Origin of the sequence: Pseudomonas sp. NPDC089534 (genome assembly GCF_044749305.1) — a bacterium.
GTDB lineage: Bacteria > Pseudomonadota > Gammaproteobacteria > Pseudomonadales > Pseudomonadaceae > Aquipseudomonas > Aquipseudomonas ekonensis.
On the sequence record NZ_JBIVHR010000008.1, the window covers coordinates 57,672 to 98,496 of the forward strand.

A 40,825-nucleotide genomic window follows, 5' to 3' on the forward strand; every position below is an offset into this window, starting at 1 on the left:
GCGTTCATGGGGGTGCTGTTCGTGGTGGCGATCGTCTCCGGCACGGTGCTGTACCTGCCGTTCATGCGCCGGCTGGACTTCGCCACCGTGCGCCGGGACAAGTCCGCCCGCCTGCGCTGGCTCGACCTGCACAACCTGATCGGCGTCGTCACCCTGACCTGGGCGCTGGTGGTGGGGGTCACCGGGGTCATCAGCGCCTGCGCCGACCTGCTCATCTCCGCCTGGCGCAACGACGCGCTCGCCGCCCTGGTCGAGCCCTACCGCGACGCGCCGCCGCTGACCCACCGGGCACCGGCGACCCGCCTGCTCGACATCGCCGCAGACGTCGCGCCGGACATGCAGCCGGACTTCATCGCTTTCCCCGGCACGCGGTTCTCCAGCGAGCACCACTACGCGGTGTTCATGAAGGGCGGCACCCACCTGACCTCGCACCTGCTGACGCCGGTGCTGATCGACGCCAGCACCCTTGAGGTCACGGCCGTGGCCGAGCGGCCGTGGTACATGGACGCCATGGGCATGTCGCAGCCGCTGCACTTCGGCGACTACGGCGGCATGCCGATGAAAATCCTCTGGGCCACCCTCGACGTGCTGACCATCATCGTGCTCGGCAGCGGCGTGTACCTGTGGGTGGTGCGGCGCAAGGCGGCCAAGGCCGTGCCGCAAGCGGCGGAGGCGTCAGCATGAAGCCGCGCCGGTCGAATTTCTGGAAAGTCTTCAGCACGCCGCTGGTCATCGCGCTGCTCAGCGCCGCCGGGCTGTTCGCGGCGCTGCTGGGGGACGGGATCTGGGATGCCTTGAGCTGGATCGGCCTGGGCGTACCGGTGTGGCTGGGGATGAGGGGATTGCTGGCGCGCCGGTGAGCGTGCAGGCCTGCCGGGCGTCATCGCGGGCAAGTCGAAAGGGCCCAACCAGACACCATCAAGCCCTCGCCAGCCGCGCCGGAACTCACTAGGCTAGACCTCTGCATTTTCGCCGATTGCCGAGGTTTGCCCATGTCCGCCCCCAGCATGACCCTGTTCCACAACACCCTGTCCCCCTTCGTGCGCAAAGTCATGGTGCTGCTGCACGAGACCGGCCAGCAGAACCGCGTGGCCTTGCACGATTGCGTCCTCAGCCCCGTCAGCCCGGACGCGGCGCTGAACCTCGACAACCCGCTGGGCAAGATCCCCGCCCTGCGCCTGGCCGACGGCAACGTCATCCATGACAGCCGGGTGATCCTCGACTACCTCGACCACCAGCACGTCGGCAACCCGCTGATCCCCCGCGACGGCTCGGCCCGCTGGCGGCGCCTGACCCTGGCCTCGATGGCCGACGGGATCATGGACGCCGCCGTCACGGTGCGTTACGAGCAGGCCCTGCGCGCCCCGGAAAAGCACTGGGAAGAATGGCTCGACGCCCAGCGCGACAAGATCCGCCGCACCCTGGCGCTGCTGGAGCGCGACGCCATCGCCGAACTCACCAGCCACTTCGACATCGCCGCGATCAGCCTGGCCTGCGCCCTAGGCTACCTCGACCTGCGCTTCCCGGACATGGACTGGCGCACGGCCAACCCGCAACTGGCCAACTGGTACTTCGAGGTGAGCCAGCGGCCTTCGATGATCGCGACGATGCCCAAGGCCTAGGCCGGCCGTTCGGGCCTCACCGCGAGCGGCCTTTCTCCCACACGTGTCTGCGGATCCGTGCGGGAGCGAGCCTGCTCGCGATGGCGCCACCTCGGTTCCTCCGGCAACCACCCAAGAATCAGCGTCATCAACACCTGCGCCTCGCGCCGGTCCTCGCGCAACCCCAACGACCGGCTCATTGCACCGCCCCCAGGTCAAACGCCAGCGGCTTGGCCGGTTTCTGCCCGATCCCGTACCAGTCCAGCTTGCGGGTCAGCACCATGAACACGCCCAGCAGCCCGAACAGCAGCAGCGAGCCCATCAGCAGCGCGTAGTCCTCGGCGCTCAGCAGGCCGTAGAGCAGGCCGTACAGCGCCGCCAGCCCCGCCGAAAAACTCAGCCCGTGGCGCACGCTGCGCAGCACGTGGCACACGTAGAAACCGATCAGCAGCACACAGGCGCCGGCCGACAGCAGATACGCCAGGGCGAAGCCGATGTGCTCCGACAGCGACAGCAGCAACAGATAGAAGAACGCCAACGCCACGCCCACCAGCGCATATTGCACCGGGTGCACCGCCAAGCCTTTGAGCACCTCGAACAGGAAGAAGCCGGCGAACGTCAGGACGATGAACAGCAGCGCATATTTGATCGCCCGGTCGCTCTTGAGGTACTGGTCCACCGGATCGATGAAGCTCACGCCGAAGCGGCGCCCGTTGAACCCTTCGCAATCCCCCGCCACGCAGTGCTGCATGGCCTCTTGCAGGTTGGTGGAGAAGAACGAGGTCTGCCAGTCGGCGGTGAAGCCCTGATCGGTGATCTCCCGCTTGGCCGGCAGGAAATTGCCGACGAAGCTGGGATGCGGCCAGTTCGCGGCCAGGCTCACCCGACTGGTCTTGCCCACCGGCAGCACCTGCAGCGATCCGGTGCCTTGCAGGCGCAGGTCGAAGCCGAACGTCAGCTGCGTGGCCTTGCCGGCGTCCAGCGGCGGCAGCGTCACCCGCACGCCTTCACCGAGCCAGCCCACTTCGGTGCCGGGCACGAAGTCCAGGCGCTGGCCGTCGAGCTCCAGCTTCAGCGCGTTCTCGATGCCGCGGATGTCGCTGATGGCCACGGCCAGGAACGGCGCCTCGAACCGGTAGTCGGCGAAGTCTTCCTTGATGCCCAGTTGCGCCGGCAAAGAGAAATGCCCGCTGAGGCGGTTGTCGGCATGGAACAGCCGGGCCTCGTAGATGCCGCGGGCACGCAGTTCGGTCTGCACCTGGCCGTCGAGCTCGAAGCGCTCCGGCAGGAAGTACAGCCGCCCGCGGGCTTCGCTGAGCTCTTCATAGCGCTGGTTGGTCTTCTCGTTGGTCTTCCAGATGCGGACGGTCTTGCGGTACGGCACCACCATCACCGGCCCGCTCACCTGCTGGCTATAGCTGGAGCTGCGGGCGATGTCTTCCAGCACCCCGTCACGCAACTGCTGGCGTTCGTCGATCACGCCTTCGATCATCAGCAACGGCACCAGCAACAGCAGGATCAGCAGGGCGATCGCCCCGAGTTTCAATGCAAGGTTCTTGTTCATGGGACTCTCCCTGTTTCGGTGGGCAGAGTCTGGTTGGGCGGTGTGGGGGGAATGTGGGGGATGTGTGGAGTTTGTGTGGAGATTTGGCCTGCCTGATCGCGAGCAGGCTCGCGCCTGCACAAAGACAGCAAAGATCAAGGCAGGCGCAGGATCACTTCCACGCCGTTCTCGGCATTGCCGACCGCCATCGAGCCGCCGTGCAGTTTGACCACCTCTTCGACGAAGTTCAGCCCCAACCCCGTGCTTTTGCGCCCGCTGTCCGGGCGAGGCAACGAATAGAACCGCTCGCTCAGGCGCGGCAAGGCGTAATCGGGAATCGGCTCGGCCTCATTGAACAGGCGAACCACCACCTGCCCGCCGTCACGTTCGGCGCTGAAGCGCAGCAAACCGCCGGCCGGCGTGAAGTCCAACGCATTCTCCAGCAGGTTGGCCAGCGCCTGGCGCAACAGGAACGGCTCGCCGGTCAACGCCAGATCCGCCGGGACGGAGCGCTCGATGCGCAGCCGCTTGCCCTCGACCCGGGCGAGCTGCGCCTGCAACAGCCCGTCCACCAGTTCCGCCAACGGCACCGTCACCTGTTCCTCCAGGGTCTGGCGCTGTTCCACCTGGGCCAGGTTCAGCAGCCGTTCGATCAACTGCTGCATCCGCGCGCTTTCGCTGTCGATGTTGCCGACGAAGCGTTGCCGGTGCTCCGGCGGCATGTCCCCCTGCAACAGCTCCGCCGCCCCGCGGATCGCCGCCAACGGGCTCTTCAGTTCGTGGGTCAGGGTGTGCACATAGCGTTCGACGTAGGCCTTGCCTTCGAGCTGGGTGCGCATCTGCTCCACGGCCGTGGCCAGCTGCGCAAGCTCGCCGCCGCGGTAGTGCGGCACCTCCACCCGGCGGCCCTCGCTCACGGCCTGGGCGTAGCCGGTCAGGCGGTGCAGCGCCCGGCTCAGCCACCACGACAGCAACGCGCCGAACAGCAGGCCGAGGCCGATCAGCGCGGCGCCATAGCCCAGCAACCGGCGTTCGGTGCGGTCGACGTAGGGTTGCAGGGAGCTGTTGGGCTTGGCCACCGTCACCACGCCGATGATCCGCCCGCCGTCGCGGATCGGCGCGCCGACGTGCATCACCGACGAGGCCGGGTCGTCCGGGTCGCTGCGGCTGGAGCGGGCGCCGTACTCGCCGCGCAGGGTCAGGTAGACGTCGTTCCAGCGCGAATAGTCCTGGCCCACTGCGGCGCCGCTGGAGTCCAGCACCACGATGCCGTTGGCGTCGGTGACGTAGATGCGGTGGTTGACCTGGTTCTTCGGCAGGCCCCAGATCGTCGCCTTCGGCTGGCGCTCGCCGTAGGCGCGCAGCAGCTGCGGCCAGCGGTTCTGGTTGAGGGTGCCGGCCTTGAAGTCGTCGCGCAGGATCTCCGCCATCAGGTTGGCGGTGTCCACCAGGGTCTCTTCGGTGGACTGGCGCACGCCGGGGCGGATCTCTTCCATGACGGTGTTGAGCACGAAATAGCCGGTCAGGCCGATGAACAGCACGTACACCAGGAAGATCCGCAGCCCCAGCGGCATCAGCTGTGCCCCGGACTGTAGCTGTAGCCGAGGCCGCGGTGGGTCTGGATCGGCTCGGCGTCGGCGCGCACCAGGCGCAGCTTGGCGCGCACGCTCTTGATGTGGCTGTCGATGCTGCGCTCGTAGCCGGCATCGGCGGCCACGCCCAGGGCGTCGAGCAGTTGCTCGCGGCTGAACACCCGCTCCGGCTGTTCGAGCAGGCATTGCAGCAGGCGGAACTCATGGCGGGTCAAGCTCAGGGGCTGGCCGCGGTAGCAGATCTGCACGCGCTCGGCATCGATGCGAAACACCGCCGAGGCGGCCTCAACGCACGGGCGCGGCGCCATGCGCTTGAGGATCGCGCGGACCCGGGCCGCGACCTCACGGGGGCTGAACGGCTTGACCACATAGTCGTCGGCGCCGATCTCCAGCCCCACCACCCGGTCGATCTCGGCGTCCCGGGCGCTGAGGAACAGCACCGGCACTTCCGAGAACCGGCGCAGTTGCCGGCAAGTCTCGAAACCGCTGATGTCCGGCAGGCCGATGTCGAGAATGATCAGGTCGGCCGGGGTCTGGCGCTGGTGGGCGAGCGCGGCGGCGCCGAGGCTCAGCCACGTGGTGGTGAACCCCTCGCCCTGCAGGGCAAAAATCAGCGTGTCGGCAATCGCCGCTTCGTCTTCGACAATCAGAATGTGAGGCATGGCGTCCGAGCCCGTGGGTTGGTGCGCGAACGGTGCCCCAAGCCTCGCCTTACGTCAATGAGACCACTTCGGCATCAGCAATCGGGCTTGTCGGCGGTGAAGCGCCGCGCCGGGTTCACCGCCGCGCCGAACTCGCTCAGCGCCTTGGATCCGATCAACAACGGGTAGACGAAGTTGCTGCGGTCGGTCAGGTTGACCTCCACGGTGCGCTTGACGTTGCCCAGGCACAGTTCCAGGTCGACCACCGGACGCTTGGCGAGCTCGACGCTCTCGCCCTCTTCGCCTTCCTCCTCGGAGCGGTTCTTGATCTTGCTGATCCGCGCCACCTTGTGCTCGTAGACCTTGTTGTCGGCGCCTTTGGTGGCGAGGCGAAAGCGCACCCACTCGTCGCCGTCGCGGGTGAAGGTCTCGATGTCCTTGGCCGACAGCGACGCGGTCAGCGCGCCGGTGTCCATCTTGGCCTTGAGCACTTGGCCGCCGATCTCCGGCAGCGCGATGTATTCGTAGCGACCGTACAGGGTCGGTTCGGCGGCCATGACCGGCAGGGCCACCAGGGAAAGCAGTGCAAGGAGGGATTTCACGTTGAGGGCTTCCTTGGGAAATGGGGGGCGTCAGACGCCGAACTCTAGACCGCTGAAAATCACAATAGTTGATCGCGCGCCGGCCTCTGCGGCGAAGGCGCCTGCTGGCGCCGGAACCGCGGCGGCTGCGCAGCCGAAGGGAGCAGGCGCCCTCGCCACAATGGAGCAACCCTACCCGCGCGCAGGTGAAACATTTGTCACCGACGATTTGGCCTGTCGCCCGAAGCCACTTATCATGGCGCGCCCATCCGCTTTCATAGAGTCGCTTATGCGCCGCCTGCTCACCGGCTGTCTCGTCACCCTGCTGCTGTTGCTCAACACCCTGGCGCTGTTCGGCCCGCTGATGGTGTTCGCCTTGCTCAAGCTGATCCTGCCGGGACGCCTGCGCGACATCGCCTCGGGGGCGGTGATGTGGATCGCCGAGACCTGGGCCGAGATCGACAAGCTGATCTTCCGCCTGTGCATCCCCACGCAGTGGGACATCCGCGGCGGCGACGACCTGCGCGGCGACACCTCGTACCTGGTGGTCAGCAACCACCAGTCCTGGGTCGACATCCCGGCGCTGATCCAGACCCTCAACCGGCGCACGCCGTTCTTCAAGTTCTTCCTCAAGAAAGAACTGATCTGGGTGCCGTTCCTGGGCCTGGCCTGGTGGGCGCTGGACTACCCGTTCATGAAGCGCTACACCAAGGCGTTCCTGGCCAAGCACCCGGAACTGGCCGGCAAGGACCTGGAGATCACCAAGGCCGCGTGCGAGCTGTTCAAGCGCCAACCGGTGACCGTGGTCAACTACCTGGAAGGCACACGCTTCACCGCCGCCAAAAGCGCCCAGCAGCAATCGCCGTTCAGCCACCTGCTCAAGCCCAAGGCCGGCGGCGTGGCGTTCGTGCTGGCGGCGATGGGCGAACAGCTGGACGCGATCCTCGACGTGACTGTGGTGTACCCGCAAGAGAAGATTCCGGGGTTCTGGGACCTGATCAGCGGCAACGTGCCCCGCGTGATCATCGACATCCAGACCCGCGAGCTGGATCCGGCCCTGTGGCAGGGCGACTACGAAAACGACCCGGCCTTTCGCGAAAAGGTCCAGGGCTGGGTCAACCAGCTCTGGACCTTGAAGGACCGGCGCATCGCCGAGCTCAAGAACGAACGCCGCTGACTCAACTGCCGGCGCCGGCCCCCCAGATGCTGCCCAGGCTCTGCAGCAACGGTCCGCCGACGCCCTGCTGACCGAGGAACTGCAGCAGCACCGGGGCAAACTGGCCGACCATGCCGCTGTCCATGCCCAAGGCGCCGAAGGCGTTGTTCAGGTCGTTGGTGTCCTTGACGTTGCCCAGGGCGTTGTCCAGCCCGGCGGACTTGCCCGAAGACCCCAACAGACCGCTCAGCATGGCCAGGTTGCCGGCCCCACCCGAGAGTTGGTCGATGCCCGGCACGCTCTTGGCCAGTTCCGAGTAGTCGGTGTTGCTGAGCTGGTTCTTCGCCAGCCCCAGCATGGCGCTGGTGCCGCCCACGGCCTGTTGCGGGGTGACGTTCAACGCGCCCAGGGCGTTGAGCAGGCCGGCGGTCTGCGAGGTCGGCGCAGCGTCCGCGGCCTTGTCGCCGCCCTGCATGCCCGCCACCGCGCCCGCCACGTCGTTCAGGCTGAAACCGGCGAACACGGGGCCGGCCAGCGCCATCAGCGAGGCCAGGGCAATACCGCGCGAAATCTTCATTCAGACATCCTCTTGTGGCATGAAAGCCGCCCGACAGGCAGCGAAACTGCCGGTTTGACCGGGCAGCCGCCGGCATGTTCCGGGGCGGTGCGGCCATATTCCGCTTGCCGGTGTCCATGAATCGTGAAAAGAACACACGGCGCCGCTGGCCATCGGCGATAACAACGTCGGCGAATATCAGCAAACGCACTAAAGGACTGTCAGGTATGACAGTAGGCAGGATCCGTCAGACGCCGGAGCATGGGCACTCCCAACCCGTAAAAGGAGTTACCCGATGAAACTCGGCATTTTGGCTGGTGCCCTGGCACTGTGCGGTCTGGCGGGCAATGCGCTGGCGGCCACCGCCACCTGCCCTCCCATCCAGGCGATCAAACAGGCGCCGATGGACGGCGGCGGTTTTGCCTACCAATCCCCCGGCCCGACCGGATCGGGGCAGCAGTGGAACGGCGATAACGAAGAGGCCAAGGAGAATTTCCTGGCAGACTCGCGCTTCACGGACGCCAGCTACAAGGCCAGCACCAACGCGGTGATCTGCAGCTACGAAGGCGCCGGGGACGCAGGTCTCCGGGTCGTGCTGAAAAAGGTCAACGGCTTCGCCGCGGCCGCCGGCACTGCCTGGAACGGCGAGGCCTGCGCAGGCCAGGACACCGCCAAGTGCGCCTTCAACTACAGCTCGGTGACCGCCCCCTAGGCGCGGGCACCGGCAACGAAAAAAAGGGGCGACAAGGATGTCGCCCCTTTCTGTTTCACGCCCGGCCTCAGGCCGCGCTGAACAGCTTGTGCGGATCGATCACAAACTTCTTCGGCACGCCGGCATCGAACTCGCCGTAGCCTTCCGGCGCCTGGTCGAGGCTGATGACCTGCACGCCCACCACCTCGGCGATGTTGATGCGGTCCCACATGATCGCCTGCATCAGCTGGCGGTTGTACTTCATCACCGGGGTCTGGCCGGTGTGGAAGCTGTGGGACTTGGCCCAGCCCAGGCCGAAGCGGATGCTCAGGCTGCCCATCTTCGCCGCCGCGTCCACCGCGCCCGGATCCTCGGTCACGTACAGGCCCGGAATGCCGATCTTGCCGGCCACGCGCACCACGCCCATCAGCGAGTTGAGCACCGTGGCCGGGGCTTCCTGTTTCACCCCGTCATGGCCATGACCACGGGCTTCGAAGCCCACGCAGTCAACGGCGCAATCGACTTCCGGCTCGCCCAGCAGCGCAGCGATCTGCTCGTGCAGCGGCGCATCCTTGGACAGGTCGACGATCTCGAAGCCCTGGGCCTTGGCGTGGGCCAGGCGGATCGGGTTGACGTCGCCGACGATCACCACCGCCGCGCCCAACAGGCGCGCCGAGGCGGCCGAAGCCAGGCCGACGGGGCCGGCGCCGGCGATGTAGACGGTGCTGCCAGGGCCTACGCCGGCGGTCACGGCGCCGTGGTAGCCGGTCGGCAGGATGTCGGACAGGCAGGTCAGGTCGCGGATCTTCTCCATGGCCTTGTCGCGGTCCGGCAGCTTCAGCAGGTTGAAGTCGGCGTACGGCACCAGCACGTACTCGGCTTGGCCGCCGGTCCAGTCGCCCATGTCGACGTAGCCGTAGGCACCGCCGGCGCGGGCCGGGTTGACGGTCAGGCAGACGCCGGTGTGCTGTTCCTTGCAGGAACGGCAGCGCCCGCAGGCCACGTTGAACGGTACGGACACCAGATCGCCGATCTTCAGGCTCTCGACGTCGCTGCCCTTCTCGATCACCTCGCCGGTGATCTCATGGCCCAGCACCAGCCCGACCTGGGCGGTGGTGCGACCGCGCACCATGTGCTGGTCGGAGCCGCAGATGTTGGTGGAAACCACACGCAGGATGACACCGTGCTCGATCTTCCTGCCGCGCGGATCCTGCATTTTCGGATAGTCGATCTTCTGCACTTCGACCTTGCCAGCGCCGAGATACACCACACCACGATTGCCAGACATGCTTTCACCTCGCTGTTGTTTTTATGGAACCGCGCCGCCCAGGCAGGCCGCGCGTTGAGTGCTCGGGTACAGATGCTGTTTCTTGTGTTGCCCGTCAGGGCCCTATCGCCAGCAGGCTGGCTCCCACAGTGGAATGCCTACCTGCGGGAGCCAGCCTGCTGGCGATAGCGATCTAAAGAACGACCGTGCGGTTGGCGTTGAGGAACACCCTCCGCTCGATGTGATAGCCCACGGCCCGCGCCAGGGTCAGGCCTTCGATGTCGCGCCCCTTGGCGATCAGGTCTTCGGGGTAATGGCTGTGGTCCACGGCCTCGACGCCTTGGGCGATGATCGGCCCCTCGTCCAGGTCGTTGTTGATGTAGTGCGCCGTGGCGCCGACCAGCTTCACGCCCTTGTTGTAGGCCTGGTGGTACGGCTTGGCGCCCTTGAAGCCCGGCAGCAGCGAGTGGTGGATGTTGATCGCCTTGCCGTCGAGCTTGCGGCACAGCTCCGGCGACAGCACCTGCATGTAGCGGGCGAGGATCACCAGCTCGGCGCCGGCTTCCTCGATCACCTGCCACACCTGGCGTTCCTGGGCCGGCTTGTCGTTGGGGTCGAGGGGGAAATGGTAATAGGGAATCTGGTGCCAGTCGGCCAGCGGCTTGAGGTCCGGGTGGTTGGACACCACCGCCGCCACGTCCATCGACAACTGGCCGATGCGCTGACGGTAGAGCAGGTCGTTGAGGCAGTGGTCGGCCTTGGAGACCATGATCACCACCTTTGGCCGGTAGTTCGGCGCCGTCAGCTCGAAGACCATGCCGAAAGCCTGGCCGCGCTCGGCGAGGCCGGCGCGGAACGACTGCTCGTCGAAGCCGTCGGGCTGGCGGAACTCCACGCGGATGAAGAACCGGCCCGAGAGCCGGTCATCGAACGAATGGTGCTCGGTGACGTAGCAGCCCTGCTCGTAGAGAAAACGCGTGACCGCGTCCACGGTGCCGAGGACGCTGGGGCAGTCGGCGGTCAGAATCCATGTATCCGGGGCGCGGCTCATAACGGGTGACTCCTGTTGCGACAACGGTGAACAGAGTGAACGCTGTGGCGAGGGAGCTTGCTCCCGCTCGGCTGCGAAGCAGTCGCAAAACGTATCCCCGCGTTAATCCTGAAAAGCTTCAGTGGCTGGATAAAGGGTCGCTTCGCAACCCAGCGGGAGCAAGCTCCCTCGCCACAGAAGCCGTTACGGCAGGTCAGGCCTGGACGCTCAGGCCGTATTCGGCGGCGGCATCCTGCAGCCACAGCCACCAGTAGTCCGAGAAGCTGCGGCGGATCAAAAGCTCCCAGGTGTCTTCGGCGGTGTGGCGGATCATCAGCTGCGACTTGGCGAACACCGTGCCGACCGCCTTGCCCACCGGGAAGTTGTTCGGGTGCACGTCATAGCTGGTGGACTTCATCAGCACCTGACGCACGTTCGGCCCGCTCAGTTCGAGCAGTTGCTGGCCGCCGCTGACGTTGACGATGGCGATGTGCAGGTCGCCCAGCGCCTCGCGCAGCTTCTGCTCGGCGGCGAACTCTTCGCCGCCCGGCACGATCAGCAGCCACTCGTCCGGGCCCATCCACTGCAGGCTGGTCTCGCCCTTGACGATGACGCTCAGGGCGCCGGGCAGTTCGATGCCCAAAGCCTTGTGCACGCCGGCGGCGAAGGCCGCGTCATGGCCGTCGCCGCGCAGGGTCAGGTGGCCGAGGAGTTTCTTTTCGCGCACGGTCACGCCGGCGTTCTTGCGGCCCTTGCCCACCAGCCCGGCGAGGTCGGCATGATGCAGCGACGACTCGGCCTTGGCCCCGGTGGTCGGGCGTTGTTGGTACACGTTGGCTGCGGTCATAAAGCACCTTTCCTGAATTCTGTTGGTTCCTGTGGAGGCTGCACTGCCGTCATCGCCAGCAGGCTGGCTCCCACATTCAACCGTGTGTCCCTGTGGGAGCCAGCCTGCTGGCGATTGGCGGCCCACACAGGGTTCGAGGCCGTCAAATGTTCTGGCGATCGCCTTTCGGATCGAAGAACACCGAAGAAACGATTTCCGCCTCGATCACGCGGCCGTCGGCCAGCGGCGCGAACACCCGCTCGCCCAGGCGCTTGAGGCCGCCCTTGACCACGCCCATGGCAAACGAATAGCCCAGGGAGTTGTGCGCGTAGCTGGAGGTCACGTGGCCGACCATGGTCATCGGGATCGCCTGCTTGGTGTTGAACACCAGTTGCGCGCCTTCCGGCAGCCATTGGGTCGGGTCGATCGGCTTGAGGCCCACCAGTTGCTTGCGCTGGTCGCGCACGCAGTCCTCACGGTTCATGCCGCGCTGGCCGATCCACGAGAACGGTTTGGTGCGGCCGACGCACCAGCCCATGTTCAGGTCGTCCGGGGTCATCGAGCCGTCGGTGTCCTGGCCGACGATGATGAAGCCCTTCTCGGCGCGCAGCACGTGCATGGTCTCGGTGCCGTACGGGGTCAGGTTGTACTTCTTGCCGGCCTCGACGATCTTTTCCAGCACGCCCATGGCGTAGTCGGCCTGCACGTTGACTTCGTACGACAGTTCGCCGGTGAACGAGATCCGGAACACCCGGGCCGGCACGCCGCCGACCAGGCCTTCCTTCCAGGTCATGAACGGGAAGCCGTCGCGGTCCAGGTCGATGTCGGTGACTTCGCTCAGCAGCTTGCGGCTGTTGGGGCCCGACAGGGTCATGGTCGCCCAGTGGTCGGTGACGGAGGTGAAGTACACCTTCATGTCCGGCCATTCGGTCTGGTGGTACAGCTCCAGCCACTGCAGCACGCGGGCCGCGCCGCCGGTGGTGGTGGTCATGACGAAATGGTTGTCGGCCAGGCACGCCGTCACGCCGTCGTCGAAGACCATGCCGTCTTCCTTGCACATCAGGCCGTAGCGGGCCTTGCCCACGTCGAGCTTGGTCCAGGCGTTGGTGTACACGCGGTTGAGGAACTCGCGGGCGTCCGGGCCCTGGATGTCGATCTTGCCCAGGGTCGAGGCGTCCAGCAGGCCGACGCTGTCGCGCACGGCCTTGCACTCGCGCTTGACCGCCGCGTGCAGGTCTTCGCCGTTCTTCGGGAAGTACCAAGGGCGTTTCCACTGGCCGACGTCCTCGAACTCGGCGCCGTTCTTCAGGTGCCAGGCGTGCAGCGCGGTGAAGCGCACCGGCTCGAAGAGGTGCCCGCAGTGCCGGCCGGCCACGGCGCCGAAGGTGATCGGCGTGTAGTTCGGACGGAACATCGTGGTGCCCATCTGCGGGATGGTGATGTTCATCGAGCGGGCGGCGATGGCCAGGCCGTTGATGTTGCCCAGCTTGCCCTGGTCGGTGCCGAAGCCCAGCGCGGTGTAGCGCTTGACGTGCTCGACCGACTCGAAGCCCTCGCGGGTCGCCAGTTCGATGGCGGCGGCGGTGACGTCGTTCTGCAGGTCGACGAACTGCTTCGGCGCACGGGCGGTGCCTTTCTCGTGGGGAACCTGGAACAGCGCCAGGGTCGCTTCCTCGAGACGGCTGAGGGCCTTGGGCAAGGTGCCCTCGACCACACTGAAACCGGCCTCGCTGGCGGCGCGGGCACCGCCCTCGAAACCGTCGGCCAGCGAATCGCCGAGGCCGTAAACACCGTTGATGCCGCCGACGCATACGCGTTTCTGCGGCGCTTCGCCCGGCACGAAGCCGAGGATGTCGTCACGCCAGACCGGCTTGCCGCCCAGGTGCGATGCCAGGTGAACCACCGGGCTGTAGCCGCCGGAGCTGGCGATCACGTCGCAGTCCAGCCATTCGCCGGGACTGGTCACGGCATGGGCTTTCACATCGATGGCGGCCACGCGGGCGGCGGTCACGCGCTTGCTGCCGCGGGCCTCGATCACGGCGCTGCCGGTGAGGATGCGGATGCCTTTGGCGCGGGCCTCTTCCACCAGCGCACCGCGGGGGTTGCTGCGGGCGTCGGCGATGGCCACCACTTGCAGGCTGGCGTCGAGCCAGTCCAGCGCCACGCGGTAGGCGTGGTCGTTGTTGGTGCTCAGGACGAGTTTTTTGCCCGGCGCCACGCCGTAGCGGCGCACGTAGGTCGAGACCGCGCCGGCCAGCATGTTGCCCGGCACGTCGTTGTTGCCGTAGACCAGCGGACGCTCGTGGGCGCCGGTGGCCAGCACCACGCGCTTGGCGCGCACCCGGTGGATGCGCTGGCGCACCTGGCCGATCGGCGCGCGGTCGCCGAGGTGGTCGGTGAGGCGCTCGTGGATGGTCAGGAAGTTGTGGTCGTGGTAGCCGTTGACCGTGGCGCGCGGCAACAGCAGCACGTCCGGGGTGTTCTTCAGCTCGGCGATGACGCTCGCCACCCACTCCATCGCCGGCTTGCCGTCGAGGCTTTCGCGGGAGTCGAGCAGGCTGCCGCCGAACTCTTCCTGCTCGTCGGCCAGGATCACCCGTGCGCCGCTGCGCGCAGCGGCCAGCGCGGCGGCCAGGCCTGCGGGGCCGGCGCCGACGATCAGCACGTCGCAGTGCTGGTTCATGTAGTCGTAGCTGTCCGGATCGTTCTCGGTCGGCGAGCGGCCGAGGCCGGCGGCCTTGCGGATGTACTTCTCGTAGGTCATCCAGAACGACTGCGGATACATGAACGTCTTGTAGTAGAAGCCCGGCGGCATCAGCTTGCCGCCGACCTTGCCGAGGATCCCCATCATGTCGTTGTTCACGCTCGGCCAGCCGTTGGTGCTGGTGGCGACCAGGCCCTGGTACAGCGCCTGTTGGGTGGCGCGCACGTTGGGGATCTGGGTGGCTTCGGTGGCGCCGATCTGCAGCACCGCGTTCGGCTCTTCGGCACCGGCGGCGAAGATGCCGCGCGGGCGGGAATACTTGAAGCTGCGGCCGATGATGTCGACGCCGTTGGCGATCAGCGCCGCCGCCAGGGAGTCGCCCTCGAAGCCCTTGTAGCCCTGGCCGTTGAAGGTGAAGCTCAGCACTTTGTTGCGGTCGATCCGTCCACCGTTGGACAGGCGATTGATCTGGCTCATACCTTCTCTCCCAGAGCCTGCGCGGCCGCTTTCGGACTGTCGGCCTTGTCGGTGAATTGCGGCTTGGCGCCGATCTTGTAGGTTTCGAGGATCTCGTAGGTCACGGTGTCGCGGGTGACGTTGAAGTACTGGCGGCAACCGGCGACGTGGTCCCACAGCTCATGGTGCAGGCCGCGCGGGTTGTCGCGGAAGAACATGTAGTCGCCCCACTGCTCGTCGGTGCAGGCGTTCGGATCCAGCGGACGCGGGATGTGCGCCTGGCCGGAAGCGTGGAATTCCTCTTCGGAGCGCAGTTCGCCGCAGTGAGGACAGAAGATGTGCAACATGGTGAAGTCTCCTGTTAGTGGGCGACGGCGGCGGCGCCGTGTTCGTCGATGAGGGCGCCGCTGTGGAAGCGGTCGATGGAAAACGGTGCGGCCAGCGGGTGCATCTCGCCCTTGGCCAGGCTGGCGGCGAACACGTTGCCCGAGCCTGGGGTGGCCTTGAAGCCGCCGGTGCCCCAGCCGCAGTTGAAGAACATGTTCGGCACCGGGGTCTTGGAGATGATCGGGCAGGCGTCCGGGGTGGTGTCGACGATGCCGCCCCACTGGCGGTTCATGCGCACGCGGGACAGCACCGGGAACATCTCGACGATGGCCTGGATGGTGTGCTCGATCACCGGGTACGAACCGCGCTGGCCGTAGCCGTTGTAGCCGTCGATGCCGGCGCCGATCACAAGGTCGCCCTTGTCGGACTGGCTGATGTAGCCGTGCACGGCGTTGGACATGATCACGCTGTCGATGATCGGCTTGATCGGCTCGGACACCAGCGCCTGCAGCGGGTGGGATTCGAGCGGCAGGCGGAAGCCGGCGAGCTTGGCCATGTGGCCGGAGTTGCCGGCGGTGACCACGCCGACGCGCTTGGCGCCGATGAAGCCTTTGTTGGTCTCCACACCGATGCACACGCCGTTTTCCTTGCGGAAACCGATCACTTCGGTCTGCTGGATCAGGTCAACGCCCAAGGCGTCGGCCGCACGGGCGAAGCCCCAGGCCACGGCATCGTGGCGGGCCACGCCGCCGCGGCGCTGGACGGTGGCGCCCATCACCGGGTAGCGGGTGTTCTTGGAGCAGTCCAGGTACGGGATCTCGTCCGCCACCTGTTTGGCGTCGAGCAGCTCGCCGTCGATGCCGTTGAGGCGGTTGGCGCTGACCCGGCGCTCGGAGTCGCGGATGTCCTGCAGGGTATGGCACAGGTTGTAGACGCCGCGCTGGGAGAACATCACGTTGTAGTTCAGGTCCTGGGACAGGCCTTCCCACAGTTTCATCGCGTGCTCGTACAGGTGCGCCGACTCGTCCCACAGGTAGTTGGAACGCACGATGGTGGTGTTGCGGGCGGTGTTGCCGCCGCCCAGCCAGCCCTTCTCGACCACGGCCACGTTGGTGATGCCGTGCTCCTTGGCCAGGTAGTAGGCGGTCGCCAGGCCGTGCCCGCCGCCGCCGACGATGACCACGTCGTAGACCTTTTTCGGGGTCGGCGTGCGCCACATGCGCTGCCAGTTCTCATGGTGGCTGAGGGAGTGCTTGAAGAGGCCGAAGCCCGAATAGCGTTGCATAGTCATTACTCCAGAACCGCTCAGCGATAAACCGGGAAGTCAGCGCACAGGGCCGAAACCTGCTGGGCGACATTGGCCTCGACATCGGCGTCGCCGAGGTTGTCGAGGATGTCGCAGATCCAGCCGGCCAGCGTCGCGCACTGGGTCACCTTGAAGCCGCGGGTGGTCACCGCCGGGGTGCCGATGCGCAGGCCCGAAGTGACGAACGGCGACTGCGGGTCGTTCGGCACGGCGTTCTTGTTCACGGTGATGTGGGCGCGGCCCAGCGCCGCATCCGCGTCCTTGCCGGTGAGGCCCTGACGGATCAGGCTGACCAGGAACAGATGGTTGTCGGTGCCGCCGGACACTACATCGTAGCCACGTTTGACGAATACGCCCGCCATCGCCTGGGCGTTCTCGATCACCTGCTGCTGGTAGGCCTTGAAGCCGGGCTCCAGCGCTTCCTTGAAGCACACGGCCTTGGCGGCGATGACGTGCATCAGCGGGCCGCCCTGGGCGCCGGGGAACACGGCGGCGTTGAGTTTCTTCTCGATCTCTTCGTTGGCCTTGGCCAGGATCAGGCCGCCGCGCGGGCCGCGCAGGGTCTTGTGGGTGGTGGTGGTGACCACGTCGGCGAACGGGATCGGGTTCGGGTACAGGCCCGCCGCCACCAGACCGGCCACGTGGGCCATGTCGACGAACAGCAGCGCACCGACCTTGTCGGCGATCTGGCGGAAACGCGGGAAGTCGAGGGTCTTGGAGTACGCCGAGAAGCCGGCGACGATCATCTTCGGCTTGTGCTCGACGGCCAGGCGCTCGACTTCGTCGTAGTCGATCAGGCCGGTGGCGGTGTCGATGCCGTACTGCACGGCGTTGTACAGCTTGCCCGAGGACGACACCTTGGCGCCGTGGGTCAGGTGGCCGCCGTGGGCCAGGCTCATGCCCAGGATGGTGTCGCCGGCCTGCAGCAGCGCCAGGTACACGGCGCTGTTGGCCGAGGAGCCGGAGTGCGGCTGGACGTTGGCGTAATCGGCGCCGAACAGTTGCTTGGCGCGCTCGATGGCCAGGGCCTCGACCTTGTCCACGTGCTCGCAGCCGCCGTAGTAGCGCTTGCCCGGATAGCCTTCGGCGTACTTGTTGGTCAGGCCGCTGCCCTGGGCCTCCATGACGCGCTTGCTGGTGTAGTTCTCGGACGCGATCAGCTCGATGTGATCTTCCTGACGTTGCTCCTCGGCATTCATCGCCGCCAGCAGTGCATCGTCGTAACCCTGGATCCGGTCTTGCTTGCTGAACATCGCGTCTCTCCCAGCGGCGTCTGTGCGCCATTCGTCTCGGTCAGGCACCGGCGTTTCGGCAGTGCCCTTTGGATGCGATGGTATGACCGGTTCGGACACGTCAAATGCCTACGGACGCCACGCAAAGGCGCGTTTACGACATGGCGGGAAACCGGCGGGCCAGACGCAAGGCCCAACGCCTGGCGATGGCGTTCCGTCTGTCAGCCGTGATGGGACTGGCACACCGTCATCGCGGGCAAGCCCGCTCCCACAGTGTCCGAGGCGTTCGCGGATTCTGCGTTCACCCGCAATACCTGTGGGAGCGGGCTTGCCCGCGAAAGCGGCATGTCGGTCAAAGATGAATGCACTGATGCGCCCCATCGCCAGCAGGCTGGCTCCCGCATGGATCGGTGGTGCAGGCCGGACGGCATCGCTGTACAGTTCCGCAAGCGACATCCCGTGCGCGCCCCGGACGATCTTCGGTACAGTGCGTACCCTCATTGACCAACGGGTCACCACAAGTGACCCGATCACGGAAGCCGGCCATGACCGACAAGAGCCAACAATTCGCCAGCGACAACTATTCCGGCATCTGCCCCGAGGCCTGGGCCGCCATGGAACAGGCCAACCAGGGCCACCAGCGCGCCTACGGCGACGATGAATGGACGGCCCGCGCCTCGGACCATTTCCGCAGGCTGTTCGAGACCGACTGCGAGGTGTTCTTCGCCTTCAACGGCACCGCCGCCAACTCCCTGGCCCTGGCCTCGATGTGCCAGAGCTACCACAGCGTGATCTGCTCGGAGACCGCCCACGTCGAGACCGACGAGTGCGGCGCGCCGGAGTTCTTCTCCAACGGCTCCAAGCTGCTGATCGCCGGCACCGAGAACGGCAAGCTGACCCCGGCCTCGATCCGCGAGATCGCCCTCAAGCGCCAGGATATCCACTACCCCAAGCCGCGCGTCGTGACCCTGACCCAGGCCACCGAGGTCGGCAGCGTCTACACCCCGGACGAAGTGCGCGCCATCAGCGCCACCTGCAAGGAACTGGGCCTGAACCTGCACATGGACGGCGCGCGGTTCTCCAACGCCTGCGCGTTCCTGGGCTGCTCGCCGGCGGACCTGACCTGGAAGGCCGGCGTCGACGTGCTGTGCTTCGGCGGCACGAAGAACGGCATGGCGGTCGGCGAGGCGATCCTGTTCTTCAACCATGAACTGGCCGAAGACTTCGACTACCGCTGCAAGCAGGCCGGACAACTGGCCTCGAAGATGCGGTTCCTGTCGGCGCCGTGGGTCGGCATCCTGGAGAACGACGCCTGGCTCAAGTACGCCCGCCACGCCAACCGCTGCGCGCAACTGCTGGCGGAACTGGTCAGCGACATCCCGGGCGTCGAGCTGATGTTCCCGGTGCAGGCCAACGGCGTGTTCCTGCAACTGTCGGAGCCGGCCCTCGCCGCGCTGACCGCCCGTGGCTGGCGCTTCTATACCTTCATCGGCAAGGGCGGCGCACGGTTCATGTGCTCGTGGGACACCGAGGAAGAGCGGGTGCGCGAGCTGGCCCGTGACATCCGCGAGGTGATGTCCGCCTGATTCTTCGCGCACATGAACGCCCGGATGAGGGGATTCCCCGTAATGAGGTAATCCCCTGTGGCGAGGGAGCTTGCTCCCGCTGGGGTGCGTAGCAGCCCAAAAACCTGAGCCCGCGGTTCGCCAGACAAACCGAACTACCTGCATCACGACTGCTTCGCAGCCGAACGGGACGGTGCGTCGATCCGACAAGCTCCCTCGCCACAAAGCTGCATCACAGTCGTCGCTTCTGCTTGGTCTACAGTGTGTGTCGAGCCTTTCCGCTCACATAACAACAAGCAGGAGCGAACGCATGTCCCTCAAAGGCAAGACCCTGTTCATCACCGGCGCCAGCCGCGGCATCGGGCGCGAGATCGCGCTGCGGGCCGCAAAGGACGGGGCCAACATCGTGATCGCGGCCAAGAGCGCCGAACCCCACCCGAAACTGCCCGGCACCATCCACAGCGTGGCGAAGGAAGTCGAGGCGGCCGGCGGCCAGGCGCTCGCCCTGCAAGTGGATGTGCGCGACGAAGACGCCGTGCGCCAGGCGCTGGCCCAGGCCAACGAACGTTTCGGCGCCATCGACGCCCTGGTGAACAACGCCGGGGCGATCAAGCTCACCGGCGTGGCCCACATCGAGCTCAAGCGCTTCGACCTGATGCACCAGATCAACACCCGCGCGGTGCTGCTGTGCAGCCAGGCCGCCCTGCCCTACCTGAAAAAATCCGCCGGGCACATCCTCAATCTGTCGCCGCCGCTGAACCTGGCGAGCAAGTGGTTCGCCCAGTACAGCCCCTACACCGTCACCAAGTACGGCATGAGCATGCTCACCCTGGGCATGAGCGAGGAATTCGCCGCCCACGGCATCAGCGTCAATTCCCTGTGGCCGCAGACCATGATCGCCACGGCGGCCATCGAGTTTCAGCTGGGCAACCGGGAGTCGTTCAAACATGCGCGCACCCCGGCGATCATGGCGGACGCGGCCCACGCGATCCTCAGCAGCGGCGGGCGGCAGATCACCGGGCGTCTGCTGGTCGACGAGGAGATCCTGCGCGAACACGGCGCGACCGAATTCGGCCACTACCGCTTCGAACCGGACAGCGACGCCAAACTGATGCCCGACCTGTTCATCGACTGAACAATTTCAGAATCGGACTACGCCTCGTCCGACATCAAGTAAACAGGGTTCCTCATAGACTGCCCGCTCCACATTCAAGGTGCGAAGGCTATGGCGAACCCTGCCTACATGACCATCACCGGCAAGACACAAGGCCTCATTTCAGCGGGGTGCTCGACTCCTGAGTCCGTGGGCAACAAATACCAATCCGCCCATACCGACGAAATCATGGTGTTTGCCTTGAGCCATGAAATGCGCCGCGACAACAACCTGGGCAAGGCCGTCCACCAACCGGTCATCATCACCAAAGCGGTGGACAAATCCTCCCCGCTGCTGGCCCAGGCCCATTCGAACAGCGAAGAGCTGGAGTGCACGATCAGCCTCTATCGCACCTCGCCCCAAGGCCAACAGGAAAAGTTCTATACGATCGCCCTCGACGGCGCGGTCCTCGCCGAGGTCTCGCAGGATGTGCCGCACGTCATCCTGCAGAACGACGCCCAGCCCCAGGAACAGCTGGCCATCCGTTACCGCGGCATCAGCTGGGTGCACCACATCGCCGGCACCACCGGCCACACCTCGTGGAGCGAAACGGATTGAGCCCACGGCCATCCGATCCCTGTGACGTGCAGGACGCCGCCGGCCGTTTGCTGGGCCAGGCCCTGACCAGCGGCGCCCGCCATCTGGCCTTCGGCATGGCGCGCGTGCGGTTCACCCAACAGGTCGCACGCTACGCCAAGCGCATCGCCGATGAAGTGGCCGCCGGCCACCTGAGCCCGGAGCAAGGGATCCTGGCCCTTGCGCAAGAGCAGCGGGACTTGCTGAACCAGTCCCGCGCCCTGTCGCGCAACCCCCGCCCGGCGAGGGCCAGACCGTTGTCCGCGCAGCCCGCAGCCCATTCCGACCCGCAACGGTTGCTGCGGGCCGTCCACCGGCAGAACCTGAACGTGTCACGCCTGGCGGCGATGTCCGGCCCGCCCCCGCACCCCGTCAACGACCTGCGGTTCTTCCCCAGCGAACGCTGGCCGCTGGAGGTGCCGGCGCCTGTAGAGCCGGGGTTCTACATCGTGCCCGAAAGCCTGCCCGCCGAGGCACTTCAGGCGCGCCTGTTCCCGTCGCCCAAGCCCAATGTCATCGCCACCTTCAAACGCCTGAATCCGCTGGAGGACGTGGTGAAGGCCGGGTCGCTGATTGTTTTGAGCGATCCGGACAATCAGCAGTGCACCTATGAGGAGTCGTTGCTGATGGAGACCGCACGTACCGTGAGCACGGCGCTAGCACCGTTGACGGTGGAAGAGGCGGATTTCATGGCCCAGCACTACGGCATTATTCAGGGCGCACTCTCGGATCGATCGAAAGTGATAGGCGTCGTCACGGCCATAGCGGCCAATCATCTGGACGGTATAAAAAGCATTCTGAACGACATCGAGATTTTGCATACCAATACCCTTGAGGCAAATGGGAGCCTGAATTCAAAAGAATTCAAAAAAAAGCGTGCGAAATTGCTCAAAAGTCTGGATGGCCAACTCACCCGACTCACCAGAGAAACCCTCAACCTCCCTGACTACCCAAACCTGAAAACCGCCCTAGGTATCGATAACCCACACCTGGTCCATCGCTGGAGAAAGGCCGGCGGCATAAGCCAGATTCCCGGTTACGCCACTCATTTCCAGGCCGTCACCAACGCGTCGCAATACGTCAAATATGGCGGTTGGATCGGCACGGCGGTGGGAGGTAGTGCGTCGGTGATGAAGGTTCAGGAAGTTTGCGCAAATGGAAGCACCGAAGCGTGTGAAAAGGTGAAGTTCACGGAGACCGGAAGCTTTTTGGGTGGAGTGGGTGGCGGAATTGTCGCCGGCGCGCTCGTGAGTTTGAGTGCCTCAACGATCTGCGTAGGAGTGGGTCTCCCGACTGGCGGGCTCGGCACTGTCCTTTGCGCTGCCCTATTGGCAGGAGTCGGAAATTATGCCGGCGGGACTTTGGGCGAAAAAGGCGGTGATCGGATCGCAGAGAAAGTATACGAGGCTGTTAAATGACCCTCCGCATTTCAGACTTAATATTTTTGTTTGCTGGCATTATAGACTTCATCGGCATATTCACTCTAATAGGGATAATGCTGTATATCGCCAAAACAAAAACCGAAACCATACTAAACCACCTAACTAACAGCTCGATCTCAAACAAAATAATAGTACTTTGGCACGGAGGAACCCGGGGCAGAATTCGCATGATGGGCGAAGTGTTCGCCATCATGAGAAACCCAGCGATTTATATCCACACCGGAACACTTTGCGCGAAGGACTTCGAAAACTTCCCCAAAAAACTCAAGAAAGACTTAATCACCTTATACAGACTCGTTTTATTTTTTTTCGCAATGATGATGTGCCTGGGACTATTCGCATCCACAGAGCAAATGCACGACATCGCAAAAGACCCAATAGTGATTATGGCCATGGTGAGTTTAATAGGCCTTCTATTAGTCAATGGGATTTTGATTTATGTCGCCAAGGAAAAGCTGGAATTAATCCTCAACAGCTTTGGAAGAAGCTCGATCACCCCGTCTTTGCTCATGTTATGGCAGTCGGGTTTAGGGGGGCGCATCTATATGTTAGGAGAGATCTTTGGCATCCTCAAAAACCCCTCACGGTATATCTCCCAAGGCAAAGTAAGCGCAAGAGACGTTACGAGTTTTCCCCCAAAGCTCAAACGCGTCCTGCTTAGACTGAACAAATACCAGCGAATATTTGGTTTTACGTTCGTGGGCTTTGCCTTGCTCGCCATGTCCGAACTGGTTTGAAGTCGCAGTATTCCAGCCGACCTCCTCGCTGAGGAGATCGGCCAAAGTGCAAACAATCCGACTTAAAACTCAATCCGCACATCCCCCTTCGGCACGCTGCAGCACGACAGAATGTACCCCTCGGCCTCGTCGTCCTCGGTGATCCCGCCGTTGTGGTCCATCTCCACCTCGCCGCCGAGCTTGAGCACCTTGCACGTGCCGCAGATGCCCATGCCGCAGGCCTTGGGGATCATCAGGCCGACCTTGGCCGCCGCCGCGTGCACGGTTTCGCCCGGGGCCACGCGGATGCTCTTGTCCGAGGAGGTGAACTCCACCAGGTGCAGGTCCGCCGCATCGACCGCCGGCGCTTCCGCCGCCTGTTCGGCCTGTTCCACGGCATCGGCCTGGGCTTCCGGCGGCGTCGCGCCGAAGGATTCCTCGTGGTAGCGCTTCATGTCGTAGCCGGCGTTCTCCAGCAGGCGCTTGACCGCGTTCATGTACGGCGTCGGGCCGCAGCAGAACACTTCGCGCTCAAGGAAGTCCGGCACCATCAGTTCGAGCATCTTGTGGTTCAGGTAGCCGCGGTAGCCGGCCCAAGGCTCGCCCAGCCCGTGCTTCTCGCAGATCAGGTGCAGGCTGAAGTTGTCGATCCGCGACGCCATGTGCTCCAGCTCGCGGTGGTAGATGATGTCCTTGGGCGAGCGGGCGCTGTGGATGAACGACATGTCGACGTTGCCGTTGGTGTCGTAGAACCAGCGCGCCATGGACATGCACGGGGTGATGCCGACGCCGCCGCTCAGGTACAGCACTTTCGGGCTCGGGAAGTCGATGGCGTTGAACAGCCCGACCGGCCCGTGCACCGCCAGCTCCTGGCCTTCGTGCAGGGTGTCGTGCAGCCAGTTGGAGACCTTGCCCCCCGGCACGCGCTTGATGGTCACCGAGAAGCTGTAGGGCACCGACGGCGAGCTGGAGATGGTGTAGGAACGCATGATCGGCTGGCCGTCGATCTCCAGCTCCAGGGTCACGAACTGGCCCGGCTTGAAGAAGAACATGATCGGCTGGTCGGCCATGAAGCAGAACGTGCGCACATCCCAGGTTTCCTGGATGACTTTGACGCAACGGACTATGTGCCGGCCATTGGCCCAGGTCTGGGTGGTGACCGGATTCAGGAAGTTGTTGGACATGCTGTTCTCCACGGCCGACGGTCGGCCTTCATGTGGCGATTCTGCGCATGGCGCCAACCGTGCGTTTACCTATCCGCGACATTCACATGCTTATCGCGACCAGCCCCCAACCACCGGGGCTTGCGCGTCGGAATCAGATTGCGCCATGTCGCCCATGGATAAGGTTGCGGGCTGCGCCGGCCCCACACTCGGCTCCACATAACGACGATTTGCAGCACCTTGCGCAGCACACCTGATCAGCCACTTTCACCGGCCCGCAGAATGGCCATGAGGACCGAATCGATGGACACCGCAAAACTGAGCCTGGGCGATCCGCTGGAACCCGCACGCAAGGCCACCGCGCAAATGCTTCAGGAACGCGAGCGCACCTTCTCGCTGCCGCAGCCGTTCTACAGCGACGAGCGCCTGTTCGACATCGACATGCAGGAGATCTTCCAGAAGGAATGGCTGATCGCCGGCATGACCTGCGAGATCCCGGCCAAGGGCAACTACCTGACCCTGCAGATCGGCAAGAACCCGATCATCGTGATCCGCGGCGCCGAGGGCGTGGTGCACGCGTTCCACAACGTCTGCCGCCACCGCGGCTCGCGCCTGTGCACCAGCGACAAGGGCAAGGTCGCCAAGCTGGTCTGCCACTACCACCAGTGGACCTACGAGCTGGACGGCCGCCTGCTGTTCGCCGGCACCGAGATGGGCGCCGACTTCGACATGAACCAGTACGGCCTCAAGCCGGTGAACGTGAAGACCGCCGGCGGCTACATCTTCATCAGCCTGGCGGAGAACCCGCCGGCCATCGACGACTTCCTGTCGACCCTGAACCACTACATGGAACCCTACGACATGGAGAACACCAAGGTGGCGGTGCAGACCACCTTGATGGAGAAGGCCAACTGGAAACTGGTGCTGGAGAACAACCGCGAGTGCTACCACTGCAACGGCTCGCACCCTGAGCTGCTGAAAACCCTGCTGGAATGGGACGACGTCACCGACCCCCGCGCCGACCAGGCGTTCAAGGACCACGTCGCCGCCTCCGCCGCCGCCTGGGAAGCCGAGAAGATCCCTTACGCCCACGCCAGCTTCGGCCTGCGCAACCGCATCGTGCGCATGCCGCTGCTCAAGGGCACCGTGTCGATGACCATGGACGGCAAGCAGGGCTGCGCCAAGCTGATGGGCCGGATCAAGAACCCGGACCTGGGCTCGATGCGCATCCTGCACCTGCCGCACTCGTGGAACCACTGCATGGGCGACCACATCATCGTGTTCACCGTGTGGCCGATCAGCGCCCAGGAAACCATGGTCACCACCAAGTGGATCGTGCACAAGGACGCCGTCGAAGGCGTGGACTACGACGTCGAGCGCATGCGCAAGGTGTGGGACGCCACCAACGACCAGGACCGGCGCCTGGCCGAAGAGAACCAGCGGGGCATCAACTCCACGGCCTATCAGCCGGGGCCGTACTCCAAGACCTACGAGTTCGGCGTGGTCAACTTCGTGGACTGGTACAGCGAACGCATGCTGAGCAACCTCGGCGCCGAGCCTGCGCCGTACCTCAAAGGCGTGCCGGTGCAAGGCTAAAGGCAAAAGCACCGCCGGCAGGACGGCCCCCGCAAGGATTCTCCGATGCACAGAGAATCCCCTGTGGGAGCCAGCCTGCTGGCGATGAGGCCCTCACCCTCACCGCATCACCTGGATGACCACCTCACCGAGCCATCCTCACCGATGAACTCCTCGAATATCTCCTCGCCCACCAACCGCACCTTCGCATAACCGTTCAGCACCCGCAGCGGGTACGACGGATCCTGGGCATTCTTGGTCTCGGAAAACAGCACACGCGACTGCCCGTCCAGCTGGCTGGTCACCCCGTACGGAATCGCTCCGTGCCCGGCGCAGCGCGCATGCAGCCCGCCCTGGGTCGCGTAGACGATGCCGTTGTGCAGGTGCCCCCAATACCAGTAGTCCGGTTCGCGGCCGAGCGCATCGCAGACCGGTTGGTACAGCGCGGTCTTGTGGTGCCCGGTGATGTCGAAGCCCTGGTGGTGACTGAGCACCATCAGCTTCTTGCGTTTGGGCAGGCCTTTCATCCATTCGATCTGCGGCTTGTTCAGGGTGCCGTCCATGTACAGGTTCATCACATCCGAGGCATACGCGGTGTCCAGCCCGACGATCAGCCAGTCATCGTTGTACATCGCGAAGTAGCTGGTGCCCTGTTGCCCGGGAAAGCGGTGCGCCAGTTCCTTGAAGTAACCGTGGGCGCCGCTGTACATCTCGTGGTTGGAGTTGAGCGTGAACGAGCCGTGGGTGCCCATCGGCCAGCCGGCCATGTCGGTGTCTTCCTGCGAGTGGGTGCCGGCGTAGTAGACATCCCCCAGGTGAATGGTGAAATCGGCATTGGCCAGTTGCATCTGGTTGGCGACCGACACCGCCGGCGCATGGCTGTTGAACGGCCCGGTGCCCCAGTCGCCGGCAATCGCCAGGGTCACGTCGCGCTCCATTTTCACCATGGCCGGGTCGGTGCCGAAGGTCGCGTGGTGGCGCAGGTTCTCGATCCACTTGAGCAGCGCCTCGCTCCACAGCAGATCCAGCAATTCCCATTTGCGGCACCCCAGCAGCGTGCCGTCCTTGAGCACGCGGGTCTGCAATTGATCGGTGGACTGCGGCAGCGGCGTGGCATTGCCGATGCGCAGGATCGACAGGCCGTGGGCCAGTTCCCACGGCACGGCCGGCTCGTCGTCCGGCAGCTCGCCGTGCTTGAGCACGTACTGCGCCTGGTCGTGGCCGCGCTTGAGCAGTGTGATGATCGCCTCGAACTCCTTGGGCTCCAGCTCGCTGACCAGTTTCATCCAGGCCATTTCCATGCGCGTGAGCAAGCCGTGCAGGCGCACCTTGACCTTGTCGTACTCGTGTTTCAGATGACCGACCGCTGACATGGCGAAATCCTCTATCCGTAAGGGTTCACAGGGTTTTCATGAATTCGATCAGGGCACGCTTGTCCACGTCCGACAGTTGCGTGCCGTACAGGTGGCCGCTGTTGTGGTTGCCCTCCAGGCGCGTGTCGTACTTGAAGTCCGCCGAGGCCTTCATCTGCGCACCGCTGGTGACGAAGCCGACGTTGACCGGGTCGTACACGTCGGAGCCGGTGTAGAACACCTGCGGCCGCTTCTCGGGCGGCTGCAGCAGATCCCACAGGGTCGGCACCGAACCGTTGTGCAGGTACGGCGCCCGCAGCCAGATGCCGTCGGTGGGCGTGTTGCTGTAGCTCTGGGTCTTGCGGTAGGCGCCGAAGTCGAACGGCGGTGTCTTGAAGGTGTGGAACGCGGCGACCAGCCCCGTGGTGAACGAGTCGAGGCGGTGCGGGTCGGTGCCCAACTGGTCGATGTTGGTGGTGACCTGGCCGGTGTCGGTGCGGCCGAAGTCATGGCAACCGGCGCAGTTGGCTTCCCAGATCGGCTTGCCCTGGGCGACCTTGGCCTGATCCAGCGCCCACGGCCAGGCCGGCGCCTTGTGCCCCAGCAGCCAGTTGGTCACGCGGTTGAAGCTGGGCGGCAGCACCGACTGCGGCGTCGCGCCCACGGCCATCGCCGCCGCGTAGTTGCGCTCGTGGATCTTGTTGTTGTTGCCGTCCCAGTGCAGGTACATCGACTCGCGCGGCTTCTGGTTCCACACCTGCGGCAGGTCGACGGTGCCGATGGTCGAGTCGTCCGGGAAGCCGAACACCACCATCTTCGTCGGGTTGAAGGTGTCGGTGCGCCCCGGCCCCTGTTGCGGACGCAGCTTCTGCCAGGCGTAGGCCTGCTTCTGCTTGAGCAGCGCGGTCTTGGCCATCGGGATGATCAGGAAGCGGTTGTAGAGGCGCTCGAAGAAGCCCAGCTGGAACTTGGCGTTGATCGCCGCCATCACCGCGTCGGTGGTGAATTTCGGGTCGCTGGCGCAATCGTAGGCGAACCACTGGAAGGCCTGCAGTTGCAGGGTGTTGGCCGGCGCGCTCGGCACGTTGGTCGCCACGTCGCTGGCGTTGGCCCGGTAGGAGCCGGTGTGGCACAGCGCGCAGTTGGGCTCGACGGTCGGGTAGCCGATCTGCCGCTTGGCCATGCCGATGGGCAGGTCCTTGCCGTTCTCGAACAGGAAGCCGAAGACTTCCCAGCCACCGGGTTTCGGCAGTTTCTCGGGGCACATCTGCGGCAGCACGGAAAACAGGTAGTACGGGATCCGCGCCTCGATGCCCAGGCCGATGGCGGCGTACTTGTAGTGGTCTTCGTCGGAGGCGTATTCCTGCTCCGGCACCACCCGCAGCATCTGGTACCAGGTCTGGTAGCCGATGAACGCCAGCAGCGCCACGACCACGAACGTGGCCACCTTGAAGCCGTGGTTCTGCCAGCGCCGGGCCCAGCCGGCCCGCCATTCCCGCCATCCGGCGCACAGCAGCGGCAACGGCCGGTTCTCCGGGGCGCTGCCCAGGTACAGCAGGATGCCCAGGATCAGGAAGAAACTCAGGTCGCCCATCAGCATCGGCACGAACACCGAGCCCTGGCTGCTGGTGTCGATCAGGTAGATCCAGAACGCCACGGCGATCAGCCGCGTCAGCACGCACAGCCAGGAGTGCACCACGTAGCGCGGCGCGTTGAAGCCCGACGGCATGTAGAACACGCTGATGCCCACCAGCAGCATCCCGGCGTTCTCCAGCCACGGGTCGGAGAGCTGGGGCGGCAGGCCGACCACGGATGTCAGCAGCCCCGGCGCGAACAGCGCCGGGATCGCGAACACCATGTTCATCAGAATGCCGAGCCAGATGAAGCGTTGAAACCAGCGGATGTAGCTGTCCATATCATCCATTTCCTTGTGCAGACCTAAAGAAGAATTCCCGGTGTTGATGAGCCTTTGTGACGAGGGAGCTTGCTCCCGCTCGGCTGCGCAGCAGTCGTAAAACCAGCAGATGCCGGTGTTTCAGGAACACCGCATGCTCAGGTTCCGGGGCCGCTTCGCAGCCCAGCGGGAGCAAGCTCCCTCGCCACAGGAACACGTCATCAACCGAGGGCGGTCTTCTCCAGGTGTTCAAGGATGATCGGGTACACGTCCACCACGGCGTTCTTGCCGAACATGCAGTCGATGTGGCCGTAGCCCGGCACCACATGCCGGCTGTAGCGCTCCGGCCCGTGCGCCTTGCACACCCGCTCGTAGGTCCTGAGCGTGCTTTCCGGCAGGTAGCACTGGTTGTCGGCGCCGCTGATGAAGCAGATCGGCATGCTCAGCCGCTCGAAGTGCGGCATGTACACGTCGTGCCCCTTGAAATCCACCAGGTGGCCCTTGCGCACGATCAGCGCCAGGTGCTCGAAGGTCTGCATGTTCGACTCGCCGAACAGCTCATGCAGGTTCTCGTGCAGGGTTTCGTTCAAGGTGTCGTGGCGGTACAGCGAGGCGTACATGAACGTGATGCGGTGGCACACCGGGTTGGTGCAATAGCCCTGGGCCTCGATCCTGGCGTAGCCGTTGAGGGCCTTGTCGTACAGCTTGTTGAACCAGTTTTCCTTGCTGTCGGCGTAGGCCGTGAGGGATTTGACGCCGATGGCGTCGAGCATGCCCGGCAGGTGCAGCCCGGCCTTGAGCCCCGTGGCGGTGGCGACCACCGTGTCGGCGGCGATCTGCGAGCAGACCACCGAACGGACGTCCTGAAGGCCGGCCAGCAGCGACATGAAGAACGTGGTCGCGCCGTAGCAGTGCACCACGCACTGCACGTCCTTGGCCCCGGTCTCGCGGCGGATCTGGCCGATGGCGGCCTTGAAGTCGTACTGGGCGATCTGGTCGCCGTTCCATTCCTTCTTGCTCGCCGGCAGCAGGATGCTCACCCGGAAGTCCAGCAGCCACACGTCGTAGTCGTGCTTGCAGAGGAACTCCAGCAGGTTGGTCTGGATGGTGTCGGTGGAGAAGATGTTCGACCCCACGCCCAGCCCGTGCACCAGCATCACAGGCCCCTTGCTGCCGGCCCGGTAGCGGGTCAGGCGCAGCTGGACGCCGTCCTCGGTGGGGAAGAAATGCACGTCCGGGGTCGGCGCGTCCAGCGGCCGCTTCAGCCGCGGCGGCGCGTCGGGGTTGAAGTAGATGTCCCCGGCGAACACCCCGCCGTAGCTCTCCCAGAGGATCCCGGCGAAGAACTTGCCGAACCGCGCCAGGCCCTCGATGCGCTCACGCTCGTTGCGCGCGTTGAGCACTTTCATGGTGGTCATCTGCTTGGCGAAGTCCGCCGGCTTGATGTGCATCACCCCGGAGCCGATCACCTCGCCCGACTTGTCCGGCCCGCGGTACAGGGTGACGTAGAGGGTGCTGGTGTCGTGCCAGATGTTCAGCACGCCGTTGTCTTCCGGCACGGTCTTGAACGCGCTGAAGAAGTAGTCGTTGCCGTCCTCGGCGGTGAGTTTCATGTCGTACTTCATGTGCCGGGTGTCGACCTGCTGCTCGAACTGCTCGAACAGGTTGAACACGCCGTTGCTGGCGGTCAGCGGCTCGGGCGACAGCGCCGGGGCGATCACCGTGCCGACGATCGTCGCGGCGTGCGTCGGCTCCTTGATCATCCGGTTGAGGTCGTTGGCAGTGATGGTCAGGGTGAAGTCGATCGGCGAGTTGTCCGCCTCGCCGCGCTTGGCCGCCGCCTCGTACACTTTCAGGTCCGTGCTCTGCGCCGCGGTGAACGCCCGGGAGAAGTAGCCTTTCATGGTCTCGGTGAACTGCACGCCGAGGGTCGGCGGCGCCACCTGCTTGCGCGGCGCCGACGGCAGGGTGTAGTCGATGTGCCAGCCGCGGTCGGCGGCCAGCAGGCCCATGTTGCGTTCGCTCACGGCGGAGATGGTCAGCAGCGGGTTGACCGCCAGCGAGGTCGGAATCACCGCGCCGTCGGTCACGTACAGGTTGGCGTAGACGTCGGTGCCGCTGGCGCCGCTGAACACCTGGCCCTTGTGGTTGACCACCCCTTGCGCCGCGTCCTGGCCCATCACGCAGCCGCCCAGCGGGTGCACCGACACGATGCTGTGCTTGAGCAGCTTGGTCCAGATCGGGTTCTCCACCCAGATCCCGCCCAGGGCCTTGGTGCTCTGGTGCAGGCGTTCGTTGCCGATCTTGAAGTTGTCCTGCTCGCCGACGCCGGGCCAATCGATGCGCAGCTGATCCTTGCTGTCGAGCACCATCCGCCCCTGCCCGCTGTCATGGCTCATGATCAGGTAGGTCTGCATGTTGTGCAGCGCGCCGTGGTACGGCCCGCGCAGGAAGCTTTCGGTTTCGCGCTCCTTGTACTTCACCTTGCCGCTGAAGCTGTCGTCGGTGGGCTTGCCGATCAGTTCGGCGAACCCGGCCATCGCCGGCACCATCGGCCGGCCCAGGGCGCCGGGGATCGAGCCCTCCTCGATGACCATATGGCTGCTGCGGTCGCCTTCGGTGCGCATGTCGATGATCGAAGTGATGCACGGCCCCACCGGCTTGAGCTCCTTGGCCGAGTGCGCGCCGAAGCCGATGCCGTTGATGGTCTGCTCGCAGTTGTGGCCGAAGCCGAGGATGTCGCCGTTGCCGCTCATGTTCTCGCCGAGCTGGCCGGACATCGCCAGGCCCTTGTCCCGCGAGCGCAGCAGGATCTCGGTGGAGCCCAGGGTGCCGGCGGACACCACGACGATGTCGGCCTTGACGAACAGGGTCGGCGCCGAGAATTTCTCGCGGCCGCTGTCCAGGTACTGGAAGTGCACGATCCAGCCGTCGCCGTCGCGCTCCAGGTGGCGCACCTGGGCCTGGCAGAAGATCTCCGCGCCGTGGTTCCAGGCGTCCGGCAGGTAGTTCATCAGCGTGGTGTTCTTGGCCTTGTTGTTGCAGCCCGACACGCAGTCGCCGCAGTGGTTGCACGGCAGTTGCTCGACGCCGACATGGTTGGTGTTGTTGGGCAGCTTGTCGAAGGTCACGTTGATCGGCGGCTTGTAGAAATGCGCGCCCTGCTTGAGGTAGTCGGCGGATTTCTTGTTGGCGTCGAGCTTGGGCAGGTTCGGCGCGGTGCTGGGGTAAGGGTTGGGCTTGAGCATCTCGCGGGCCCGGGCATAGCCGTCCTTGAGCAGGGTGTCGCGGTGCGCGCGCACCTCCGGCGGCCAGCGCGGATCCTCGAACACGTCGGCCTCCGGCTCCAGCGAGACGTTGGCGTTGATCAGCGACGTGCCGCCCAGGCCGCAGCCGACCACCACGTTCTGCTGGGCGTTGACGTGCAGGTCGAACAGGCCGGTGCGCGAGCCGATGTGGCCGTCGGGGTCGTGCACCTGCAGTTCCTCGGTGGCGGCGACCATGGTGTTGGGGTATTCGCCGGGGCGGATTTCCCGGCCGCGCTCCAGCAGGCAGACCTTCTTGCCGGCCCGGGACAGGCGCGAGGCGGCAATGCCGCCGCCGTACCCCGAACCGATGACGATCACGTCGTAATGTTCCTTGATCTCACTGATGGGCGTTGCGATCCGTGACATGGGTAGGTTCCTCTCTCAGGCTGACGGGGCAACTCTGCGGTTGCCTGCGATCATGGGGCGAACGGCACCTGGCCTCCGGGCGGTCCGGCGGCAGTACAGCGGTTTGGGCAGTGGGCATTGCAAAAGCGCTAAAGACGGGCGCGCTGGTTGGCGGCGCGGCGCAGCGTGCGTTTGCGCGGCCGGGGTGCCGGCAACGCGGTGCGGGACACACAGGGAACAGGGGGCGGGCTGGGTGAATGGCTATCCATCACGCGTTCTCCCTGAACCGGATGTGGATAAGTGACGGCTGTCCTTGTGCCATTGGAGTGAAGACAGGCGCCGGATCGAAGTCAAGGCAGGCCCTTAGAACTGTATGAAATGTGATCAATTGCCGTTCGGACTAAGCCCGGCGGGCCTTGCGGGGTTTGGCGAACAAGTTATCCACACGACCACCCACAGCAAATGGGGACAACTGGGGAAAACCGAGGAGGAAATCGGTCGTCCGGCAAAAAAAAACTGTGGATTTTTCAGGACGATGCGTGAACAGGAAAAATGCTCATTTTTTGATCAAACCTTTGAAAGCCACGCCGATCATGGCTTTCAGCGTATGGCAAACACCTTATCCACAGAAGCGCCAACAGAGTTCGGGGGTAACTTGACGGTCGCTGTGGAAAAACGCCCAAGGTGTTGAATAAACCGGCCGTTGAGGACGTTTTGTGCCGGCCAAGGCTGAATCGAACGTTTTTTGATCAATTCCTTGCAAGCCACGATCTGCGGGGCCTTCAGCCGAAAGCGAACATCTTATCCACAAAAGGGCCAACAGAGATTGGGGGAAACTTTCGTCGAGCGTGACGGAAAAAAGGCCGGAAAAACCGTGACTTAGGCTGATCATTTTTTGATCGTAGGGCTGGAGGGCTTGATTGGCGTGGGGTCTGGGGAGGGGCGAACATGTTATCCACAGAATCGCCAACAGGGATTGTGAGTAAAGCCTGCGGGAGCAAATGTCTCGCCCCTGTCTTGCGGCGCCTTTGCCGGCCTCATCGCCAGCAGGCTGGCTCCCACAGTTTCTGTTGCACCACAAACCCGTGTGGGAGCCAGCCTGCTGGCGATGGCGTCAGAGAGGCCACCGCAAGGCAAGGGAATTCAGCGAACCACCCCCTCCTCGATCAGCAGCTTGAGGATCGCCTCGGCCCCCGCCTGGGCGCTGACGCCCTTGAGCACCTGCCCGCCCCCGCCGCTGGCCTTGGCCGTGGCGGCCTTCATCCGGTCGGCGCCGCTCTTGGCCTTGATCACCTTCAGCCGCTTCGGGCGCGGCTTGGCCGGTTGCAGCGTCGCTGCCGCCAACAGTCCGTCGTCCACCACTTCGACGTCTTCGGGTTGCAGCACACCGCGCCGGGCCGGCCCGTAGGCGCTTTGCCGTGGCTTGGGCGCGGCGTTATCCACAGTGGCCAGAAACGGCAGGCGCACCTTCAGCCGCCGCCGCTGCCCGCGCGGCAGCGCCTGCAGCACCAGGGCCGAGCCGTCGTTGATCGATTCGACCTGCGCCAGCCCCACCACCAGCGGCCAACCCAGCCCTTCGGCCAACAGGAACGGCAGCATCCCCGAACCTTCGCCGGTTTCCGCCTGGCTGCCGGTGAGTACCACCTGGGCACCGGCCCCGCGCAGGTAGTCGGTCAGCGCCGGCAGCGCGTCCGCCCCCGCCGGCTGCTCCAGCACGTGCATCTGCTCAAGGCCCATGCCCAGGTAGGCGCGCAGCGCAGGCTCGGCGATGTCGCCGGCGTGCAGCACTTGCAGGCCGTCCCCGGCCAGTTGCAGGCCCAGCTCCACGGCGCGGGCATCCTGCTCGGCACGGCGCGGCCGGCCCGAGGTCGGGTGGGCGCCGATCGAAACCAGACTGATGACTTTTGCGTTCATGACCCTTTCCTCAAGCCGCATCACGTTTGGCGTCGTTGCGCCAGGCCTCTACCGCCGCGATCAAGGCCTGCAGGATCTCGGCGCTCTCGCCGATCACCGACAGGTCCGCGCGCTTGATCATGTCGCAGCCGGCGTCGAGGTTGATCGCCACCACCTTGTCGCAGGCACCGATGCCTTGCAGGTGCTGGATCGCCCCGGAAATCCCCACCGCCACATACACCCGCGCGGTGACCCAGGTGCCGGACGCGCCGACCTGGCGGTCGCGGGACATGAAGCCGTCGTCCACCGCCACCCGCGAAGCGCCTTCGGTGGCGCCGAGGGCGGCGGCCGTCCTGTGGAAAAGATCCCAGTCCTTGACCCCGTTGCCGCCGGAGAAGATGAACTCCGCCTCGGCCATCGGGATCGCCGCCGGATCCACCGCCACCGCGCCCAGATCCTCGATGCGCGACAGGCTGCGGGCCACGCTTGTGGATAACTCCACCGGCAGGGCCTCGTGACGGGTTTCGCTGACCGGCTCGGCGCATTCGGCCGAGGCCAGGATCAACCGCGCCAGCGGCCGGACGAGGTCTTGCAGGCCCGCCCCGGCCCGGCCGGTGCATTCCTGATCCTTGACTTGCCACACCCGCGTCGCCGGGCGTTCGCCCAACGCGGCGGCAAAGCGCCGGCCGAGTTCACCGCCGCCGCTGCGGCTGTCCGGCAGCAGCCAATGGCGCGGGCCGAATTGGTTATCCACAGCCCGCAGGCCCTGCACCCGTTGTTCCGGTGCATAACCGCTGAACTGCTCGCCTTCGAGCACCAGCAGGCGGTCGACGCCCGCCGTGGCGAAGGCGCTTTCCTTGTGTTCGCCGAACACCACGGCCAGCACCGCGCCGTCCTGGCCGGCCAACTGACGGGCCAGGCCCAGCAGATCGCGGTCGTGGCTGCTCAGGCGGCCGCCGACCATGTCCGGCACCACGCAGATGTGGAACGCCGGGGCCGGCACCTGATGCAGCGGCAATTGCACTTCCACGGCGGCCGAGCGCTTGACCGCCCCGCCCTGCTGGGCGCCGCTGCGGTCGATGCGCTTGATGCCGTTGGGGCCGATGAAACCGACACCGTGGGGGTTCTTGCGGACGATCCCGTTGGGGCCCATCCAGCTGTGCTGCGCCGGCTGCATGGCCGCGTGCAGCGGGTGCAGGCGGTTGCGGGCGATCCGTTCGGCGCGCGGATCGCGGCGGATAATGTCGCTCATCAGTGGGCCTCCGCAGGTTCACGTTTGGCCGGGGCGGCGGGCTTGCCCGAGGCGGACTCCTCCAACAGCGCGTCGGCCACCAGTTCGGCGATGTCCTTGATCAGCGGACGCGGCTCGACCACGCCCTCAAGCATCGCCGTGCACTGCGGACAACCCACGGCCACCAGTTCGGCGCCGGTCTCGCGGATGTCTTCCATGCGCATGTCGGGGATCCGCTGCTTGCCCGGAATGTCGGTGATCGGCGCCCCGCCACCGCCGCCGCAGCAGCGCGAACGGAAGCCGGAACGCTGCATTTCCTTGACCTCGATGCCCAGGGCCCGCAGCACTTGGCGCGGCGCTTCGTACTCGCCGTTGTAGCGGCCCAGGTAGCAAGGGTCGTGGTAGGTCACGCTGTCGCCCTTGTGCTGGCCCAGGTTCAGCGCGCCGTCGCCGATCAGCTCCGCCATGTAGGTGCTGTGGTGCTGCACCAGGTAGTTGCCGCCGAAGGCGCCGTACTCGTTCTTCAGCACGTGGAAGCTGTGCGGGTCGCAGGTGACGATGCGGTTGAAGCGGTACTTGGCCAGGGTCTGGATGTTGCGCTTGGCGAGCAGCTGGAACGTCGCCTCGTCGCCCAGGCGCCGGGCCACGTCGCCGCTGTCGCGCTCTTCGAGGCCAAGCACGGCGAAGTCGATCTTCGCCGCCTTCAGCACTTTGACGAAGGCGCGCAGGGTGCGCTGGTTACGCATGTCGAAGGCACCGTCGCCGACCCAGAACAGCACGTCGGTGGATTTCTTCTCGCCGAGCACGTCGAGGTTCAGGTCCGCCGCCCAGTTCATCCGTCCGCCCGGGGCGAAACCGCCGGGGTTGTCGGTGGCGATCAGGTTCTCCAGGACTTCGGCGCCCTTGTTCGGGGTCGCGCCCTTCTCCAGGGTCAGGTGACGGCGCATGTCGACGATGGCATCGACGTGCTCGATCATCATCGGGCACTCCTCGACGCAGGCGCGGCAGGTGGTGCACGACCAGAGTGTCTCGGCGTCCACCAGGCCGTTGACGATCGGCTGGTGCGGATTGCCCGAGTGCTCGCCGACCGGTTTGCCCGGATACGGGCTGCCGGCGAACTTCGCGTCGCTGCCGCCGGCCAGGCCGACGACCATGTCCTGGATCAGCTTCTTCGGGTTCAGCGGCTGGCCGGCGGCGAACGCCGGGCACGCCGCTTCGCACTTGCCGCACTGCACGCAGGCGTCGAAGCCGAGCAATTGGTTCCAGGTGAAATCCTTCGGCTTCTCCACGCCCAGCGGCGCTTCCGGATCGTTGAGGTCCAGTGGCTTGAGGCCGGTGGAGCGACCGCCGCCGAAGCGTTCGGCGCGGCGGTGCCAGGCCAGGTGCAGGGCACCGGCGAAGGCGTGCTTCATCGGTCCGCCCCAGGTCATGCCGAAGAACAGCTCCGACACGCCCCACAGCACACCGACGCCCAGGATGGCCGCCAGCACCCAGCCGCCGAAGTTTTCCGGCAGGATGCCGGCCACCGGCAAGGTCACCAGGAAGAACGAGGCCGAGAACGCCAGCAGGCTTTTCGGCAGGCGCATCCACGGGCCTTTGGACAGGCGCGACGGCGGGTCGAGCCGCCGGCGGTAGACGAAGAGCGCGCCGACGAACATCACCGCCGTCATCAGCAGCAGCGCGTAGCCGAGGATCCGGTTGTGCAGGCCGAAGCCGTGCACCAGGATCGCCAGCACGATGGACGCCACCGCCCCGCCCGCCGTGGCGACGTGGGTGTTGGCGATGTATTTGTCCCGCGCCACCACGTGGTGCAGGTCGACCATGTAGCGCTTGGGCATGGCGAACAGGCCGCCGATCAGGTCGACCTTCGAGGCACGGCCCCGGCGCCACATGGCCACCCGCCGCAACGCGCCCAGCACCGCGAGGGCCAGGGCCGCGAACAGCAGGATTGGAAGAAGGGTGTTCAACATAGGTGTTGCTCCCGAAGACGCAGAGTCATGTGCGCGCCAGATGAGAGCGCCGCACTTGCTTGTGGCGAGGGAGCTTGCTCCCGCTGGAGCGCGAAGCGCTCCCAAAGCAGCCCAGGCGTACGCCTGATGGATATCGGCTGCTGCTTTTGGGGCTGCTTCACAGCCCAGCGGGAGCAAGCTCCCTCGCCACAGATGCCGCTAGAAGTCCTTGCACAGCCGCAGCGCGTCATAGATCGCCGCATGGGTGTTGCGCTGGGCCACGCAGTCGCCGATGCGGAACAGCAGGTAGCCGTCCCCCGCCTGGCTCAGCGATGGCTGCGGCTGGATCGCGAACAGCGCCTCGACGTCGATCTGGCCCTTGTTGCGCGAGCCTTCCTTGAGCGCGTAGTAGATGGCCTCGTCCGGACGCACGCCGTTCTCCACCACCACCTGATCCACCACCCGCTCCTCTTTGGCGCCGGTGTATTCGTTCTCCAGCACCGCCACCAGCTTGTCGCCCTCGCGGTAGACCTTCTCCAGCATCATGTCGCCGGTCATGATCACTTCTTTGGGGTACATGCTGCGGTAGTAGGTCGGGAACGACGTGCCGCCGATGGCCACGCCCGGCTTGATGTCGTCGGTGACGATCTCGACCTGGCTGCCCTTGTCGGCGAGGAAGTCGGCGACCGACATCCCGGTGAACTCGCAGATGGTGTCGTAGACCAGCACGTTCTTGCCCGGCGCGACCTTGCCGTCGAGCACGTCCCAGCTGCTGACCACCAGCCCTTCGGCGGCGCCCCAGTGCTCGTTCTGCTCCAGGTACGGATGGCCGCCGACGGCGAGCACCACGATGTCCGGGCGCAGGTCCATGATGGTCGGCGCATCCGCCGCCACGCCCAGGCGCAGGTCGACCTTCAGGCGCGCCAGCTCCAGCTGGAACCAGCGGGTGATGCCGGCGATCTGGTCACGCTGCGGCGCCTTGGCCGCCGTGGTGATCTGGCCGCCGATGAATTCCTTCTTCTCGAACAGGGTCACGTCGTGGCCGCGCTCGGCCGCCACACGGGCGGCTTCCATCCCCGCCGGGCCGGCCCCGACGATCACCACCTTGCGTTTCGGCCCTGCCGACTTCTCGATGATGTGCGGCACGCCCATGTATTCGCGGGAGGTCGCGGCGTTCTGGATGCACAGCACGTCCAGGCCCTGGTACTGGCGGTCGATGCAGTAGTTGGCGCCCACGCACTGCTTGATCTGGTCGACCTGGCCCATCTTGATCTTGGCGATCAGGTGCGGGTCGGCGATGTGGGCGCGGGTCATGCCGACCATGTCCACGTAGCCGCCTTCGAGGATGCGCGTGGCCTGGTTCGGGTCCTTGATGTTCTGCGCGTGCAGCACCGGCACCTTGACCACTTCCTTGATCCCGGCCGCCAGGTGCAGGAAAGGCTCCGGCGGGTAGCTCATGTTCGGGATCACGTTGGCCAGGGTGTTGTGGGTGTCGCAGCCCGAGCCCACCACGCCGATGAAATCGAGCATGCCGGTGTCGTCGTAGTACTTGGCGATCTGCTTCATGTCCTCGTGGGACAGGCCGTCCGGGTGGAATTCGTCGCCGCAGATGCGCATGCCCACGCAGAAGTCGTCGCCGACCTCGGCGCGCACGGCCTTGAGCACCTCCAGGCCGAACTTCATGCGGCCCTCGAAGGTGCCGCCCCATTCGTCGGTGCGCTTGTTGACCCGCGGGCTCCAGAACTGGTCGATCATGTGCTGGTGCACCGCCGACAGCTCGACGCCGTCCAGGCCGCCGGCCTTGGCCCGGCGCGCGGCCTGGGCGTAGTTGCCGATCACCCGCCAGATCTCTTCCGGCTCGATGGTCTTGCAGGTGGCGCGGTGCACCGGTTCGCGGATGCCCGACGGCGACATCAGGGTCGGCCAGTTGTAGCCGTCCCAGCGGGAGCGGCGGCCCATGTGGGTAATCTGGATCATGATCTTGGCGCCATGCTTGTGCATGGCGTCGGCCAGGTTCTGGAAGTGCGGGATGATCCGGTCGGTGGACAGGTTCACCGAACTCCACCACTGCTGCGGGCTGTCGATGGCCACCACCGACGAACCGCCGCAGATCGCCAGGCCGATGCCGCCCTTGGCTTTCTCTTCGTAGTACTTGACGTAGCGCTCGGTGGTCATGCCCCCGTCAGTCGCGTAGACCTCGGCGTGCGCGGTGCTGAGCACGCGGTTGCGGATGGTCAGTTTGCCGATCTGGATCGGCTGGAACATTGCTTCGAAAGCCATGGCGGATTCCTCGACTTACAACGGCTTGACGGTGAACAGGCCGTCGTCGTGGCCTTCTTCGGAACCGCCGTAGACCTGCTCGGCCACGGTGCGGACCTTGCTGCCGCGGGCGGCGAGGATCTGGTCCATCGCCCCGGCGAACCAGCCGGTGAACATGTAGTCGACCTTGCGCCCGACCTTGCCGTACACGTAGACGAACGCCGAGTGTTCGAGCTTGACGCTGGCGGTGCCCTTGTCGAGGTCGATGTCCTGGATCTTGAACAGGCCCCAGCCGCGCTGCGACAGGCGCTTCATGTAGTGCTCGAACACCGCGACGCCTTCGAGGCCGTGGCATTCGGCTTCTTTCTCGCACCAGTGCCAGGCGGACTTGTAGCCGGCCTTGTAGAGGATCTCGGCATAGGCTTCGGCGCCCAGCACTTCCTCGATGCCCATGTGGTTGTTGACGAAGAAATGGCGCGGCACGTACAGCATCGGCAGGGCGTCGGACGTCCAGACACCGGTCTCGCTGTCGACTTCGATTGGCAATTGCGGGGCGATCTTGGCCATGGAAACTTAACTCCAGAAAAATTTTGGTGTTGCCCCCGGCGCGGACGGCCGGGGGAAAGTATTCGGGAAGCGGCTTATTCGCCCCAGACGTCCTTGAGGACGTTCACCCAGTTCTCGCCCATGATCTTGCGCACCACACGCTCGGAGTGGCCGCGCTTGAGCAGGGTTTCGGTCAGGTTCGGGAACTCGCCGACGGTGCGGATGCCCAGCGGGTTGATGATCTTGCCGAAGTTGGTCAGGCGACGGGCGTAGCCCTTGTCGTGGGTCAGGTACTCGAAGAAGTCCTGGCCGTGGCCCTGGGTGAAGTCGGTGCCGATGCCGATGGCGT

General features: G+C 65.2%; 34 protein-coding genes (1 of these 34 running past the window's edge). 12 read left to right on the forward strand and 22 right to left on the reverse strand.

Annotated elements, in window-relative coordinates; genetic code table 11:
- The 3 genes from ACIP0B_RS03930 to ACIP0B_RS03940 all read left to right on the forward strand — a co-directional run.
- On the forward strand, positions 1 to 684 hold the 3' portion of the coding sequence (locus ACIP0B_RS03930; RefSeq protein ID WP_400829946.1) for a PepSY-associated TM helix domain-containing protein. Its footprint begins 447 nt before the window's first position; only the last 684 of its 1,131 coding nucleotides appear in the window; its start codon lies beyond the left edge, outside the window; its stop codon occupies positions 682 to 684.
- On the forward strand, positions 681 to 860 hold the full coding sequence (locus tag ACIP0B_RS03935; RefSeq protein ID WP_400829947.1) for a hypothetical protein: 180 nt from the start codon (positions 681 to 683) through the stop codon (positions 858 to 860). The genes ACIP0B_RS03930 and ACIP0B_RS03935 overlap by 4 nt, the downstream gene beginning before the upstream one ends.
- A gap of 132 nt (positions 861 to 992) precedes the next feature.
- Positions 993 to 1,622 (forward strand): glutathione S-transferase, encoded by a 630-nt coding sequence (locus ACIP0B_RS03940; protein WP_400829948.1) that lies wholly within the window; start codon positions 993 to 995, stop codon positions 1,620 to 1,622.
- A 175-nt stretch (positions 1,623 to 1,797) separates the two neighbouring features.
- Here the strand turns inward: ACIP0B_RS03940 and creD are convergent, their stop codons facing one another.
- The 4 genes from creD to ACIP0B_RS03960 all read right to left on the reverse strand — a co-directional run bounded on the left by creD (position 1,798) and on the right by ACIP0B_RS03960 (position 5,979).
- The gene (creD, locus tag ACIP0B_RS03945) at positions 1,798 to 3,165 is read right to left on the reverse strand and encodes a cell envelope integrity protein CreD (protein ID WP_400829950.1); all 1,368 of its coding nucleotides are present in this window, start codon (positions 3,163 to 3,165) and stop codon (positions 1,798 to 1,800) included.
- A gap of 134 nt (positions 3,166 to 3,299) precedes the next feature.
- Positions 3,300 to 4,718, reverse strand: a complete 1,419-nt coding sequence (gene creC, locus ACIP0B_RS03950; RefSeq protein ID WP_400829952.1) for a two-component system sensor histidine kinase CreC — start codon at positions 4,716 to 4,718, stop codon at positions 3,300 to 3,302.
- Positions 4,718 to 5,398, reverse strand: coding sequence for a two-component system response regulator CreB (creB, locus tag ACIP0B_RS03955; protein ID WP_400829953.1), 681 nt, complete (start codon positions 5,396 to 5,398; stop codon positions 4,718 to 4,720). The genes creC and creB overlap by 1 nt, the downstream gene beginning before the upstream one ends.
- A gap of 74 nt (positions 5,399 to 5,472) precedes the next feature.
- Entirely contained in the window at positions 5,473 to 5,979 is a 507-nt protein-coding gene (locus ACIP0B_RS03960) for an ATP-dependent zinc protease (protein ID WP_400829954.1), read from the reverse strand.
- 268 nt (positions 5,980 to 6,247) lie between these two features.
- Between ACIP0B_RS03960 and ACIP0B_RS03965 the strand changes: the two genes are divergently transcribed.
- On the forward strand, positions 6,248 to 7,135 hold the full coding sequence (locus ACIP0B_RS03965) for an acyltransferase (protein ID WP_400829956.1): 888 nt from the start codon (positions 6,248 to 6,250) through the stop codon (positions 7,133 to 7,135).
- Between the two features lies 1 nt (position 7,136).
- Here the strand turns inward: ACIP0B_RS03965 and ACIP0B_RS03970 are convergent, their stop codons facing one another.
- Positions 7,137 to 7,691 (reverse strand): DUF2780 domain-containing protein, encoded by a 555-nt coding sequence (locus ACIP0B_RS03970; RefSeq protein WP_400829957.1) that lies wholly within the window; start codon positions 7,689 to 7,691, stop codon positions 7,137 to 7,139.
- A gap of 274 nt (positions 7,692 to 7,965) precedes the next feature.
- Between ACIP0B_RS03970 and ACIP0B_RS03975 the strand changes: the two genes are divergently transcribed.
- Positions 7,966 to 8,382: a hypothetical protein gene (locus ACIP0B_RS03975; RefSeq protein WP_400829958.1), complete on the forward strand. Its 417-nt coding sequence runs from the start codon at positions 7,966 to 7,968 to the stop codon at positions 8,380 to 8,382.
- A 67-nt stretch (positions 8,383 to 8,449) separates the two neighbouring features.
- Here ACIP0B_RS03975 and fdhA read toward each other — a convergent pair whose 3' ends face one another.
- The 7 genes from fdhA to ACIP0B_RS04010 all read right to left on the reverse strand — a co-directional run bounded on the left by fdhA (position 8,450) and on the right by ACIP0B_RS04010 (position 17,530).
- Positions 8,450 to 9,649: a formaldehyde dehydrogenase, glutathione-independent gene (gene fdhA, locus ACIP0B_RS03980; RefSeq protein WP_085586782.1), complete on the reverse strand. Its 1,200-nt coding sequence runs from the start codon at positions 9,647 to 9,649 to the stop codon at positions 8,450 to 8,452.
- A 172-nt stretch (positions 9,650 to 9,821) separates the two neighbouring features.
- On the reverse strand, positions 9,822 to 10,679 hold the full coding sequence (gene purU / locus ACIP0B_RS03985) for a formyltetrahydrofolate deformylase (RefSeq protein WP_085586781.1): 858 nt from the start codon (positions 10,677 to 10,679) through the stop codon (positions 9,822 to 9,824).
- Between the two features lie 193 nt (positions 10,680 to 10,872).
- Entirely contained in the window at positions 10,873 to 11,505 is a 633-nt protein-coding gene (locus tag ACIP0B_RS03990) for a sarcosine oxidase subunit gamma (RefSeq protein ID WP_400829960.1), read from the reverse strand.
- Positions 11,506 to 11,647: 142 nt separating this feature from the next.
- A complete protein-coding gene (locus ACIP0B_RS03995; protein WP_400829962.1) occupies positions 11,648 to 14,665 on the reverse strand; it encodes a sarcosine oxidase subunit alpha in 3,018 nt (1,005 codons plus the stop codon).
- Positions 14,662 to 14,991, reverse strand: coding sequence for a sarcosine oxidase subunit delta (locus ACIP0B_RS04000; protein ID WP_085586778.1), 330 nt, complete (start codon positions 14,989 to 14,991; stop codon positions 14,662 to 14,664). Before ACIP0B_RS04000 ends, ACIP0B_RS03995 begins: the two co-directional genes overlap by 4 nt.
- 14 nt (positions 14,992 to 15,005) lie before the next feature.
- Positions 15,006 to 16,256: a sarcosine oxidase subunit beta gene (locus tag ACIP0B_RS04005; protein ID WP_400829963.1), complete on the reverse strand. Its 1,251-nt coding sequence runs from the start codon at positions 16,254 to 16,256 to the stop codon at positions 15,006 to 15,008.
- Positions 16,257 to 16,276: 20 nt separating this feature from the next.
- The gene (locus tag ACIP0B_RS04010; RefSeq protein WP_400829964.1) at positions 16,277 to 17,530 is read right to left on the reverse strand and encodes a serine hydroxymethyltransferase; all 1,254 of its coding nucleotides are present in this window, start codon (positions 17,528 to 17,530) and stop codon (positions 16,277 to 16,279) included.
- Between the two features lie 524 nt (positions 17,531 to 18,054).
- Here ACIP0B_RS04010 and ACIP0B_RS04015 point away from each other — a divergent pair.
- The 5 genes from ACIP0B_RS04015 to ACIP0B_RS04035 all read left to right on the forward strand — a co-directional run bounded on the left by ACIP0B_RS04015 (position 18,055) and on the right by ACIP0B_RS04035 (position 22,982).
- Positions 18,055 to 19,095: a low specificity L-threonine aldolase gene (locus ACIP0B_RS04015; RefSeq protein WP_217894709.1), complete on the forward strand. Its 1,041-nt coding sequence runs from the start codon at positions 18,055 to 18,057 to the stop codon at positions 19,093 to 19,095.
- Positions 19,096 to 19,384: 289 nt separating this feature from the next.
- A complete protein-coding gene (locus ACIP0B_RS04020; protein ID WP_400829966.1) occupies positions 19,385 to 20,209 on the forward strand; it encodes an SDR family oxidoreductase in 825 nt (274 codons plus the stop codon).
- A gap of 90 nt (positions 20,210 to 20,299) precedes the next feature.
- Positions 20,300 to 20,785 (forward strand): Hcp family type VI secretion system effector, encoded by a 486-nt coding sequence (locus tag ACIP0B_RS04025; RefSeq protein ID WP_400829967.1) that lies wholly within the window; start codon positions 20,300 to 20,302, stop codon positions 20,783 to 20,785.
- 26 nt (positions 20,786 to 20,811) lie between these two features.
- Positions 20,812 to 22,221 (forward strand): hypothetical protein, encoded by a 1,410-nt coding sequence (locus tag ACIP0B_RS04030; protein WP_400829969.1) that lies wholly within the window; start codon positions 20,812 to 20,814, stop codon positions 22,219 to 22,221.
- Entirely contained in the window at positions 22,218 to 22,982 is a 765-nt protein-coding gene (locus tag ACIP0B_RS04035) for a hypothetical protein (protein WP_400829970.1), read from the forward strand. Before ACIP0B_RS04030 ends, ACIP0B_RS04035 begins: the two co-directional genes overlap by 4 nt.
- Positions 22,983 to 23,044: 62 nt before the next feature.
- On the opposite strand, the gene gbcB is transcribed toward ACIP0B_RS04035, so the two are convergent.
- Positions 23,045 to 24,145: a glycine-betaine demethylase subunit GbcB gene (gbcB, locus tag ACIP0B_RS04040; RefSeq protein WP_085586806.1), complete on the reverse strand. Its 1,101-nt coding sequence runs from the start codon at positions 24,143 to 24,145 to the stop codon at positions 23,045 to 23,047.
- A gap of 282 nt (positions 24,146 to 24,427) precedes the next feature.
- On the opposite strand from gbcB, the gene gbcA reads away from it, so the two are divergent.
- Positions 24,428 to 25,720, forward strand: coding sequence for a glycine-betaine demethylase subunit GbcA (gene gbcA, locus ACIP0B_RS04045; RefSeq protein WP_085586769.1), 1,293 nt, complete (start codon positions 24,428 to 24,430; stop codon positions 25,718 to 25,720).
- A gap of 107 nt (positions 25,721 to 25,827) precedes the next feature.
- On the opposite strand, the gene ACIP0B_RS04050 is transcribed toward gbcA, so the two are convergent.
- The 3 genes from ACIP0B_RS04050 to ACIP0B_RS04060 all read right to left on the reverse strand — a co-directional run bounded on the left by ACIP0B_RS04050 (position 25,828) and on the right by ACIP0B_RS04060 (position 32,619).
- Positions 25,828 to 27,072, reverse strand: a complete 1,245-nt coding sequence (locus ACIP0B_RS04050; RefSeq protein ID WP_400829973.1) for a metallophosphoesterase — start codon at positions 27,070 to 27,072, stop codon at positions 25,828 to 25,830.
- Between the two features lie 25 nt (positions 27,073 to 27,097).
- Positions 27,098 to 28,966 carry a hypothetical protein gene (locus tag ACIP0B_RS04055; protein ID WP_400829974.1) on the reverse strand — a complete coding sequence of 623 codons (1,869 nt, stop codon included), beginning with the start codon at positions 28,964 to 28,966 and terminating at the stop codon, positions 27,098 to 27,100.
- A gap of 200 nt (positions 28,967 to 29,166) precedes the next feature.
- Positions 29,167 to 32,619 (reverse strand): GMC family oxidoreductase N-terminal domain-containing protein, encoded by a 3,453-nt coding sequence (locus tag ACIP0B_RS04060; RefSeq protein ID WP_400829976.1) that lies wholly within the window; start codon positions 32,617 to 32,619, stop codon positions 29,167 to 29,169.
- A 352-nt stretch (positions 32,620 to 32,971) separates the two neighbouring features.
- Here ACIP0B_RS04060 and ACIP0B_RS04065 point away from each other — a divergent pair, with 352 nt between their 5' ends.
- The gene (locus ACIP0B_RS04065) at positions 32,972 to 33,289 is read left to right on the forward strand and encodes a hypothetical protein (RefSeq protein ID WP_400829978.1); all 318 of its coding nucleotides are present in this window, start codon (positions 32,972 to 32,974) and stop codon (positions 33,287 to 33,289) included.
- A 452-nt stretch (positions 33,290 to 33,741) separates the two neighbouring features.
- On the opposite strand, the gene ACIP0B_RS04070 is transcribed toward ACIP0B_RS04065, so the two are convergent.
- The 6 genes from ACIP0B_RS04070 to ACIP0B_RS04095 all read right to left on the reverse strand — a co-directional run.
- Positions 33,742 to 34,512, reverse strand: a complete 771-nt coding sequence (locus ACIP0B_RS04070; RefSeq protein ID WP_400829979.1) for an electron transfer flavoprotein subunit beta — start codon at positions 34,510 to 34,512, stop codon at positions 33,742 to 33,744.
- Between the two features lie 10 nt (positions 34,513 to 34,522).
- On the reverse strand, positions 34,523 to 35,743 hold the full coding sequence (locus ACIP0B_RS04075) for an electron transfer flavoprotein subunit alpha/FixB family protein (RefSeq protein WP_400829981.1): 1,221 nt from the start codon (positions 35,741 to 35,743) through the stop codon (positions 34,523 to 34,525).
- Complete coding sequence (gene dgcB / locus ACIP0B_RS04080; RefSeq protein WP_400829982.1) at positions 35,743 to 37,692, reverse strand: dimethylglycine demethylation protein DgcB; 1,950 nt, start codon at positions 37,690 to 37,692, stop codon at positions 35,743 to 35,745. The genes ACIP0B_RS04075 and dgcB overlap by 1 nt, the downstream gene beginning before the upstream one ends.
- 198 nt (positions 37,693 to 37,890) lie before the next feature.
- On the reverse strand, positions 37,891 to 39,951 hold the full coding sequence (gene dgcA / locus ACIP0B_RS04085) for a dimethylglycine demethylation protein DgcA (protein WP_400829984.1): 2,061 nt from the start codon (positions 39,949 to 39,951) through the stop codon (positions 37,891 to 37,893).
- A 15-nt stretch (positions 39,952 to 39,966) separates the two neighbouring features.
- Entirely contained in the window at positions 39,967 to 40,497 is a 531-nt protein-coding gene (locus ACIP0B_RS04090; RefSeq protein ID WP_085580655.1) for a DUF5943 domain-containing protein, read from the reverse strand.
- A gap of 74 nt (positions 40,498 to 40,571) precedes the next feature.
- A partial coding sequence (locus ACIP0B_RS04095) for a membrane dipeptidase (protein WP_400829985.1) occupies positions 40,572 to 40,825 on the reverse strand: 254 nt, incomplete at its 5' end.

Bases quoted from the DNA above. Each gene is read 5' to 3' on its own strand.
- ACIP0B_RS04005 (WP_400829963.1), bottom strand. From the start codon at position 16,256: ATGCAACGCTATTCGGGCTTCGGCCTCTTCAAGCACTCCCTCAGCCAC.
- dgcB (WP_400829982.1), bottom strand. From the start codon at position 37,692: ATGTTGAACACCCTTCTTCCAATCCTGCTGTTCGCGGCCCTGGCCCTC.
- creB (WP_400829953.1), bottom strand. From the start codon at position 5,398: ATGCCTCACATTCTGATTGTCGAAGACGAAGCGGCGATTGCCGACACG.
- creD (WP_400829950.1), bottom strand. From the start codon at position 3,165: ATGAACAAGAACCTTGCATTGAAACTCGGGGCGATCGCCCTGCTGATC.
- ACIP0B_RS03965 (WP_400829956.1), top strand. From the start codon at position 6,248: ATGCGCCGCCTGCTCACCGGCTGTCTCGTCACCCTGCTGCTGTTGCTC.
- ACIP0B_RS03990 (WP_400829960.1), bottom strand. From the start codon at position 11,505: ATGACCGCAGCCAACGTGTACCAACAACGCCCGACCACCGGGGCCAAG.
- ACIP0B_RS04000 (WP_085586778.1), bottom strand. From the start codon at position 14,991: ATGTTGCACATCTTCTGTCCTCACTGCGGCGAACTGCGCTCCGAAGAG.
- fdhA (WP_085586782.1), bottom strand. From the start codon at position 9,649: ATGTCTGGCAATCGTGGTGTGGTGTATCTCGGCGCTGGCAAGGTCGAA.
- purU (WP_085586781.1), bottom strand. From the start codon at position 10,679: ATGAGCCGCGCCCCGGATACATGGATTCTGACCGCCGACTGCCCCAGC.
- ACIP0B_RS04055 (WP_400829974.1), bottom strand. From the start codon at position 28,966: ATGGACAGCTACATCCGCTGGTTTCAACGCTTCATCTGGCTCGGCATT.
- creC (WP_400829952.1), bottom strand. From the start codon at position 4,718: ATGCCGCTGGGGCTGCGGATCTTCCTGGTGTACGTGCTGTTCATCGGC.
- gbcB (WP_085586806.1), bottom strand. From the start codon at position 24,145: ATGTCCAACAACTTCCTGAATCCGGTCACCACCCAGACCTGGGCCAAT.
- dgcA (WP_400829984.1), bottom strand. From the start codon at position 39,951: ATGGCTTTCGAAGCAATGTTCCAGCCGATCCAGATCGGCAAACTGACC.
- ACIP0B_RS04015 (WP_217894709.1), top strand. From the start codon at position 18,055: ATGACCGACAAGAGCCAACAATTCGCCAGCGACAACTATTCCGGCATC.
- ACIP0B_RS04090 (WP_085580655.1), bottom strand. From the start codon at position 40,497: ATGGCCAAGATCGCCCCGCAATTGCCAATCGAAGTCGACAGCGAGACC.
- ACIP0B_RS04065 (WP_400829978.1), top strand. From the start codon at position 32,972: ATGAAATGTGATCAATTGCCGTTCGGACTAAGCCCGGCGGGCCTTGCG.
- ACIP0B_RS04025 (WP_400829967.1), top strand. From the start codon at position 20,300: ATGGCGAACCCTGCCTACATGACCATCACCGGCAAGACACAAGGCCTC.
- gbcA (WP_085586769.1), top strand. From the start codon at position 24,428: ATGGACACCGCAAAACTGAGCCTGGGCGATCCGCTGGAACCCGCACGC.
- ACIP0B_RS03995 (WP_400829962.1), bottom strand. From the start codon at position 14,665: ATGAGCCAGATCAATCGCCTGTCCAACGGTGGACGGATCGACCGCAAC.
- ACIP0B_RS03935 (WP_400829947.1), top strand. From the start codon at position 681: ATGAAGCCGCGCCGGTCGAATTTCTGGAAAGTCTTCAGCACGCCGCTG.
- ACIP0B_RS04020 (WP_400829966.1), top strand. From the start codon at position 19,385: ATGTCCCTCAAAGGCAAGACCCTGTTCATCACCGGCGCCAGCCGCGGC.
- ACIP0B_RS04070 (WP_400829979.1), bottom strand. From the start codon at position 34,512: ATGAACGCAAAAGTCATCAGTCTGGTTTCGATCGGCGCCCACCCGACC.
- ACIP0B_RS04075 (WP_400829981.1), bottom strand. From the start codon at position 35,743: ATGAGCGACATTATCCGCCGCGATCCGCGCGCCGAACGGATCGCCCGC.
- ACIP0B_RS04010 (WP_400829964.1), bottom strand. From the start codon at position 17,530: ATGTTCAGCAAGCAAGACCGGATCCAGGGTTACGACGATGCACTGCTG.
- ACIP0B_RS03940 (WP_400829948.1), top strand. From the start codon at position 993: ATGTCCGCCCCCAGCATGACCCTGTTCCACAACACCCTGTCCCCCTTC.
- ACIP0B_RS04060 (WP_400829976.1), bottom strand. From the start codon at position 32,619: ATGTCACGGATCGCAACGCCCATCAGTGAGATCAAGGAACATTACGAC.
- ACIP0B_RS04035 (WP_400829970.1), top strand. From the start codon at position 22,218: ATGACCCTCCGCATTTCAGACTTAATATTTTTGTTTGCTGGCATTATA.
- ACIP0B_RS03975 (WP_400829958.1), top strand. From the start codon at position 7,966: ATGAAACTCGGCATTTTGGCTGGTGCCCTGGCACTGTGCGGTCTGGCG.
- ACIP0B_RS04050 (WP_400829973.1), bottom strand. From the start codon at position 27,072: ATGTCAGCGGTCGGTCATCTGAAACACGAGTACGACAAGGTCAAGGTG.
- ACIP0B_RS03970 (WP_400829957.1), bottom strand. From the start codon at position 7,691: ATGAAGATTTCGCGCGGTATTGCCCTGGCCTCGCTGATGGCGCTGGCC.